52 protein-coding genes, 1 pseudogene and 1 riboswitch (2 of these 54 running past the window's edge) are annotated in these 57,671 nt (G+C 71.3%); of the genes and pseudogenes, 43 read left to right on the top strand and 10 right to left on the bottom strand.

Translation table 11 applies throughout. The annotated features are described in order from the left end of the window. Positions 1 to 443, bottom strand: partial view of a questin oxidase family protein gene (locus tag Aiant_RS10835; RefSeq protein WP_189333334.1) — the start only. Its footprint begins 778 nt before the window's first position; only the first 443 of its 1,221 coding nucleotides appear in the window; it begins with the start codon at positions 441 to 443; its stop codon lies beyond the left edge, outside the window. A gap of 113 nt (positions 444 to 556) precedes the next feature. Here Aiant_RS10835 and Aiant_RS10830 point away from each other — a divergent pair, with 113 nt between their 5' ends. The 4 genes and pseudogenes from Aiant_RS10830 to Aiant_RS10815 all read left to right on the top strand — a co-directional run. Further along, complete coding sequence (locus Aiant_RS10830; RefSeq protein WP_189333335.1) at positions 557 to 1,147, top strand: helix-turn-helix domain-containing protein; 591 nt, start codon at positions 557 to 559, stop codon at positions 1,145 to 1,147. Positions 1,148 to 1,191: 44 nt separating this feature from the next. Next, on the top strand, positions 1,192 to 2,418 hold the full coding sequence (locus Aiant_RS10825; protein WP_229830712.1) for an MFS transporter: 1,227 nt from the start codon (positions 1,192 to 1,194) through the stop codon (positions 2,416 to 2,418). Positions 2,419 to 2,499: 81 nt separating this feature from the next. Further along, the gene (locus Aiant_RS10820) at positions 2,500 to 2,715 is read left to right on the top strand and encodes a hypothetical protein (protein WP_189333336.1); all 216 of its coding nucleotides are present in this window, start codon (positions 2,500 to 2,502) and stop codon (positions 2,713 to 2,715) included. 128 nt (positions 2,716 to 2,843) lie between these two features. After that, positions 2,844 to 4,202, top strand: a pseudogene (locus tag Aiant_RS10815) (replication-associated recombination protein A); the annotation flags it as partial. Positions 4,203 to 5,314: 1,112 nt separating this feature from the next. On the opposite strand, the gene Aiant_RS10810 reads toward Aiant_RS10815, so the two are convergent. Then, positions 5,315 to 5,614 carry a hypothetical protein gene (locus tag Aiant_RS10810; RefSeq protein ID WP_189333338.1) on the bottom strand — a complete coding sequence of 100 codons (300 nt, stop codon included), beginning with the start codon at positions 5,612 to 5,614 and terminating at the stop codon, positions 5,315 to 5,317. A gap of 907 nt (positions 5,615 to 6,521) precedes the next feature. Between Aiant_RS10810 and Aiant_RS10805 the strand changes: the two genes are divergently transcribed. Then, positions 6,522 to 6,755 (top strand): hypothetical protein, encoded by a 234-nt coding sequence (locus Aiant_RS10805; RefSeq protein WP_189333339.1) that lies wholly within the window; start codon positions 6,522 to 6,524, stop codon positions 6,753 to 6,755. Positions 6,756 to 6,794: 39 nt separating this feature from the next. Next, a complete protein-coding gene (locus Aiant_RS46460) occupies positions 6,795 to 7,139 on the top strand; it encodes a hypothetical protein (protein ID WP_280528265.1) in 345 nt (114 codons plus the stop codon). Here the strand turns inward: Aiant_RS46460 and Aiant_RS10795 are convergent. Beyond that, complete coding sequence (locus tag Aiant_RS10795; protein WP_189333502.1) at positions 7,136 to 7,375, bottom strand: hypothetical protein; 240 nt, start codon at positions 7,373 to 7,375, stop codon at positions 7,136 to 7,138. The two genes, Aiant_RS46460 and Aiant_RS10795, sit on opposite strands and share 4 nt — an antisense overlap. A 2,256-nt stretch (positions 7,376 to 9,631) precedes the next feature. Between Aiant_RS10795 and Aiant_RS10790 the strand changes: the two genes are divergently transcribed. From Aiant_RS10790 to Aiant_RS10755, 8 genes are all read left to right on the top strand, one after another. Then, positions 9,632 to 10,600 carry a hypothetical protein gene (locus Aiant_RS10790; protein ID WP_189333503.1) on the top strand — a complete coding sequence of 323 codons (969 nt, stop codon included), beginning with the start codon at positions 9,632 to 9,634 and terminating at the stop codon, positions 10,598 to 10,600. A gap of 80 nt (positions 10,601 to 10,680) precedes the next feature. Then, complete coding sequence (locus Aiant_RS10785; protein ID WP_189333340.1) at positions 10,681 to 11,130, top strand: DUF948 domain-containing protein; 450 nt, start codon at positions 10,681 to 10,683, stop codon at positions 11,128 to 11,130. Between the two features lie 15 nt (positions 11,131 to 11,145). Beyond that, a complete protein-coding gene (locus tag Aiant_RS10780) occupies positions 11,146 to 11,436 on the top strand; it encodes a hypothetical protein (RefSeq protein WP_189333341.1) in 291 nt (96 codons plus the stop codon). Next, positions 11,433 to 14,114, top strand: a complete 2,682-nt coding sequence (gene alaS, locus Aiant_RS10775; protein ID WP_189333342.1) for an alanine--tRNA ligase — start codon at positions 11,433 to 11,435, stop codon at positions 14,112 to 14,114. Before Aiant_RS10780 ends, alaS begins: the two co-directional genes overlap by 4 nt. A gap of 237 nt (positions 14,115 to 14,351) precedes the next feature. Then, complete coding sequence (gene ruvX, locus Aiant_RS10770; protein ID WP_189333343.1) at positions 14,352 to 14,813, top strand: Holliday junction resolvase RuvX; 462 nt, start codon at positions 14,352 to 14,354, stop codon at positions 14,811 to 14,813. Beyond that, positions 14,814 to 16,004 carry an endolytic transglycosylase MltG gene (gene mltG, locus Aiant_RS10765; protein WP_189333344.1) on the top strand — a complete coding sequence of 397 codons (1,191 nt, stop codon included), beginning with the start codon at positions 14,814 to 14,816 and terminating at the stop codon, positions 16,002 to 16,004. A gap of 138 nt (positions 16,005 to 16,142) precedes the next feature. Beyond that, entirely contained in the window at positions 16,143 to 17,339 is a 1,197-nt protein-coding gene (mltG, locus tag Aiant_RS10760; RefSeq protein ID WP_189333345.1) for an endolytic transglycosylase MltG, read from the top strand. A gap of 122 nt (positions 17,340 to 17,461) precedes the next feature. Next, a complete protein-coding gene (locus Aiant_RS10755) occupies positions 17,462 to 18,331 on the top strand; it encodes a shikimate dehydrogenase (protein WP_189333346.1) in 870 nt (289 codons plus the stop codon). Positions 18,332 to 18,796: 465 nt separating this feature from the next. On the opposite strand, the gene Aiant_RS10750 is transcribed toward Aiant_RS10755, so the two are convergent. Next, the gene (locus Aiant_RS10750) at positions 18,797 to 20,077 is read right to left on the bottom strand and encodes a multidrug effflux MFS transporter (RefSeq protein ID WP_229830714.1); all 1,281 of its coding nucleotides are present in this window, start codon (positions 20,075 to 20,077) and stop codon (positions 18,797 to 18,799) included. A gap of 170 nt (positions 20,078 to 20,247) precedes the next feature. Between Aiant_RS10750 and aroC the strand changes: the two genes are divergently transcribed. Both aroC and Aiant_RS10740 read left to right on the top strand, forming a co-directional pair. After that, positions 20,248 to 21,426, top strand: coding sequence for a chorismate synthase (gene aroC, locus Aiant_RS10745; protein ID WP_189333348.1), 1,179 nt, complete (start codon positions 20,248 to 20,250; stop codon positions 21,424 to 21,426). Then, complete coding sequence (locus Aiant_RS10740) at positions 21,426 to 21,929, top strand: shikimate kinase (protein ID WP_189333349.1); 504 nt, start codon at positions 21,426 to 21,428, stop codon at positions 21,927 to 21,929. Before aroC ends, Aiant_RS10740 begins: the two co-directional genes overlap by 1 nt. Positions 21,930 to 21,932: 3 nt before the next feature. On the opposite strand, the gene Aiant_RS10735 is transcribed toward Aiant_RS10740, so the two are convergent. Next, complete coding sequence (locus Aiant_RS10735) at positions 21,933 to 25,199, bottom strand: NACHT domain-containing protein (protein ID WP_189333350.1); 3,267 nt, start codon at positions 25,197 to 25,199, stop codon at positions 21,933 to 21,935. Between the two features lie 51 nt (positions 25,200 to 25,250). On the opposite strand from Aiant_RS10735, the gene aroB reads away from it, so the two are divergent. The 4 genes from aroB to nusB all read left to right on the top strand — a co-directional run bounded on the left by aroB (position 25,251) and on the right by nusB (position 27,855). Further along, positions 25,251 to 26,372 carry a 3-dehydroquinate synthase gene (gene aroB / locus Aiant_RS10730; protein WP_425322689.1) on the top strand — a complete coding sequence of 374 codons (1,122 nt, stop codon included), beginning with the start codon at positions 25,251 to 25,253 and terminating at the stop codon, positions 26,370 to 26,372. Further along, a complete protein-coding gene (gene aroQ / locus Aiant_RS10725; RefSeq protein ID WP_189333352.1) occupies positions 26,369 to 26,788 on the top strand; it encodes a type II 3-dehydroquinate dehydratase in 420 nt (139 codons plus the stop codon). The genes aroB and aroQ overlap by 4 nt, the downstream gene beginning before the upstream one ends. Positions 26,789 to 26,863: 75 nt before the next feature. Then, a complete protein-coding gene (gene efp, locus Aiant_RS10720) occupies positions 26,864 to 27,421 on the top strand; it encodes an elongation factor P (RefSeq protein ID WP_189333353.1) in 558 nt (185 codons plus the stop codon). After that, complete coding sequence (gene nusB, locus Aiant_RS10715) at positions 27,421 to 27,855, top strand: transcription antitermination factor NusB (RefSeq protein WP_189333354.1); 435 nt, start codon at positions 27,421 to 27,423, stop codon at positions 27,853 to 27,855. The genes efp and nusB overlap by 1 nt, the downstream gene beginning before the upstream one ends. Positions 27,856 to 27,966: 111 nt before the next feature. Here the strand turns inward: nusB and bldD are convergent, their stop codons facing one another. Then, entirely contained in the window at positions 27,967 to 28,455 is a 489-nt protein-coding gene (gene bldD, locus Aiant_RS10710; RefSeq protein WP_014446326.1) for a transcriptional regulator BldD, read from the bottom strand. Between the two features lie 294 nt (positions 28,456 to 28,749). Between bldD and pyrR the strand changes: the two genes are divergently transcribed. The 13 genes from pyrR to metK all read left to right on the top strand — a co-directional run bounded on the left by pyrR (position 28,750) and on the right by metK (position 43,088). Further along, complete coding sequence (pyrR, locus tag Aiant_RS10705; protein ID WP_425322664.1) at positions 28,750 to 29,334, top strand: bifunctional pyr operon transcriptional regulator/uracil phosphoribosyltransferase PyrR; 585 nt, start codon at positions 28,750 to 28,752, stop codon at positions 29,332 to 29,334. Continuing rightward, the gene (locus Aiant_RS10700; protein ID WP_189333356.1) at positions 29,331 to 30,251 is read left to right on the top strand and encodes an aspartate carbamoyltransferase catalytic subunit; all 921 of its coding nucleotides are present in this window, start codon (positions 29,331 to 29,333) and stop codon (positions 30,249 to 30,251) included. Before pyrR ends, Aiant_RS10700 begins: the two co-directional genes overlap by 4 nt. Beyond that, positions 30,248 to 31,516 (top strand): dihydroorotase, encoded by a 1,269-nt coding sequence (locus Aiant_RS10695; RefSeq protein ID WP_189333357.1) that lies wholly within the window; start codon positions 30,248 to 30,250, stop codon positions 31,514 to 31,516. The genes Aiant_RS10700 and Aiant_RS10695 overlap by 4 nt, the downstream gene beginning before the upstream one ends. Next, positions 31,516 to 32,622, top strand: a complete 1,107-nt coding sequence (gene carA, locus Aiant_RS10690) for a glutamine-hydrolyzing carbamoyl-phosphate synthase small subunit (protein ID WP_189333358.1) — start codon at positions 31,516 to 31,518, stop codon at positions 32,620 to 32,622. The genes Aiant_RS10695 and carA overlap by 1 nt, the downstream gene beginning before the upstream one ends. Positions 32,623 to 32,628: 6 nt before the next feature. Beyond that, a complete protein-coding gene (gene carB / locus Aiant_RS10685) occupies positions 32,629 to 35,943 on the top strand; it encodes a carbamoyl-phosphate synthase large subunit (protein ID WP_189333359.1) in 3,315 nt (1,104 codons plus the stop codon). Positions 35,944 to 36,028: 85 nt separating this feature from the next. After that, positions 36,029 to 37,057, top strand: coding sequence for a quinone-dependent dihydroorotate dehydrogenase (locus tag Aiant_RS10680; RefSeq protein WP_189333360.1), 1,029 nt, complete (start codon positions 36,029 to 36,031; stop codon positions 37,055 to 37,057). Then, the gene (locus Aiant_RS10675) at positions 37,054 to 38,328 is read left to right on the top strand and encodes an adenosylmethionine--8-amino-7-oxononanoate transaminase (RefSeq protein ID WP_189333361.1); all 1,275 of its coding nucleotides are present in this window, start codon (positions 37,054 to 37,056) and stop codon (positions 38,326 to 38,328) included. Before Aiant_RS10680 ends, Aiant_RS10675 begins: the two co-directional genes overlap by 4 nt. A 21-nt stretch (positions 38,329 to 38,349) precedes the next feature. Further along, entirely contained in the window at positions 38,350 to 39,180 is an 831-nt protein-coding gene (gene pyrF, locus Aiant_RS10670; RefSeq protein WP_189333362.1) for an orotidine-5'-phosphate decarboxylase, read from the top strand. A gap of 174 nt (positions 39,181 to 39,354) precedes the next feature. Next, positions 39,355 to 39,672 (top strand): integration host factor, actinobacterial type, encoded by a 318-nt coding sequence (gene mihF / locus Aiant_RS10665; RefSeq protein WP_014693418.1) that lies wholly within the window; start codon positions 39,355 to 39,357, stop codon positions 39,670 to 39,672. 32 nt (positions 39,673 to 39,704) lie between these two features. Continuing rightward, the gene (gene gmk / locus Aiant_RS10660; protein WP_189333495.1) at positions 39,705 to 40,292 is read left to right on the top strand and encodes a guanylate kinase; all 588 of its coding nucleotides are present in this window, start codon (positions 39,705 to 39,707) and stop codon (positions 40,290 to 40,292) included. 12 nt (positions 40,293 to 40,304) lie between these two features. Continuing rightward, on the top strand, positions 40,305 to 40,568 hold the full coding sequence (gene rpoZ / locus Aiant_RS10655) for a DNA-directed RNA polymerase subunit omega (protein WP_067705078.1): 264 nt from the start codon (positions 40,305 to 40,307) through the stop codon (positions 40,566 to 40,568). Between the two features lie 72 nt (positions 40,569 to 40,640). Continuing rightward, complete coding sequence (gene coaBC, locus Aiant_RS10650; protein ID WP_189333363.1) at positions 40,641 to 41,855, top strand: bifunctional phosphopantothenoylcysteine decarboxylase/phosphopantothenate--cysteine ligase CoaBC; 1,215 nt, start codon at positions 40,641 to 40,643, stop codon at positions 41,853 to 41,855. Positions 41,856 to 41,897: 42 nt separating this feature from the next. Beyond that, positions 41,898 to 43,088, top strand: a complete 1,191-nt coding sequence (gene metK, locus Aiant_RS10645; protein ID WP_189333364.1) for a methionine adenosyltransferase — start codon at positions 41,898 to 41,900, stop codon at positions 43,086 to 43,088. A gap of 54 nt (positions 43,089 to 43,142) precedes the next feature. Here metK and Aiant_RS10640 read toward each other — a convergent pair whose 3' ends face one another. Beyond that, complete coding sequence (locus tag Aiant_RS10640) at positions 43,143 to 43,730, bottom strand: TetR/AcrR family transcriptional regulator (RefSeq protein WP_189333365.1); 588 nt, start codon at positions 43,728 to 43,730, stop codon at positions 43,143 to 43,145. Between the two features lie 162 nt (positions 43,731 to 43,892). Between Aiant_RS10640 and Aiant_RS10635 the strand changes: the two genes are divergently transcribed. From Aiant_RS10635 to Aiant_RS10615, 5 genes are all read left to right on the top strand, one after another. Next, a complete protein-coding gene (locus tag Aiant_RS10635; RefSeq protein ID WP_189333366.1) occupies positions 43,893 to 44,462 on the top strand; it encodes a permease in 570 nt (189 codons plus the stop codon). 707 nt (positions 44,463 to 45,169) lie between these two features. Further along, positions 45,170 to 47,272: a primosomal protein N' gene (locus tag Aiant_RS10630; RefSeq protein WP_189333367.1), complete on the top strand. Its 2,103-nt coding sequence runs from the start codon at positions 45,170 to 45,172 to the stop codon at positions 47,270 to 47,272. Between the two features lie 112 nt (positions 47,273 to 47,384). Further along, on the top strand, positions 47,385 to 47,942 hold the full coding sequence (gene def, locus Aiant_RS10625; RefSeq protein ID WP_189333368.1) for a peptide deformylase: 558 nt from the start codon (positions 47,385 to 47,387) through the stop codon (positions 47,940 to 47,942). A gap of 4 nt (positions 47,943 to 47,946) precedes the next feature. Continuing rightward, complete coding sequence (fmt, locus tag Aiant_RS10620; RefSeq protein WP_189333369.1) at positions 47,947 to 48,873, top strand: methionyl-tRNA formyltransferase; 927 nt, start codon at positions 47,947 to 47,949, stop codon at positions 48,871 to 48,873. Between the two features lie 55 nt (positions 48,874 to 48,928). After that, on the top strand, positions 48,929 to 50,398 hold the full coding sequence (locus Aiant_RS10615) for an RsmB/NOP family class I SAM-dependent RNA methyltransferase (protein ID WP_189333370.1): 1,470 nt from the start codon (positions 48,929 to 48,931) through the stop codon (positions 50,396 to 50,398). A gap of 40 nt (positions 50,399 to 50,438) precedes the next feature. Here Aiant_RS10615 and Aiant_RS10610 read toward each other — a convergent pair whose 3' ends face one another. After that, complete coding sequence (locus Aiant_RS10610; RefSeq protein ID WP_229830719.1) at positions 50,439 to 51,584, bottom strand: acyltransferase family protein; 1,146 nt, start codon at positions 51,582 to 51,584, stop codon at positions 50,439 to 50,441. A 59-nt stretch (positions 51,585 to 51,643) separates the two neighbouring features. Here Aiant_RS10610 and rpe point away from each other — a divergent pair, with 59 nt between their 5' ends. Together rpe and Aiant_RS10600 are read left to right on the top strand one after the other, a co-directional pair. Continuing rightward, on the top strand, positions 51,644 to 52,324 hold the full coding sequence (gene rpe, locus Aiant_RS10605; protein WP_189333372.1) for a ribulose-phosphate 3-epimerase: 681 nt from the start codon (positions 51,644 to 51,646) through the stop codon (positions 52,322 to 52,324). After that, positions 52,321 to 53,346 carry a GGDEF domain-containing response regulator gene (locus Aiant_RS10600; RefSeq protein WP_425322663.1) on the top strand — a complete coding sequence of 342 codons (1,026 nt, stop codon included), beginning with the start codon at positions 52,321 to 52,323 and terminating at the stop codon, positions 53,344 to 53,346. The genes rpe and Aiant_RS10600 overlap by 4 nt, the downstream gene beginning before the upstream one ends. Here Aiant_RS10600 and Aiant_RS10595 read toward each other — a convergent pair. Further along, positions 53,343 to 53,984, bottom strand: coding sequence for a lysophospholipid acyltransferase family protein (locus Aiant_RS10595; protein ID WP_189333497.1), 642 nt, complete (start codon positions 53,982 to 53,984; stop codon positions 53,343 to 53,345). The genes Aiant_RS10600 and Aiant_RS10595 overlap by 4 nt on opposite strands. A 99-nt stretch (positions 53,985 to 54,083) precedes the next feature. Continuing rightward, complete coding sequence (locus Aiant_RS10590; protein ID WP_189333373.1) at positions 54,084 to 54,668, bottom strand: TetR/AcrR family transcriptional regulator; 585 nt, start codon at positions 54,666 to 54,668, stop codon at positions 54,084 to 54,086. Positions 54,669 to 54,745: 77 nt separating this feature from the next. Here Aiant_RS10590 and Aiant_RS10585 point away from each other — a divergent pair, with 77 nt between their 5' ends. The 3 genes from Aiant_RS10585 to Aiant_RS10575 all read left to right on the top strand — a co-directional run. After that, complete coding sequence (locus Aiant_RS10585; protein WP_189333374.1) at positions 54,746 to 55,927, top strand: aminotransferase class V-fold PLP-dependent enzyme; 1,182 nt, start codon at positions 54,746 to 54,748, stop codon at positions 55,925 to 55,927. A gap of 61 nt (positions 55,928 to 55,988) precedes the next feature. Beyond that, positions 55,989 to 56,164, top strand: a riboswitch (FMN riboswitch). A 137-nt stretch (positions 56,165 to 56,301) separates the two neighbouring features. Then, a complete protein-coding gene (gene ribD / locus Aiant_RS10580) occupies positions 56,302 to 57,357 on the top strand; it encodes a bifunctional diaminohydroxyphosphoribosylaminopyrimidine deaminase/5-amino-6-(5-phosphoribosylamino)uracil reductase RibD (protein ID WP_189333375.1) in 1,056 nt (351 codons plus the stop codon). Then, positions 57,358 to 57,671 carry the 5' portion of a riboflavin synthase gene (locus tag Aiant_RS10575; protein ID WP_189333376.1) on the top strand. The gene runs 286 nt beyond the window's last position, so the window shows 314 of its 600 coding nt (coding positions 1–314); the start codon lies at positions 57,358 to 57,360; its stop codon lies off the right edge, out of view.

Genomic DNA, 57,671 nt, shown 5'->3' with positions numbered 1-57,671 from the left:
CAGTACGCGAGCCCCTGCCCCAACTCGGCCACCCGCGCCGGTGTCTCCTCGTCGAGCAGCGCCCGCACCGCGTGACCGACCCGGATCACCCCGTGCGTGGCGCCGGCCGCGATCCCCGGCAGCAACCGCGGCCACCAGGTCGCGAGCACGTCCCGCCACGGCTCGGCCCGCGTCGCCCGCTCGAAGAAGACCAGCCAGTCCCCGGTCCGCGAGGCGTCCCCGAGCGGATCCCGCCAGCCGTCCGCGGTGATCGGCGAGATGCCCCGCGGCGCCTCCTCCAGCCGGTCCAGGTAGGCGTCGACCCACCGGTGCACGTCGTCCGCACGCCCGTGCCGGATCAACGCCTCGGTGGCCATCGGCGCGTGGTTGGAGAGCCAGCCGTCGAATTCCGGCCCGGTCCGGTGCAGTCGTAGCAGCGCCTCGTCAAGAGTGTCGTTTCCCATGGTCACCAGCCTGCTACCTGAACCCTGGTTCAATTCAAGTCGATAGATGCGCAGGTCACGGCGATCCCGCACAAATTCTTTGCACAATTGCTATGCACAGTTATTGTGGATGCATGGCGGACGACCTCACCCACGTACACCTCAGCGGCCCGCAGATCCGAGCGCTCGCCCAGCCCCTGCGCCTGCGGCTGCTCGGCCAGCTGCGCTGGGCCGGACCGGCCACGGCCACCGGCCTCGCCGCGCAGCTCGGCACCAACACCGGCGCGACCAGCTATCACCTGCGCCAGCTCGCCGAGGTGGGCCTGGTGATCGAGGAGGAGCGCCCCGGGTCCGGCCGGCAGCGCTGGTGGCGCGCCGCCCACGACATGTCCAGCTTCCGGCGCAGCTATTACGAGGGGGACCCGGAGGCCACCGCGGCCGCCGACTGGCTGGAGACGGAGCAGGTCAACCGTCTCGTCGAGCTCGCGCGGAACTGGCGTCGCGCGATGCCCGCCGAGCCCGAGGCCTGGCAGGAGGCCGCCGAGATCTCCGACTACATGCTGCACCTGGGCGCCGCGCAGACCGAGGCGCTGCTGCGGGAGATCGAGCAGGTCATCGACCGGCACCGGCGGCTCGGGCTGGACGATCCCGCTCCGGACGCCCGGCCGGTCGCCCTCTACGTCGCCGGTCTGCCGCGCGTCACCGACGCGGAGGCGGGCGCATGACTGTGGGCGTACGGAAAATCCGTTTCAGGTATTTGCTCTTGATCTTGCTTCGGTGGCTCCCGGTCGGGCTGACCATCCCGCTGACCACGCTGCTGCCGCTGTCCCGCGGGCTGACCATCTCGCAGGCCGGGGTGACCGCCGCGGTCCAGGGCCTCACCGTCCTGGTCCTGGAGCTGCCGACCGGCGGTCTCGCCGACGCGCTCGGCCGGCGGCCGGTGCTGCTGATCGCCGGCGCGGTGAACCTGGTCTCGCTGAGTGTGATGAGCTTCGCGGACACGGTCGCCCTGTTCGGGGTGGCCTGGTTCCTCCAGGGCATCTTCCGGGCGCTGGACAGCGGCCCGCTGGACTCCTGGTTCGTCGACGAGTCGCTGGCGGTCGACCGGGACGCCGACATCGAGACCGGCCTGAGCCACGGCGCGGTCGCGCTCAGTCTCGCCGTCGCAGCCGGCGCCCTGGTCAGCGGTGGTCTGATCTGGCTCGGGCCGATCGGATCGATGAGCGCGCTGACCGTGCCGGTGGTGATCGCTCTCGGTCTCAGCCTGCTGAGCACGGTGGCGGTGGCCCTGCTCATGCACGAGGATCGTCCGGCTCGCGGCCGGGCGGCCCTGATCGCCTCGCTCCGCGGCGTGCCGGTCGCTATCGGCTCGGCGCTCGGCCTGGTCCGCCGGTCCCGGGTGGTCTTCGCGTTGATCATGGTGGAGCTGCTGTGGAGTTTCGGCATGGTGACGTTCGAGAAGCTGATGCCGATCCGGCTCGCCGAGGTGACTTCGGGCGACCAGGCCGCCGCCGCCCTGATGGGCCCGGTCAGTTCGGCCGCGTGGGGCGCCTCGGCGGTCGGCGCGGCGCTGATCCCGCTGCTGATGAGGCGGATCGGCACCGCCTGGACCGGATTCGCGCTGCGGATCCTGCAAGGCCTGACGATCGTCGCGATGGGCCTGCTGGCCGGCCCGGTCGGCGTGATCACCGGTTTCCTGCTCACCTACACGGTGCACGGCGCGTCCTCCCCGGTGCACGGCGCCCTGCTGCACCGGCAGGCCGAGGGGGAGTTCCGGACCAGCCTGCTCTCGCTCAACTCGATGGTGGGTCAGCCCGGCTTCGCGGTCGGCGCGATCCTGCTGACCGCTGTCGCACAGAGCGTGAGCGTCAGTGCCGCGATCGTGATCGGCGGCGTGGTGCTCGCCGCGGCCGCCCCCCTCTATCTGGTGACACCGAGGGTTCGCCGGGAGGACCACGCGGCGCTGCCACCGGAACCTCGCCTCACCCGCACGTGATCCACCGGAGGGACCCTTGTTTCGGGAACCCATCGATGGGGGTACCAGCCCGACATCGGCTCTCACCCCCGGAGGAACCTGATGCTTGCTATCGCCGCTGCCGTCGTGTTCGGTGTCTACCTGCTCGCCGACCTGCTGAACACCAACTTCGGCGCCCCCGACCTGTTCAACTTCTCCACCATGGCCTCGCTCGGCCTGCTGCTGCTCGCCCTGTACCTGGCGGGCGTCGGCAGCGGCCCGGCGGTCGGCTCCGGTTCGGGTCGCCGTTTCTACGGCCGCCGCCCCGGCCGCGGCTGATCCACCGCGCTCCTCTCCGGCCCGCGCGCACACGCTCTGTAGCGGTGCGTTAGCGGGCCGGGAGCGTGTCCACAGGTGGTGAGGTCGCATTTCGGATCGGCCTCGGGAGGCCGGTACTGTCGGTTGCGATGGAAATGGACGGGCTCTTCTCACTCGCGCAGCCGGACCTGACGACAGCGGCCCCGGCCGCCGGTTTCGGCACTCCCGCGGCTGATGCGCCCCTCCCCGTCCGGATGCGCCCGGCCAGCATCGACGAGCTCGTCGGGCAGCAGCACCTGCTCGCCCCCGGTGCCCCGTTGCGGCAGTTGGTGACCGGTTCCAGCCCGATGTCGGTGATCCTCTGGGGTCCGCCGGGCACCGGCAAGACCACGATCGCGCACCTGGTCGCGCACGCCACCGACCGCAAGTTCGTGGCCATGTCCGCGCTCACCGCTGGGGTGAAGGACGTGCGCGCGGTGATCGACACGGCCCGCACCGAGCGCCGGCGCGGCGGCCCGCCGACCGTCCTGTTCATCGACGAGGTGCACCGCTTCAGCAAGACCCAGCAGGACTCGCTGCTCGCCGCGGTCGAGGACCGGACCGTCACGCTGCTCGCCGCCACCACCGAGAACCCGTACTTCTCGGTGATCTCCCCGCTGCTCTCCCGCTGCGTCCTGCTGACCCTCCAGGCGCTCCAGGAGGACGACGTGCGCCGGTTGATCCGGCGCGCGATCACCGATCCGCGCGGGCTGGGCGGCGCGGTCACGGTCACGCCTGAGGCGGAGGACCATTTCGTACGGCTGGCCGCTGGCGACGTGCGCAAGGCGCTGACCGCCGTGGAGGCCGCCGCCGCGTCCGCGATCGCGCAGGGCGCCGCCGAGATCGACCTGGCCACGGCCGAGCGGGCGGTCGACGTGGCCGCGGTGCGCTACGACCGGGACGGCGACGCGCATTACGACGTGACCAGCGCGTTCATCAAGAGCATGCGGGGCAGCGACCCGGACGCCGCGCTGCACTACCTGGCCCGGATGATCGTGGCCGGCGAGGATCCGCGGTTCATCGCCCGGCGCATCGTGGTCTTCGCGAGCGAGGACGTCGGGATGGCCGACCCGCAGGCGCTGCTGGTCGCCACCGCGGCCGCCCAGGCCGTGCAGCTGATCGGCATGCCCGAGGCCCACCTCAACCTGGCACAGGCCGTCGTGCACATGGCCACCGCGCCGAAGTCGAACAGTGTCACCACGGCGATCGGCGCGGCGATGACCGACGTGCGGGCCGGGCGGGGCGGGCCGGTGCCGATCCATCTGCGCGACGCGCACTACTCCGGCGCACGTGGTCTTGGTCACGGTCGCGGTTATCGGTACCCGCACGACGACCCGCGAGGCGTCGTCCGCCAGCAGTACGTCCCCGACGATCTCGTCGGCACCGACTACTATCGGCCGACCGAACACGGGGCCGAGCGGGCCGTCGGCGAGCGGGTGCCACGTCTGCGGCGGATCGTGCGGGGGCTGGGTTCCCGTGGCGCTGCGGATTCTCGTGGCGTTTCGGATTCTCGTGGCGTTTCGGCGGAGACTGCGGACCGCGCGGCGGGTGGTGCTTCCGGCTCGGATGCGTCACAGTCGCCGGTGGCCTCCGGATCGGTGGCCGGGTCGCCGGCTTCCGGTGGACCGGGCGCTGGTGGTCCGGTGGTTTCCGCTACAGCGGGAGCCGAAGCGGAGGCATCCGCTTCCGGTGGCGTGCCGGAAACGGGCGGTGCGGCGGTTTCCGCCTCGGCCGGTGCGGCGGAGGCGGGGGAGACGGTGGATGGTTCCGGGCCGGATGGTCTCGCGGATCGTCCAAAGGCAGGGGACGGTTCCGGGCCGGGTGGGTCCGCGGATCGTCCAGCGGCGGTGACGGGATCGGGTGCGGCAGCGGCCGAGCCGGATGCCGAGGGTGACGAGATGCGGTCAGACGAGAGCGGCGACGCCGCCGGGAAGGAACAGCCGTGACTCCGCGCGGAGCCGAACGGCCCGACGACGACGCCGGGCAGGGCGGCGGCAAGAAGGGCCGCCGCTTCGGGCGTGGCCGCGCCGAGCAACCGGCCGAGGCGGTCGAGGTCCCGCGCGAGGAGACCGGCTGGCTCGACGACCTGTGGTCGGCCAAGGAGCAGGGCGGCGCGATCGGCCCCGGCACCGCGCCCGGTGAGGCCCGCACCAGCAAGTCAGGCCGGATGGCGCCCGGTCCGGACGAGCAGCCGGCCGACGACGGGCCGGTCTTCGGCGGCGGCTTCGAGCAGGGCGGCGACGGGTCGGCGCCCGGGTGGCAGGCCGCTTCCGGGGAGTACCGTCCGCCCGCGCCGGGTTGGCAGGCCGGTTCCGGTGAGTATGCGGGTCCGGCCCAGCGTTCTCCCGCGCCCGGGCAGCGTCCCGGGCCGGTTTCGGGTGGTCCGGCCGGTGGCGGGGCGCCTGGCGTGGCCGGGGCGGCGGTTCCCGGTGCCGGGCAGGCTCCGCCGATCCGGCGGACCGGTCCGAGCGGCGGTCCCGGTCAGCCGGGTGCGGCCTCGGTTCCGCTGCACCCGGGGCAGCAGGGTCCTGGGCAGATGCCGCCCGCGCAGCGTGGCGGGCCGGTCGGTCCGGGGCAGGTTTCACCCGGTCCGATGGGTGGTCGCCCGGGTGCGCCGGGGCAGATGCCTCCTGGCCAGCGTGGCGGCCCGGTCCCCGGTGGGCAGGGCGCGGCGCAGATGCCCGGTCAGATGTCCGGTCCGATCCCGGGTCAGGTGCCGCCTGGACGTCCGGGCCCGCAGGTCCAAGGGCAGCCTGGCGGTGCGCCTGGTCCGCAGGGTCAGGTGCCGCCCGGTCCCGTGCGGCCCGGTCAGATGTCGCCCGGTCAGATTCCGCCCGGTCAGATGCCGTCCGGCGGTGTGCCGGGACGGCCCGGTCCGCACGGGCAGATGCCGCCCGGCCAGCGCGGTGCCGCCGGTCAGGGAGGTGCCGGCGGTCAGCTTCCGCCGAACCCGGTGTCGCCCGGCCAGATGCCGCCGGGCCAGATTCCCGCCGCTCCGGTGCCTCCGGCTGCCCGCCGGGGGATGCCCGGAGCGCCGGTCTCACCCGGCCGGTCCGGTATGGCGTCCGAGACGGGTGGCGCTCCGGGCTATCCCGATCCCGCAACGCCGCAGGTCGTGCCGCGTTCCGGGAACGCTCCGGACATCCCCGGAACGCGTCCCGCGGCGGATCCGCGAGGTGCCGCGCCGGTCGATCCGCGCGGCGCGACTCACGGTGATCCTCGTGCGATGACTTCCGGCGTACGTCCGGTCTCCCCCGGACCTCGCCCGACCTCCCCGGCCGGTCCCGCCCGCGACCGGTTCCGTGGCGACGCGCATCAGTCCGGCCCGATCCCGCCCGCGGTCTATCAGACCGGGCCGATCCCGCCGGCCGGTGGCGGCTTCCCGCGTGACACCGTGCCCCCGAGCGTCTACCAGGCCGACCCGGTCCCGCCGAGCGTCTACCAGACCGGCCCCATCCCGGGCGCCGACCAGGATGCCCGCGGCGGTCGCGGCGGCGCCCCGGGAGAACCCGTCGAACGGACCAGCCGAGGACGCAACCGCCGAGCCCGCGCCGAAGCCGCGGGCCAGGCCGGTGTCTACGGCACTGCCGGCCCGGGCCAGATTTCCGGCGCGGGCGGCGGTTACGGCGACGGCGCGCCCGGTGCCTATGGAGACGGCGCGGCGGCCGGTTACGGAGACGGCGCGCATTCTGCGCAGGACGGTGGTTACGGCGGACGAGGGCGCCCGGTGTCCGGTGCGCCGACCTCGCACGCCGCTGCGTCGCATGCGGCCCCGGACGGGTTTGCTGGTGGTTCCGGCGGTGTGCGTGGTGGTTCGGCGCGGCCGGTTTCTGGTGCGCATGCGCAGCCGGATGGGTTTGCTGGTGGTTCCGGCGGTGTGCGTGGTGGTTCGGCGCGGCCGGTTTCTGGTGCGCATGCGCAGCCGGATGGGTTTGCTGGCGGTTCGGGTGGTGTGCGTGGTGGTTCGGCGCGGCCGGTTTCCGGTGCGCATGCGCAACCGGACGGCCCGGCTGGGCATCTAGCAGGCCACACCGCCGTGCCGGAGCAGGGCACCGGACGCCATGAGGCACCGGACGGCCGCGAAGCGGGTAGCGACACCGGCCAGCACGGATTCGTCCGCCCCGGCAACGCCCCGCGAGGACGGGGTGGCCGGCGCGCCGCCGAACCGGGCAGCGGCCCGCAGAACATTCCGGGCAGCGCGCCCGGCAATCCGGGTCCCGGCCAGCGCGGGGCAGCCGCCCCCGGCGCCGGCCAGCGAGGCCCGTCCGGTGGCCAAGGCGGCCCGCAACGTGGCCCCGGTGCGGTTCCCGGCGGCCCGGGTGCCGGTCAGCGGGGCCCTGGCGGTCCGGGCGCTGGCCAGCGCGGTCCCGGTGGCCCCGGTGGTCCGGGTGGCCCCGGTGGTCTAGGTGGTGCCGGCATTCCGGGTGGTCCCGGCATTCCGGGTGGTCCCGGTGGTCCTGGCGGTCTCGGTGCTGGTCAGCATGGTGCAGGCGGACTCGATGGTCCGGGCGCTGGTCAGCGTGGATCCGGCGGTCCTGGTGCTGGTCAGCGTGGACCCGGTGGTCCGGGCGCTGGACAGCGTGGTGCAGGCGGTCCCGGCGGACCGGGCGGTATGCCCGGCCGGCCGGGTGAAGCCCCGCATGGACCCGGCGGACCGCAGGGACCGGACCAGCCGGGAGCGGGCACGGGCAGCGTTCCCGGTCCTCGGCGGATCGGCCCCGGTGACGGTCGACCGGTCCGGGCCGCGGCCGTCGTGCCGCCGGTGGTGCCGGGTCGGCAGGGCAAGCGTGCCCCGGCCCTTCCCGGTCGCGCGGGCGCGATGGCGGAGAGCACCTCGGGTGTCATCCAGCGTCCCGGCCAGCGCACCAACAACGGCCAGCTCCAGCCGGACGAGGACGGCTTCACCACGGACCGGCGCGCGCTGGATTCCGGCCGGCCGGACGCGAACCCGGCTCCGGGCGGCGCCGTCTCGGTACCGGGTCAGGCGGGTCCGGGCCGACGCAAGCGTGGCGAGGCGCCGGGCAGCCGGATCGCCGCCGATTCACCTTTCGCCGACCTGGTCGGCGCCCCGGCCGAGGCGAGCCAGGGTTTCCCCGCCGGTCGAGGCGGTCCCGACCAGAGCCAGGGTTTCCCGGCCGGTATGGGCAGTCCGACCCAGAGCCAGGCCTTCCCGGCCGGCCACGGTGGTCCGGAGCAGAGTCAGGGTTTCCCGGCTGGGCGGGGTGGTCCGGAACAGGGCCAGGGTTTCCCGGCTGGGCGGGGTGGTCCGGAGCAGAGTCAGGCGTTCCCGGCTGGGCGCGGTGGTCCGGAGCAGAGTCAGGGTTTCCCGGCGGGCATGGGTAACCCGAACCAGAGCCAGGGCTTCCCGGCGGGCATGGGTAACCCGAACCAGAGCCAGGGCTTCCCGGCCGGTATGGGCAGCCCGGACCAGAGCCAGGGCTTCCCGCCGGGCGTGGGTGGCCCCGAGCAGAGCCAGGCCTTCGCGGCGGGCACGGGTGGGCCGGAGCAGCCGACCGCACGTGGGCGCCGCCGCCGGGCGGTACCGGAGCAGAGCCAGGGTCCTGGCCGTGGCCCGGCCGGTCCCGGCCAGGGTCAGGCCTTCCCGCCCGGCGGCCCGGACGGACCTGCCGGTGGACGGGGTCCGGGACCGGACCACAGCCAGGGCTTCGCGGCCGGGACGGGCATGCCCGAGCGGGGTATGGCCAGCGGACCGGTCTCACCGGCGGCCGCGCGGCGCGGGGGCCGGCCTGCGGGCGGCCCCGGACGGGCCGGTGTCGCCGGCGCCGCCTCCGTGCCGGGCCCGGGTGGTCCGGGCAGCGGCTCGGCGCGGGTCCCGGGCGGCAGCCCGGCAGGTGCGGAGGGCAACGGCTCGGCGGGCACGCCCGGCAACGGCTCGGGAAGCGCCCCGGCAGGCGCACCCGGTCACGGACCGGCGAGCGCGCCGGCAGGCATGCAGGCCAGCGGCACGCCCGGTAACGGACCGGCGAGCGCGCCGGCAGGCATGCAGGCCAGCGGCACGCCCGGTAACGGACCGGGGAGCGCCCCGGCTGGCGTGCAGGGCATCGGCCCGGCGGGCAGGGCCGGTAACGGCTCGGGAAGTGCCTCGGCTGGCGTGCAGGGCATCGGCCCGGCGGGCAGGGCCGGTAACGGCTCGGGAAGTGCCTCGGCTGGCGTGCAGGGCATCGGCCCGGCGGGCAGGGCCGGTAACGGCTCGGGAAGCGCCTCGGCTGGTATGCAGGGCAACGGCCCCGCGGGCAGGCCCGGTAACGGACCCGGCGGCGGCGCGGGCCGCGGTCGTGGGAACGGCCAGGCCGGTGGACGGGGGAACGGCTCCGCGCGGGTGCCTGGCGCGGGTGCCGCGAGCATGCCCGGAAACGGCCCGGGACGTGGCGCAGCGTCGGTCCCGATGCCCGGCCAGGGCGGACCCGGTGGTCCGGAGGCAGGCGGCCCGAGCGGTCCGCCGCGCGGTGCCGGAGCTGCCCGGGTGCCCGGCAACGCTCCGGAGCCCGGCGGCCCGAGCGGTCTGCCGCCGCGCCCCGGAACAGCGGCGGTGCCCGGAAACGGGCCCGCGCAGGACACGCCGGATGCGAACGGCCCGCGCGGCGCGGCGTCCGTCGCCGTGCCCGGCAACGGCCCGGCAGCTCCGGGCCGAGCTGCCGCCTCGGTGCCCGGGAACGGTCCGGGCCGAGCTGCTGCCTCGGTGCCCGGGAACGGTCCGGGCCGAGGTGCTGCCTCGGTGCCCGGGAACGGTCCGGGTCGCGGTGCTGCCGCGGTGCCCGGAGCCGGTCCGGGGCGGGGTGCTGCCAGCGTTCCCGGAGCCGGTCCGAGCGGTCCGGGCCGAGGCGCCGCCGCAGTGCCCGCAAGCGCGGTCGTGCCGCGGGGCGCGGGATCGGCCTCGGTGCCGGGCACCGCTTCCGTGCCGGCACCCGGCAAGGCCCCGGAAGACGGGTTCGGTCCGGAGGACGGCTTCGGACCGGGCGACGAGTTCGGGGCGGAGGACGGCTTCGGGCAAGAGGACGGCTTCGGGCCGGAAGACAGGTTCGGGCAAGAGGACGGCTTCGGGGCGGAGGGCGGCTTCGGGCCGGAGGACGGGTTCGGGACCGGGAACGGGACCGGGACGATCGCGGTGGCTCGGGCGAGCAGTGCTCCGGGCGTACCGAAAATGTCCGGGAGCGACAGCGAACCGGAAGCTGACGGCGGTCTCCGGGGTGAGCTGCGCCAGAAGCTGCGCACCCAGCGACGCCTCCGGCTGATCACCCTGTCCACCCTGGCCGCCGTCGTGCTCCTGGTGCTGCCGGCCTTCTTCGGGCTGCGCGCGGTCAGCAGCGACCCGGTCTTCTCCTCCCTGGACGCGCTGGACGTGCCGGCCTGGGCGGACAAGAACCCGCAGGACGTGGCCAACGGGAGTCGCTGGTGCTTCCTCGAGTGCCGGCTGCGGGAGCGGCTGGCCGAGTCGGAGCACCCGTTCAAGGAGACCTCGGAGGCCTACACCAAGGCGCTGACCGCGGCCGGCTGGAAGCCCTGGCAGGTCAAGGGTTGCCCGGAGGTCAAGGTTCCGGCGGAGAACGGCCTCTACTCGTGCTGGAAGCGGGACGAGTTCAATCTGGACCTGCTGGTCAGCCTGCCCGGCTGCGCGGTGGACCAGGTGGCCCAGGACGCGGTGCCGCTGGCCGGGACCGACGCGGCCGAGGCCGGTGAGGCCGGGGCGGGCAAGTGTGAGGGGTCGACGGTCAGCATCAAGGTGCAGAACGAGATCGGTGACGAGCGGGGCAAGGTCGACAGGAACCCGGGGCCGGTCGGTGTGACGCCGAATCCGACGCTGGACGACTCCGATCCACTCTTGGAGCCGACACCCCAGGCGTCGTGAAGCGCGTGGTGGTCACGGACGGTAGGGTCTGCACGTTGTCCCCGCCGAACCCGTGACCACCCGAAGAGGAGACGCGCTTAATGGACGCCGGAGAAATCGCTGGTCTGATCGCGGCGGGCGCCTTCCTGATGCTCGTCGTCGTGCTGGCCTTCCCGATCCTGAAGCTGGGCCGCACCGTCGACGCCGCCACCCGGGCGATCAATGAGGTGACCGACCGCACCGGACCGCTGCTGGGCAACGTGAACACCACGGTGGAGACGGTGAACAGCACGCTGGGCCAGGTTCAGGTCTCTTTGGACGGCGTGAACCTGCAGCTGGCCAAGGTCGACACGATGACCGAGCACGCGCAGAACATCACGGCCAATGTGGCCAACCTGGTCACCGTGGTCTCCGCCGCCGCGGCGAACCCGCTGGTCAAGGTCGCCTCGTTCGGGTACGGCCTGCGCAAGGCCACCGCCGCCCGGCGGGCCGCCGAGGAGGACCGCGAGGTGCGCACCGAGCTCAAGCGCCGTCGCCGCGCCGGCCGCTGAGAGGGGATCGCCGTTATGAAACGCCTGCTCTGGCTCGGTGTCGGTCTGGCCGTCGGCGCCCTCGTCGTGCGCAAGCTCACGCAGAAGGCCGAGGAGTTCACCCCCACCGGGATCGCCACGTCGCTATCGCAATCCGCTGGCGGGCTCGTCGAGTCGGTGCGTAGCTTCGTGGAAGACGTCCGCGACGGTATGGCCGAGCGGGAACAGGAGATCGCCCAGGCATTCGCCGACGGCGTTCTCTATGAGGACAAGTTCGCCGAGCTGCGCGAGGACGAGCAGCCCGGTTCGCAGGAGGGATTTCGATGAAGACGGCGGAAGTCAAGCGGCGCTTTCTGGCGCATTTCGAGGCGAACGGGCACACGGTGGTCCCGAGTGCCCCGCTGCCGGCCATCGATGACCCGAACCTGCTGTTCATCAACGCCGGCATGGTGCAGTTCGTGCCGTTCTTCCTGGGCCAGCGCACCCCGCCCTACCAGCGGGCGGCGTCCGTGCAGAAGTGCATCCGCACCCCGGACATCGACGAGGTCGGCAAGACCAGCCGGCACGGCACGTTCTTCCAGATGAACGGCAACTTCTCGTTCGGCGACTACTTCAAGGCGGGCGCGATCCCGCTGGCGTGGGAGCTGTCCACGAAACCGGTCGATCAGGGCGGTTTCGGCCTCGACCCGGAGAAGATCTGGGCGACCGTCTACCTCGACGACGACGAGGCCATCGAGATCTGGAAGCAGACCGGCCTGCCCGCCGAGCGGATCGTGCGCCGCGGCAAGAAGGACAACTTCTGGTCGATGGGCATCCCCGGCCCGGCGGGCCCGTGCTCGGAGCTGTACTACGACCGCGGCCCGGCGTACGGCAAGGAGGGCGGCCCGGAGGTCGACGAGGACCGGTACCTGGAGTTCTGGAACCTGGTCTTCATGCAGCACGAGATCACCGACGTGAAGTCGAAGGAGGAGTTCCGGATCGTCGGTGACCTGCCCAAGCAGAACATCGACACCGGCATGGGCCTGGAGCGCATCGCGTCGATCCTCCAGGGCGTCGACAACCTGTACGAGATCGACGAGGTCCGCCCGATCCTGTCCCGCGCGGCGGAGATGACCGGGAAGAAGTACGGCGCGCACTCGGGACACGCGGCCAGCGAGAGCCACCCCGACGACGTACGCCTGCGCGTCATCGCCGACCACGTGCGCACCTCGCTGATGCTGATCGGCGACGGCATCGTCCCGTCCAACGAGGGCCGCGGCTACGTGCTGCGCCGGATCATGCGCCGGGCGATCCGGGCGATGCGCCTGCTCGGCTGGCAGGGCGCGTCGCTGCCGGAGCTGCTGCCGATCGCGCGGGACTGCATGTCGCCGTCGTACCCTGAGCTGGCCGAGGAGTTCGGGCGGATCTCCACGTACGCGTACGCGGAGGAGGACGCGTTCCTCGCCACCCTGAAGTCGGGCACCACGATCCTGGACACCGCGATCTCCGAGACCCGCGCGTCGAACAAGACGCAGCTCTCCGGCGACAAGGCGTTCCAGCTGCACGACACGTACGGTTTCCCGATCGACCTGACCCTGGAGATCGCCCAGGAGCAGGGCCTGGACGTCGACCAGGAGGGCTTCCGCCGGCTGATGGCCGACCAGCGGGCCCGGGCGAAGGCGGACGCGGCGGCGCGCAAGACCGGGCACGCGGACCTCTCGGCGTACCGTTCCGCGCTGGACGCCGGCGGCACCGTCGAGTTCACCGGCTACCAGGAGATCTCCCGGGAGTCGCGGGTCCGCGCGCTGATCACCGACCGGGGCCGGGTCGAGGTGGCCGGCGAGGGTGACTTCGTCGAGCTGGTGCTGGACACCACCCCGTTCTACGCGGAGGGCGGCGGCCAGCAGGCCGACACCGGCGTGATCAAGGTGGGCGGCGGCCAGCTGGAGGTCGTCGACGTCCAGCAGCCGATCCCCGGCCTGATCGTGCACAAGGCGCGGGTCATCCGCGGTGAGGTGCGCGCCGGGGAGAGCGGGCTCGCCGAGATCGACGTGACCCGCCGCAAGGCGATCTCGCGCTCGCACACCGCGACCCACCTGGTGCACCAGACCATGCGCAACTTCCTCGGCGAGTCGGCCACCCAGGCGGGTTCGCTGAACGCGCCGGGCCGGCTGCGGTTCGACTTCCACACCCCGGGCGCGGTCAACCCGTCGGTGCTCTTCGATGTCGAGCAGCAGATCAACGAGGTGCTGCTGCGTGACCTGGAGGTCAACGCGTTCGTCACCTCGCAGGAGGAGGCGCGCCGGCTCGGCGCGATGGCGCTGTTCGGCGAGAAGTACGGCGACGAGGTCCGGGTCGTCGAGGTCGGCGACTACGCCCGCGAGCTGTGCGGTGGCACCCACGTGGCCCGCTCCGGCCAGCTCGGCCTGGTGAAAATTCTCACCGAGCAGTCGATCGGCTCCGGCGTGCGCCGGGTCGAGGCGCTGGTCGGCATCGACGCGTTCGGCTTCCTGGCCAAGGAGCACCTGCTGGTGTCCCGCCTGGCCGACCTGTTCCGGGTGCCCGGCGACCAGGTCGCCGACCGGGTCGAGCAGACCGTCACGGCGCTCCGCGACGCGGAGAAGGAGCTGGAGAAACTCCGTGCCCAGATGGTGCTGGCCGGCGCGAGCGCGCTGGTCGACCAGGCGAAGGACCTGCGCGGGGTGGCGTACGTCGGGACCGAGGCGCCGGAGGGCGCGGGCGGCAACGACGTGCGCACGCTGGCCCAGGACATCCGTGGCAAGTTCGACCCGGCCCGTCCGGCGGTGGTCGCGGTGACCGCCCGCTCGGGTGGCAAGGCGACCCTGATCGTGGCGATCAACGCGGCCGCGAAGGGTCGTGGCCTGTCCGCGGGTGACCTGGTCAAGGGCGCGCTGTCCGGCCGGGGTGGCGGCAACGCCGACCTGGCGCAGGGCGGCGGCGTGCCGGCGGCCGAGGCGCCGAACCTGCTCGCCGCGGTCGAGAAGGCGCTGACCGAGGCGAACTGAATCGTTTGACCGCCGGTTTGGTAAAGGATCCGTCGCGCAGCGCGACGGATCCTTTCCTTTTTCTTGAGAATTCTCAGCGGCGGTGCAGGGGGCCCTCGTATCCGCGGCCGAAGCGGTTAAGCTTGCCCGCGATCGGGAGCCTTTCATGGACTTTCGTTGATAAGAGGTTCTCCTCGCCTTTCGAAAGACTTGGCCGGGGACAGGGAGACGCGGGTTGCTGGTGTGCAGGGAGAGAGCGTGACGCACGGCTTCACCCGAGGGGTACGCCTCGGGGTGGACGTCGGACAGGTGCGTGTCGGGGTCGCCAAGTGCGATCCGGACGGGATCCTGGCGAGTCCGGTGGCGACCGTGGCACGGGACCAGCAGGCCGGCGCGGACAAGCTCCCCACCGACCTGGCGGAGCTGGCCCGGCTGGCCGAGGAGCACGACGCGATCCAGATCGTGGTCGGGCTCCCGGTGGCGCTGAACGGACGGGAGGGCGTGGCGGCCGGCCACGTCCGGGCGTACGCGGAACGACTCGCCGAGGTGCTCGCGCCGCGGCCGGTCGTGCTCTCCGACGAGCGGATGTCGACCGTCGTCGCCAGCCGTAGGCTGAGCGAACGGGGCGTCCGCGGGCGTCGGCAGCGTGCGGTCGTCGATCAGGCGGCCGCCGTGGAGATCCTGCAAGGCTGGCTGGACGCGCAGCGGAGGCAGACTTAATTGATCGACGAGTTGGATCAAGCGTTCGACGGGGCCGGCGAGGACCCGGGCCGATGGCGGCACCGCAAGCGGAAAGGCGGTGGCCGCGGTCGCACCCTGCTCACGATGACCCTGGTCATCGTGCTGCTCGGCGTGCTCGGCGGCGGGGCCTACTTCGGGATCAGCAAGGTGAAGGGCTTCTTCTCGGCCGAGGATTATCCGGGTCCGGGGACCGGTTCGGTGGTCGTCGAGGTGAAGTCCGGCGACAGCGCGACGGCGATCGCCAACACCCTTTACGGGCTGGGTGTGGTGAAAAGCGCCGCGGCCTTCGTCGACGCCGCCAAGGAGAACCCGAAAAGCAAGGACATCCAGGTCGGATCGTACCTGCTCCGCAAGGAGATGAAGGCCGCCGACGCGCTGGTGATGCTGCTCGACCTGAAGAACAAGAACGTCAACAAGGTCACCATCCCGGAGGGCCTGATCTCGCTGCAGATCTTCGACAAGCTGTCGGAGGCCACGAAGATCCCGGCGGCCGAGTTCAAGAAGGCCGCCAAGAGCCCGCAGAAGCTGGGCGTCCCGGCGATGTGGTTCAAGCGCCGCGACGGCAAGAAGGTCGACCCGGCCAACATCGAGGGCTTCCTGTACCCGGCGACCTACGAGTTCCCCAAGGACGCCACGGCCACCGACATCCTGAAGATCATCATCGAGCACTTCAACAACGAGATGACGAAGCTGGACTTCGCCAACAAGGCGTCGAAGTTCAACATCTCACCGTACGAAGCTCTGGTCGCCGGCTCGATCGCGCAGGTCGAGGCGCTGCTGCCGCAGGACATGGGCCCGGTGGCGCGCGTGCTCTACAACCGCGCCTACCTCGGCACCTTCCCGTGCGGCTGCCTGCAGCTGGACAGCACGGTGAACTACTGGCTGCGGATCAGCGGTAAGGACGCCAAGGCGTCGGAGAAACTGCTGGCGTCCGAGCTGCACGACCCGAAGAACCCGTACAACTACGACGTCAAGGGGATGGCGATCGGTCCGATCAGCAACCCCGGCGAGATCGCGCTGAAGGGCGCGATCGAGGCGCCGAAGAACGATTACTTCTTCTTCGTGACGATCGACAAAAAGGGCACGATGGCCTACGGGAAGACCAACGACGACCACAAGGCGAACATTCGGAAGGCCTGCAAGAACGGCATTCCGCTCTGCGGCAACTGACTGTTCGGCGGTTGACGGCCGGCCGGGAAATCCCGGTCGGCCGCTGTCGTGAGGTAGCGCCGAAGGTCGATTCGTGGCACCCTTCGCGTCGTAGTTCCAGCCGGGGGCTTGGATGCTGGACACGCGACGGAGGCAGAAATGCTTGACGATCTCGATGCGGTGCTGGAGGAAGAGGAACAGGCGCAGCCGGCCGTGACACGGCACCGCAACCGGGGCCGGGGCGGACGCTCGGCGATCGCGTTCTTCGTGACCCTGGTGCTGCTCGGCCTGCTCGCCGGTGGCGGGTGGTACGCGTACAGCAAGGTGAAAGGCTTCTTCGTCGACGACGACTACGCGGGCCCAGGCGGCGCGGAGGCGGTCGTCGAGATCAAGACCGGGCAGTCGGCCACCGACATCGGCACCACGCTGGTGCAGCAGAAGGTGGTCGCCTCGGTCGACGCGTTCACCAACGCGGCCAAGGACAACAGCCGCAGCAAGAACATCCAGGCCGGCTGGTACAAGCTGAAGGTCGAGATGAAGGCGAGCGACGCCGTCGCCGCGCTGCTCGACCCGAAGAACCGCTGGGTCAACAAGGTCACCCTCCCCGAGGGCCTGTCGTACCAGCAGACCTTCCAGAAGCTGTCCGAGGCCACCAAGATCCCGGTGGCCGAGTTCGCCAAGGCGGCGAAAGATCCGGTCGCGCTCGGCATCGACGCGTCCTGGTTCAAGCGCAGCGACGGCAAGCCGGTCAACAAGACCGACATCGAGGGCTTCCTCTACCCGGCGACCTACGACCTGTCGCCGAAAGCGGACGCCACCGAGGTGCTCAAGACGATCATCGCGAACTTCAACAGCGAGATGGAGCGGCTGGAGTTCATCCCGACGGTGGAGAAGACCCGGGGCGGCATCTCGCCCTACCAGGCGCTGATCGTGGCGTCGATCGCGCAGGCCGAGGCGCTCAAGGACGTCGACATGCCGAAGGTGTCCCGGGTGATCTACAACCGGGCGTACACCGATTTCGACGCCGGCTGCCGCTGCCTGGGCCTGGACAGCACGGTCAACTACTGGCTGCGGATCAGCGGCAAGAACGTCAAGCCGTCCGAGAAACTGACCCAGGCCGACCTGCACAACCCGAAGAACCCGTACAACACGCACGACAAGCCGGGTCTGCCGCCCGGCCCGATCGGGAACCCGGGCGAGGCCGCGCTCAAGGGCGCGATGAGCCCGACGAACAACTTCCCGTACTACTACTTCATCAGCATCGACACCAAGGGGACCATGGCGTACGGCAAGAACGGCGCCGAACACGACAAGAACCGGCTGAAGGCCTGCGCGAACGGCATCCCGCTCTGCTGAGGCGATCACCGCGGCGCCGGCCCCGCCGGGCACCATCTCGACGGGCCCGGCGCCATCGCATCGGTCGTCCGGTTCCGTAAAATACGGCGGCGACCCTTCGACGAGGACAAGGACGGACCGCTGTGCAGACCACCAGCTCGCGACGAGCGGCCGTCCTCGGCAAGCCGATCGCGCACTCACTGTCTCCGGTGATCCACCGGGCCGGGTTCGCCGCGGCGAGCCTGACCGGCTGGACCTACGAGGCGATCGAGTGCGCCGAGGCGGAGCTGCCCGGCCTGGTCGCCGGGTTCGGGCCGGAGTGGGCCGGGCTGTCGCTGACCATGCCGCTCAAGGAGGCCGCGCTCAAGCTCGCCACCTCCGCCACCCCGGCCGCGATCGCCGCCGGTGTGGCGAACACGCTGGTCCGGCAGCCGGACGGCGCCTGGCACGCCGACAACACCGACATCCCCGGCATGGTCCGGGTGCTGCGCGAGGCCGGGATCGGCACGAGCACCGGCCGGCACGCGGTCAAGGAGGCGCCGCCGCGGGTCACCGTGCTCGGCGGCGGTGGCACCGCCCGAGCCGCGCTGGCCGCCGCGGCCGAGCTGGGCGCCGAGGTGGTCACCGTGGTCACCCGCCGCCCGGAGGCGCGGGCCGAGCTGGAGCCGGTCGCCGGCGCGCTCGGCCTGAAATTGGAGGGCGCCGACTGGGCCGGGGCCCCGGCCGCCTTCGACGCCGAGGCGGTGATCTCCACGGTGCCCAAGGGCGCGGCCGACCACCTGGCCGGCGAGGTGACCTGGCGGCCCGGGACGGTCCTGTTCGACGCGCTCTACGACCCGTGGCCGACCCCGCTGGCCGCCTCGGCCGCCGCCGCCGGTCTGGCCGTGGTCTCCGGCCTGGACCTGCTGCTGGCCCAGGCGCTGAGCCAGTTCGAGCAGTTCACCGGCGTCGAGGCGCCGGAGGAGGCGATGCGGTCCGCCCTCGACGAGGCCGCCCGCCATCGCGCGGGCTAGCTCCGCACGATCAACTTCAAGATCTTTATATACGCGGGTCCGCCGGGGTGCGGACCGCATGCTCCCGCGCGGGCCGAGGGCGGTGATCTGGCCGCTGGCGCGTCCAGAGCGATCACCGCCCTCTTCACTGTTCGCGGGTGGTTCCGGAGATCAACCCCCGAGCTGGCCCCCAGCGCCCTTTCCCACCCCCAGAAAGGGCCATCAGGACCAGCCCGACACCCCTCGGCTGGTCCTCAGCGCCCTTTCCGATGTCCGGATAGGGCCATCAGGACCAGCCCGACACTCTCCGGCTGGTCCTCAGCGCCCTTTCCGATGTCCGGATAGGGCCATCAGGACCAGCCCGACACTCCCCGGCTGGTCCCCAGCGCCCTGGCAGACGCGGGATAGGGCCAAGCCGCTTGACACCCCTGGCACACGGGATGTCTTCACTGTCCGTGGGTGGTTCCGGAGATCACAACCAGGTGGTCAGTGGGCGACCGCGAGGGCCGGGACCGTGTCGTCGACCGGGAGGCGGTGCGGGCGGACCACCAGGAAACCGACCGCGGTGGCGGCCAGCATGCCGCCGAAGACGACGATGGCCATGGCGACCGCGCCGACACCGAGCACGCCGACCAGGGGGGCGGCGAGCGCGCCGACGCCGAATTGGACCGCGCCGAGCAGGGCCGCCGCGGTGCCGGCCGCCTCGCCGTGGCGGGACAGGGCCAGCGCCGGGGCGTTCGGCATGACCAGGCCGACCATGGCCAGCACCAGCCAGAGCGGCACCAGCACGCCGAACAGGCCGCCCAGCCCGGTCGCCGCGGTGAGCAGCAGGATCAGGCCGAAGCCGAGGCCGGCGAGCAGCGACCCGGCCAGGATCCGCTGGGCGCTCCAGCGGCGCAGCAGCAGCACATTGCACTGGGTGGCGCCGATCAGGCCGATCGCGCCGCTCGCGAAGATCAGGGCGAACTGCTGCTCGCTCAGATGGAACTCGTCCTGGAAGACGAAGGACGAACCACTGACGTACGCGATCAGCGCCGCCATGGCCAGCCCGGCGACCAGGATCAGCCCCACGTAGACGCGGTCGGAGAACAGGCTGCCGTAATCGCGGACCGTGCCCCGCAGGCCGCCGTTGCGCCGCCGCTCCCGGGGCAGTGTCTCGGGCAGCACCACCGCGGCGGCCGTCATGATCGCCACGCCCGCGGCGGCGAGCACCACGAAGACGCCCCGCCAGGACGCCCAGTTCAGCACCAGGCCGCCGATGGTCGGCGCCAGGATCGGGGCCACCCCGACGACCAGCATCAGGCGCGAGAAGAGCCGGGCCGCGGCCGTGCCGTCGAACAGGTCCCGCACGATGGCCATGGCGATCACCGCGGCGGCCGCGGCGCCCAGGCCCTGGACCACCCGCAGCGTGCCGAGCAGGGCCAGTCCGGGCGCGAACACGCAGCACACCGAGGCGAGCACGTGCACCGCGATCCCCGCGAGCAGCGGCACCCGCCGGCCCACCGCGTCGGCCAGCGGGCCGATCAGCAGCTGGCCGACCGCCAGGCCGACCAGGGTACCGGTGAGGGTGAGCTGCACGGCGGCGGCGCCGGCGTGCAGGTCGGTGGTGATCGCGGGAAGCGACGGCAGGTACATGTCGATGGTCAGCGGCCCGAGCGCGCTGAGGAAGCCGAGCACCAGGACGATCCGCAGGCGGCGCCCGAACGGGAGCAGCTCACCGGGGGAGCGGCCGGCGTCGGGCAGGGTCAGGTCACGTGTCTCGGCCACGTCCACGACAAGTCGGCCCCGGACCGGCATCTTCCAGCCTGCGCTGTTTGGTGACGGTCGTCACGCTCGGTGTGCGGACGTGACGCTCCGGGCGTACCCGAAGATGTCCGGAGAGCGGGATCAGCCTGCCTGGCTCGGGGGCGGGATGGGCGCGTCTTTAGACTTCAGCCATGCTGCGCTGGCTTACTGCAGGTGAATCGCACGGACCGGCGCTCGTCGCGCTGCTGGAGGGTGTTCCCGCCGGGGTCGAGGTGACGAGCGCGGACATCACCCGTGACCTCGTCCGTCGTCGCCTGGGTTATGGGCGCGGCGCCCGGATGAAGTTCGAGCAGGACGAGGTCGAGTTCATCGGCGGCGTCCGGCACGGGCTCACCCTGGGCAGCCCGGTCGCGATCCGGGTGGGCAACACCGAGTGGCCCAAGTGGGAGACCGTCATGTCGGCCGACCCGGTCGACCCGGACGTGCTCGCCCAGCAGTCCCGCAACGCGCCGCTCACCCGCCCCCGCCCGGGGCACGCCGACCTGGCGGGCATGCAGAAGTACGGGCACACCGACGCCCGCCCGATCCTGGAGCGCGCCAGCGCCCGGGAGACCGCGGCCCGCGTCGCCGTCGGCGTGGTCGCCAAGCAGCTGGTCAAGCAGGCGCTCGGCATCGACATCGTGTCGCACGTGATCGAGCTGGGCTCGGTCGCCGCCAAGTCCGGCCTGATCCCGACGCCGGACGACTTCGACCGGATCGACGCCGACCCGCTGCGCTGCCTCGACCCGGAGGCCAGCGCCCGGATGGTCGCCGAGGTCGACGCGGCGAAAAAGGACGCCGACACGCTCGGCGGCATCGTCGAGGTGCTGGCCTACAACGTTCCGCCGGGCCTGGGCTCGCACGTCCAGTGGGACCGCAAGCTCGACGCCCGCCTGGCCACCGCCCTGATGTCGATCCAGTCGGTCAAGGGCGTGGAGATCGGCGACGGCTTCACCCAGGCCCGCTCGCGCGGCTCGGTCGCGCACGACGAGATCGTCCCGACGCCGGACGGCGTCAAGCGGGTCACCGACCGGGCCGGCGGCCTGGAGGGCGGCATCACCAACGGTGAGCCGCTGCGGGTCCGCGCCGCGCTCAAGCCGATCTCCTCGCTGAACCGGGCGTTGCAGACCGTCGACATCACCACCGGCGAGCCGGCCACCGCGATCAACCAGCGCTCCGACGTCTGTGCCGTGCCGGCCGGCGCGGTGGTCGCCGAGGCCATGGTCGCGCTGGTGCTGGCCGAGGCCGCGACCGAGAAGTTCGGCGGCGACTCGGTGGCCGAGACCCGCCGTAACCTGGCGTCCTACCTCGACGCCCTGGTGATCCGCTGATGGCGCCGCGCGCGGTCCTGGTCGGCCCGCCCGGCGCCGGCAAGACCACGGTGGGCGAGACGGTCGCGGCCGCGCTCGGCGTCGGCTTCGCCGACACGGATTCGATCATTGAGGTACACGCGGGCAAATCGATCCCGGACATCTTCGTCGAGGACGGCGAGCCGGCGTTCCGCGCCCTGGAGCGGGCCGTGGTCGCCGAGGCGCTGGCCTCTTACGACGGCGTCCTGTCGCTGGGCGGTGGCGCGATCATGGACGAGTCCACCCGCAAGCTGCTCTTGGAGCACACGGTGGTGTTCCTGTCGGTGGAGCTCGCCGACGCGATCAAGCGGGTCGGGCTGGGGGCGGGTCGGCCGCTGCTGGCGATGAACCCGCGCGCCACGATGAAGTTCCTGCTGGATCAGCGGCGGCCGCTGTACACCGAGGTCGCGACACACACCGTGCTCACCGACGGCCGTGAGCCGGCCGAGATCGCCACCGAGGTCGTCACCCTGCTGGTCGGCTGAGTTCTACCACTCCAGCGCAGGCCGACGTGACAGACGGATCGTTGCCGGAAGCACTTCGAGTCCGCTGATCTGCTGGCGGCGAAGCACGACGATCCGCAGGGGGCCGCCCCGCCAGCCGGCCAGTGGGGACAGGTCCAGGCTCCCCGGTGATCGGAGAGCCAACGAGCTCACCTGGTGATGCCGCAGGAATGGACTGAGATCCGGTGACTGCTCGTCGAACTCGAACATGAGCTTCGTCAGCGACTTCGATGATTGCAGGGAACGCACCGTCGGCGAGTCGGCGTGGGTCACTCGCAGACTCCGCATGGTGGGGACGGTTGCGACGAACCCGAGATCGGGCGGATCGCCGTTCCAGAAGTTCAGGTGTTCGAGATGAGGGAAGGCGGCTCCCCAGTCGCCGTCCGGTACGGTGGGCCGTCGTTCCATGGAGCCGAAGCCCAGGGTATTGATGGGGCAGCCCCGCAGACCCGTCAGCGATTCGATATTTCCACCGTCGAAGTAGACACCTTTCAGATCCGGCAGCGCGGCGAGCGGGCTCAGATCGCTCACCTCTCGCAGGCTGAGGTTGAGGTATTGCAATGAGCTCATCGTCGCGATGGTGAGCAGCGCTTGCGCATCGACACTGCCGGGTGCGTAGAGGGTCAGGACTCGCAGGCGTCGCAAACGGGCCAGTGAGCGGATCTCCGCCGCGGTCGGGGACTGGTTGTCCGACGTGATCATGAGGTTGTCCAGGCTGGGGTGGCGTTCGAGGGTGGCCAGCCGACCGGCCCAGCCCATGCGGAGATGGAGCCACTTCAGGTGGGGGAGCGGCGAGAGAGCCTCGAGATCGCATCGGGTATCGAAGAACGCCTGGAGATCGGTCAAATTGCGGAGGTGCTCCGTGGCGGCGAGGATGCTGGGCTCCGTGACGCTCGCCTCGCCGTCATTCAGCGGTGCGTCGGCGAGCACGCGCTCCGCATATTCGTGGGGCTCGAAGTACTTCCACGACTTGATCAGTTCGAGCTGCGCTCGTTTGCGCGGATCGTGGGTGAAGCGCGTCAGGATCTCGATCGCTCGTGGTCCGTTGATCAACGCGGCTGTGGCGATCGTCGCCGCGGCCTGCGCCTCGCTGAGCCTCGCGGGGTCGCCGTCCAGGCGTCGGAGCAAAGGCTCACCGACCGGCTGAAGCGACCTCGACTCGGGAAGGCTTCGGGGCGGCAGCAGGCTCGACAGCCGGTCCTCCACCCTGACCAGCAACTCCGGCGGTAGTGCGGGAAGGGCTTCCAAACATGAGGTGGCCAGCAGAATCAGGGCCCGGCGATGTCGCGGCTCGGTGTCGGCGCGGTGGAGAAGGCCCGCGATGATCTCGGTACGCATCGGCCGGTTCGCGAGCCCGGTCGCCATGATGATGATCTCGCGCCATCCGTCGAGGTGCGCCTGACTCACCAGCAGGCCGCCCATCGCCTGCTCAGCCGCCTCTCTGGCAGCCAGATACTCCTGAACGGTCCGGTGGACGAAGTCGACGCGTTCCGCCGCCGGCTCTCGCAGGACACCGCTGCGCTCGACGAGGTGTTCCAGCACAGCTTCAGCCGGTGCGGTGATCCGGTGCATTCCGGCCAGCCGGCGGCTCACGTACGCCTCCGCCTCCTCGCGCGACAACTCGGAGCGGTTGTTCAACGAGATCCGCCAGGCCAAGTCCTGTAGCAGTTGCAGGTTCTCCGAGACGGTCATGTCGGGCAGGGCTGTGGTGACACCCCGGTCCTGGTCCCGCTTGTGCAGGAGCATGTCCACGGCGGCCTGGTAGATGCCCATCCGGTCGGGCGGCAGGTTCGTCTGGCGGTCCAGATTGAGGGCGCACAGCATGGCTGCCATCAGGGGGTTCCCGGCGAGACGGGACAGATGGCGGTTGGCGGCCAACTGTGTGAGCAACGCCTGCTCATATCGAGCGAGTTCAGACGGCGTGCAAGGCAGAGCGGGCGAGGCGCGGGCGGCCCGGTGCCACTGATCGATCAGGGCTCGGACGTCGGCGGGGGAAAGACGATCCAGGGTCAGCGGCTCGAAGCCCTCGGCTTCCAGCCAGCGGACCGGCGCGGCCGGTGGCCGGGAAGTCACCACGACGAGAGCGTCCGGGTACGCGATCAGCAGGTCCCGCAACCACCCGCGGACGTGGGCACGCCGCTCCACCGGTACCTCATCGACGCCGTCCACCAGCAGTAACGCCCGGCCGCCGCGGAATTGTTCAGTCACCCACTGGCGGGGCTTCGCGCCCGCGACGGGATCGGCGATGCCGGTCAGGAACTGCTCAGGGGTGGGCAGCGCGTCAGGCCAGCTACGCAGCTTGACCAGAAAAGGGATCCGGCCGTTCCAGTCGGACAGCGCGCCGGTGAAACCCTCGGCGGAGGCGGTCACAGCGAGCCACCGCAGCAGGGTCGACTTGCCCGCGCCCGCCTCACCGCGGATGAGCGTCCGGGTGCGCCGGGCGAGTGCTTGCTCGACCCGTTCCGAGCCGGTGCCGTCCAGGCGGGCATGACGAAGCAGCCCCGGATCCCAGAACACGCGCTGCGAACGGCTGGCCGCGCTGTCGCCGGTGACCGCCAAGCTGATGTAGGCCACGCTCAGGGTGGTGCGAGGCCGGTACTGGGTGTCCAGGCCGACCAGTTCGAGCGTGTTGAGCTTCTTGGTGAGGAAGTCCCGATACCTGGAGAGGAAATCGGTGGTGGAGTCCGGAACAGCGAGGGCGAGTCGGTGCATCGCCTCGGTCATCAGTTCGGTCACCTCGGACAGCCGGGACAGGATCTCCACCTGGGCACGGCTCGTGAACGGCGCGGTCTGCACCACGAACTGGGTGAAGCAGCGCGCACAGTCCTCCAGCGCCACGTCATAGAGCCGTGACCCGAGATCGGACAGCCCCGCCGGTGGCGCGGCGGACCGCAGGTGGGGCAGGAGACGACCGGGCTGGAGGTCGGCGGCGAAGAGCGCGTCGTCGCTCAGGTCCGCCCGGACGAAGGTGTCCGCGACCGCTTCAAGGGCGGAGACCACCTCGTTCTCCGGCAGCTCGGCGAATCTGGTCCGGATCAGCGGTTGCAGCCGCTCGCCCACCTCGTCGACCACCGCGTCGATCTCCCGCTGCCCCCGCCGCCGGGAGAACTCATCCTTGGCCCGCTGCTGCAGCAGGTCACTGAGCGGCAGAGACCGTTCCCGTTCGGACCTCCTGGCGCCGAGCCAGTGCTTGAAGAAGGGCGTGACAACCGCCTGCCCGACCTTCAGGAGTGCCGCCTCAACAGTGGTCACTCCACGCACGGTAGAAACTCCCGGCACCCTCGGCAACCAGGGACCGCCCACCTGGCGGAACCACCCGGAGCATCGCGAACAGGATGCCGCGCCACGGATAGGGTGACGGCCGTGGTGACGCGAATTCCGGTGCAGGGTGACCGTCCGTACGACGTGATCGTCGGTCGTGGTCTCAATGGTGAGCTTCCCGGCCTGCTCGACGGGGCGGCGCGGGTGGCGGTGATCTATCCGCCGACGTTGCGGGAGCGGGCTCAGGCGGTGGCCGCGGTCACCGAGCGGCAGACGGTCATGATCGAGGTGCCGGACGCCGAGGCGGGTAAGAGCGTCGAGGTCGCGGCCCGGTGCTGGGACGAGCTCGGCGCGGCCGGCTTCACCCGCACGGACGTGGTCGTCGGCGTCGGTGGCGGCGCGACGACCGACCTGGCCGGCTACGTCGCGGCGGCCTGGCTGCGCGGTGTCCGCTGGATCCCGGTCTCCACCTCGGTGGCCGGCATGGTCGACGCGGCCGTCGGTGGCAAGACCGCGGTCAACATCGCCGCCGGCAAGAACCTGGTCGGCGCCTTCCACCCGCCTGCCGGCGTGCTCTGCGACCTGGACGCGCTGGACACCCTGCCGCGCGAGGACATCGCGGCCGGTCTGGCCGAGGTGGTCAAGGGCGGCTTCATCGCCGACCCGCGCATCCTGGAGCTGGTCGAGGAGAATCCGGAGGCGGCCCTCGATCCGCGCGGTGACGTGCTGCGCGAGCTGATCGAGCGCAAGATCCAGGTGAAGGCGGACGTGGTCGGGGTGGACCTCAAGGAGTCCGGCCTGCGGGAGATCCTGAACTACGGGCACACGTTGGGTCACGCGATCGAGCGCCGGGAGAGGTACACCTGGAAGCACGGGCACGCGGTGGCGGTCGGCATGGTCTTCGCGGCGGAGCTGGGCCGGTTGTCCGGGCGGCTGGACGACGCGACGGCGGCCCGCCATAAAAAGATCTTGGAAACACTGGACCTGCCCACGACGTACGCTGAAAGCGCCTGGACCGACTTGGCAGCCGGCATGCGCGTCGACAAGAAGACGCGGGCCGCTACCTTGCGTTTCGTGGTTCTGGACGGCTTGGCGAAACCGGGCATTCTCGCGGGTCCGGACGACGAGCTGCTGCGGCAGGCCTTCAAGGCGGTGGCGCGATGATCTACGTGCTGAACGGGCCGAACCTGAACCGGCTCGGCACCCGGGAGCCGGACATCTACGGCAAAACCACATATCAGGACCTGGTCGACATGTGTCAGACCGTCGCCGAGGACCTGGGCGCTTCCGTCACGATCAGGCAGACCAACGCCGAGCACGAGATGCTGGAGTGGCTGCACGCGGCCGCCGACGAGGGCGCCGACGTGGTGCTCAACCCGGGCGCCTGGACGCATTACAACATCGCGATCCGGGACGCCTGCGCGATGCTGCGCGGCAAACTGATCGAGGTGCACATCTCGAACGTGCACCAGCGGGAGGAGTTCCGGCACCACTCGGTCATCTCCGCGGTGGCCACCGGGGTGATCGCCGGGCTCGGTATCGACGGTTACCGGCTCGCTTTGGAGCACATCTGCCGGTAGACCCGATTCGCCCTCACCAGGTCATCGCCGGTAAAGTGGTTCGGTCACCGATTCGCGTCAAGATCAAGGCAGGACATGGCTTCCACCAACGACCTGAAGAACGGCCTGGTTCTCAACCTCGACAAGGAGCTGTGGTCCGTCGTTGAGTTCCAGCACGTCAAGCCCGGTAAGGGTCCGGCCTTCGTGCGGACCACGCTGAAGCACGTGCTGTCCGGCAAGGTCGTCGACAAGACCTTCAACGCCGGCACCAAGGTCGAGACGGCGACCGTGGACAAGCGCACGATGCAGTATCTGTACCAGGACGGCGACGACTACGTCTTCATGGACCTGGACACCTACGACCAGATTCACGTCTCCGGCGCCACTGTCGGTGACAACGCCAACTACCTGCTGCCCGAGGCCGAGGTCACGGTCGCGCTGCACGAGGGCGTCCCGCTCTACGTCGAGCTGCCGACCAGCATCTTCGTCGAGGTCACCTACACCGAGCCCGGTCTGCAGGGCGACCGTTCGACCGGTGGCACCAAGCCGGCGACGATCGAGACCGGCGCCACCGTCCAGGTTCCGCTCTTCATCACCACCGGTGAGAAGATCAAGGTCGACACCCGCGACGGCCGCTACCTCGGCCGCAGCTGATGGCGGAAGGTCCCAAGAAGGAACGTCTTGCGCGTCGTAAGGCGCGCAAGCGGGCGCTGGACGTCCTCTTCGAGGCCGACCTGCGCGATCTGCCGCCGAGCCAGGTGCTGGTCACCTATCTCGACCGGATCGCGAAACCGCACCCGGAGCACCTCGCCTACGCGGTCACCCTGATCGAGGGCGTCGCCAAGCACCTGGACCGGATCGACGAGCTGATCGCGAGTTACGCCGAGGGCTGGACGATCGACCGGATGCCGGCGGTCGACCGCAACCTGGCCCGGATCGCCGTCTACGAGTTGCTCTTCGAGCCGGACGTGGACGACCCGGTGGCCATCACCGAGGCCGTCGAGCTGGCGAAAGAGATGTCGACCGACGACAGCCCGCGCTTCCTCAACGGGCTGCTCGACCGGATCGCGGCTTTCGCCACAAGGTAGAAAAACGGCAAAACGGCCTGGACCGCTTCGGTCCGGGCCGTTTTTCATTATTTGGTACATGGTGAAACCCGCGCCGATCTTGGGGGGCCGACGCGGGTTCGAAGGAACGCGTCAGCTGGCGAAGAAGGCCCGGGGGTCGGCCACCAGGACGCCCTGCTCGGTCAGGCGCTCGATCAGGCCGGACGGCGAGATGTCGTAGACGATGGCGAGGGCGCGCAGGTCGTCGGCGCGGATCGACAGCACCCGGCCGTTGTAGTCGCCACGCTGCTGCTGGATGGCCCGGGCGTACCGCGCCACATAGGCGAGGTCCTCGCCGGTGGTGTCGTAGAGCTTCTCGAGGTCCAGCACGATCTTGTTGGTCGCCTCGAGGCGGATGCCACTGCCGTCGGGCAGCAGCTCGGAGACGGGCACTCGGTAGAAATCGGCCAGTTCGGCCAGGCGCGAGACGGTCACCGCACGGTCGCCACGCTCGTACGAGCCGACCACGACGGCCTTCCACCGGCCGTTGGACTTCTCTTCGACGCCTTGCAGGGACAGGCCCTGCTGCTGGCGAATCGAGCGCAGGCGAGCGCCCAGCGACTTCGCGTACTCAGACGGCATTCGGACACTCCCAGTACTGTGCTGTGCTGGCCCGGAGGGTTCTTCCTCACGGATCGCTACGCTGCGTGACGGTACGGAGTTTGCGACCGCCGGTCAAGTGTTGGTTACCGATGAGTCGTGCGGGCCGCACCAAAGTTACCGGCTGTATCCCTAGTTGCAGAATTTGTCCGGTATGTCTGCGGGTCAGGCAGGTCACCCTGGTCAACGCTTGGTCCACTGGTAACGTAGCGTCAGCCATCGGGCCCGATCCGCACGGTTCAGGACCCGACCCGACGTCCTTTAACGACCCGTCCCGTGAGGCGGGGAAGGAGGTCCGCCGTGGCGCAGCCACGCGCAGACGCGCCCAGCAAGATCATTTTGGCCGGGTCCGACCTGTCCCGGGTCGTCGACCGCATCGCCCATCAGATCCTGGAGAAGACGTCCGGCGCCACCGGCACCGTGCTTCTCGGCATCCCGACCCGCGGTGTCCCGCTCGCTCACCGCCTGGCCGCCCGGATACACGCCTTCGAGGGCGTCGAGGTCCCGGTCGGCTCCCTGGACATCACGCTCTACCGCGACGATCTGCGCCTCAAGGCGACCCGCGCGCTCGGCAAGACCGAGCTGCCGGCCGGCGGCATCGACGGCCTGCGGGTGATCCTCGTCGACGACGTGCTCTTCTCCGGCCGCTCGGTGCGCGCCGCCCTGGACGCGCTCAAGGACCTCGGCCGGCCCAGCTCGGTGCAGCTCGCGGTGCTGGTCGACCGCGGTCACCGGCAGTTGCCGATCCGCGCCGACTACGTCGGCAAGAACATCCCGACCGCGCTCAGCGAGAGCGTCAAGGTCGCGCTCACCGAGACCGACGACGCCGACGAGGTCCGACTGATCGGAGGCCTTCAGTGATCAAGCATCTGCGCTCCGCAGCCGACCTGGACGCCGAGACCGCCACCCTGATCCTGGACACCGCCGCCGAGATGGCGTCGCTCTCCGGGCGCGAGGTGAAGAAGCTGCCGGCGCTGCGCGGCCGCACCGTGGTGAACCTCTTCTACGAGGACTCCACCCGGACCCGGATCTCCTTCGAGGCGGCCGCCAAGCGGCTCTCCGCCGACGTCATCAACTTCTCCGCCAAGGGCTCCAGCGTCTCCAAGGGCGAGAGCCTCAAGGACACCGCGCTGACCCTGCAGGCGATGGGCGCCGACGCCGTGGTGATCCGGCATTCGGCCAGCGGCGCGCCGCACCGCTTGGCGAACTGGGTGGAGGGCTCGGTGGTGAACGCCGGCGACGGCACCCACGAGCACCCGACCCAGGCGCTGCTGGACGCGTACACGATGCGGTCCCGCCTGGGCCGCCTGGACGGGCTGAAGGTGGCCATCGTCGGCGACGTGCTGCACAGCCGGGTCGCCCGCTCCAACGTGCTGCTGCTGACCACCCTGGGCGCGCAGGTCACCCTGGTCGGCCCGCCCACCCTGATCCCGCTCGACGTGGCCGCCGCGCTCTCCGAGAAGACGCAGGTGAGCTACGACCTGGACAGCGTCCTGCCGGACAGCGACGTGGTGATGATGCTCCGCGTGCAGACCGAGCGGATGCAGGACTCGTACTTCCCGTCCGCGCGCGAGTACAGCCGCCGCTACGGGCTCGACGTGCCGCGGCTCACGAGGCTGCCGGAGCACGCGATCGTGATGCACCCCGGCCCGATGAACCGGGGCATGGAGATCGCGCCCGAGGTGGCCGACTCGCCCCGCTCCACCATCGTCGAACAGGTCGCCAACGGCGTCAGTGTCCGGATGGCAGTCCTCTACCTGCTCCTGGGAGGCAAGTGATGGCGTACCTGCTCAAGGGCGTCTCGATTCTCGGCGCCGCGCCGACTGATCTTTTCATTAAAGATGCCCTTATTTCGGACAAGCCGGTTGACGGCGCAGAGGTCATCGACGCGACCGGGCTGATCGCCCTGCCGGGCCTCGTCGACGTGCACACCCACCTGCGCGAGCCGGGCCGCGAGGACGCCGAGACGGTCGAGACCGGCTCGCGCGCCGCGGCGCTCGGCGGCTACACCGCGGTCTGCGCGATGGCGAACACCTCGCCGGTCGCCGACACGGCCGGCGTGGTCGAGCAGGTCTGGCGCCTGGGCCGCGAGGCCGGCCTGGTCGACGTGCAGCCGATCGGCGCGGTCACGGTCGGCCTGGCCGGCAAGCAGATGGCCGAGCTCGGTGCGATGGCCACCTCGGCCGCCAACGTCCGGATCTTCTCCGACGACGGGTTCTGCGTCGCCGACCCGAAGCTGATGCGCCGCGCGCTGGAGTACGTGAAGGCGTTCGACGGCGTCATCGCCCAGCACGCCGAGGAGCCACGGCTCACCGAGGGCGCGCAGATGCACGAGGGCGAGGTCAGCACCCGGCTCGGGCTGACCGGCTGGCCCGCGGTCGCCGAGGAGGCGATCATCGCCCGGGACGTGCTGCTGGCCGAGCACGTCGGCAGCCGCCTGCACGTCTGCCACGTCTCCACCGCCGGTTCGGTCGAGGTGCTGCGCCAGGCCAAGGCCCGCGGCGTCCGGGTCACCGCCGAGGTGACCCCGCACCACCTCCTGCTGACCGACGAGCTGGCCGCGGGTTACGACCCGGTCTTCAAGGTCAACCCCCCTTTGCGTACGAACGACGACGTGCTCGCCCTGCGTCAGGCGCTGCTCGACGGGGTGATCGACGTGGTCGCCACCGACCACGCCCCGCACGCGGTGCAGGACAAGGAATGCGAGTGGTCGTACGCGCGGCCGGGCATGCTGGGTCTGGAGACCGCGCTGCCCATCGTGCTGAGCGTCTTCGGGGAGAAGTGGGACCTGATCGCCGACCGCATGTCGATCGCGCCGGCCCGGATCGCCGGGCTGACCGGCCACGGCGGCGACCTCACCCAGGCCGGCATCCCGGCCAACCTCACGCTGGTGGATCCGAAGGCGCACTGGGTGGTCGATCCCGGCGCCCTGGCGAGCCGCAGCCGGAACACGCCGTACGCGGGGATGACCCTGCCCGGTCGCATCGTGGCGACCTTCCTGCGGGGCGAAGCAACTGTGCTGGACGGGAAGGCGGTCAAGTGATGACCAAGGCAATCCTCGTGCTGGAGGACGGGCGTTCGTTCTCCGGCACGGCTTACGGCGCCGTCGGCGAGACGTTCGGCGAGGCGGTCTTCACCACCGGCATGACCGGTTATCAGGAAGTGCTGACCGACCCCTCCTTCCACAAGCAGGTCGTGGTGCAGACCGCGCCGCAGATCGGCAACACCGGGGTCAACGACGAGGACGACGAGTCGGACCGGATCTGGGTCTCCGGCTACGTGGTCCGCGACCCGGCCCGCCGCCCCTCCAACTGGCGCTCGACGGGCGACCTGGGCGACCGCCTGGCCGCCGAGGGCGTCGTCGGCATCAGCGGCATCGACACCCGCGCCCTGACCCGCCACCTGCGCTCGCTGGGCGCGATGCGGGTCGGCGTGTCGAGCGTCGACCTCGACCCGCAGTCACTGCTGGCGAAGGTGCGCAACCAGCCGCAGATGCTCGGCGCCGACCTCTCCGCCGAGGTCACCACCGGCGCGAAGTACACGGTCGAGGCCGAGGGCGAGCACCGCTACACGGTCGCGGCGCTGGACCTGGGCATCAAGCGCAACGTCTCCCGCCGTCTCGCGGCGCGCGGCGTCACCACGCACGTCTTCCCGGCCTCGTCGAGCATCGAGGACCTGCTCGCGGTCAGCCCGGACGCGGTGTTCTTCTCGCCCGGCCCGGGCGACCCGGCCACCGCCGACGGCCCGGTCGCGCTGGCCCAGGAAGTGATGCGCCGCCAGGTGCCGCTGTTCGGGATCTGCTTCGGCAGCCAGATCCTCGGCCGCGCGCTCGGCTTCGGCACCTACAAGCTCGGGTACGGCCACCGCGGCATCAACCAGCCGGTGCTCGACAAGACCACCGGCAAGGTCGAGGTGACCAGCCACAACCACGGGTTCGCCGTCGACGCCCCGCTGAACAAGGTGATCGACACCGACTTCGGCGGCGTCGAGGTCTCCCACGTCTGCCTCAACGACAACGTGGTCGAAGGGCTGCGCGGCATCGAGGTGCCCGCGTTCACCGTCCAGTACCACCCCGAGGCCGCGGCGGGTCCGCACGACGCGGACTACCTGTTCGACCGCTTCGTCGAGCTTGTGGAAAAGAAGGGCTGACACACAGTGCCGAAGCGTGAGGATCTCAAGCATGTGATGGTGATCGGCTCCGGCCCGATCGTCATCGGCCAGGCCTGCGAGTTCGACTACTCCGGCACCCAGGCGTGCCGGGTGCTGCGCGACGAGGGCATCCGCGTCTCGCTGGTCAACTCCAACCCGGCCACGATCATGACCGACCCGGAGTTCGCCGACGCCACCTACGTCGAGCCGATCACCACCGAGTTCGTCGAGCTGGTCATCGCCAAGGAGCGCCCGGACGCGATCCTGCCCACCCTGGGTGGCCAGACCGCGCTGAACACCGCGATCGCCCTGCACGAGGCCGGCGTCCTGGAGAAGTACGGCGTCGAGCTGATCGGCGCCAACGTCGACGCCATCCGCAAGGGCGAGGACCGCCAGCTCTTCAAGGACATCGTCGCCAAGGCCGGCGGCGAGACCCCGCGCTCGCGGGTCTGCCACTCGATGGACGAGGTCCGCGCGACCGTCGCCGAGATCGGCCTGCCGGTCGTCATCCGCCCGTCGTTCACCATGGGCGGCCTCGGCTCCGGCATGGCGCACACGAGCGAGGACCTGGAGCAGATCGCCGGCGCCGGCCTGGCCGCCTCCCCGGTGCACGAGGTGCTCATCGAGGAGAGCGTGCTCGGCTGGAAGGAGTACGAGCTCGAGCTGATGCGCGACAAGCACGACAACGTCGTGGTGGTCTGCTCGATCGAGAACCTCGACCCGATGGGCGTGCACACCGGCGACAGCGTCACCGTGGCCCCGGCCATGACGCTCACCGACCGGGAGTACCAGAAGCTGCGGGACCTGGGCATCGCGGTGCTCCGCGAGGTCGGCGTGGACACCGGCGGCTGCAACATCCAGTTCGCGATCAACCCGGACGACGGCCGGATGATCGTGATCGAGATGAACCCGCGGGTCTCCCGCTCCTCGGCGCTCGCCTCGAAGGCCACCGGCTTCCCGATCGCCAAGATCGCGGCGAAGCTGGCCATCGGCTACACGCTGGACGAGATCCCGAACGACATCACGCTGAAGACCCCGGCCGCGTTCGAGCCGGCCCTGGACTACGTGGTCGTCAAGATCCCGCGGTTCGCGTTCGAGAAGTTCCCGGGCGCGGACAAGGAGCTCACCACCACGATGAAGTCGGTCGGCGAGGCGATGAGCCTGGGCCGCAACTTCAGCGAGGCGCTGAACAAGGCGATGCGCTCGATGGAGACGAAGGCCGGCGGCTTCTGGACCGCACCCTCCTTCGAGAACGTCGAGGAGGCTCTGGAAGCCCTGCGGGTCCCGCACGACGGCCGCCTCTACACGGTCGAGGCCGCGCTCCGGCTCGGCGCCACCGTCGAGCAGGTGCACGCGGCCAGCGGCCGGATCGACCCGTGGTTCCTGGACGAGATCAAGGCCCTGGTCGACCTGCGCGAGGAGATCCTGGCCGCGCCGGTCCTCGACGAGGAGCTGCTGCGCAAGGCGAAGCGCGCCGGTCTCTCCGACAAGCAGCTCGCCGCGCTGCGGCCGGAGCTGGCCGGTGAGGACGGGGTCCGCGCGCTGCGGCACCGGCTGGGGCTCCGGCCGGTCTACAAGACCGTGGACACCTGCGCGGCCGAGTTCGCCGCGAACACGCCGTACCACTACTCCTCGTACGACGAGGAGACCGAGGTCGCGCCGAGTGACCGGCCCAAGGTGATCATCCTGGGCTCCGGGCCGAACCGGATCGGCCAGGGCATCGAGTTCGACTACAGCTGTGTGCACGCCGTTCAGGCGCTGCGCGGGGTCGACTACGAGACCGTGATGGTCAACTGCAACCCGGAGACGGTCTCCACCGACTACGACACCGCCGATCGGCTCTACTTCGAGCCGCTCACCTTCGAGGACGTCCTCGAGGTGTTCCACGCCGAGGACAGCTCCGGCAAGGCGGCCGGCGGTCCCGGCGTGATCGGCGTGATCGTCCAGCTCGGCGGCCAGACGCCGCTCGGCCTGGCGAACCGGCTCAAGGCGGCCGGCGTCCCGATCGTCGGCACCTCGCCCGAGTCGATCGACCTGGCCGAGGACCGCGGCCTGTTCGGCGCGCTGCTCGCCGAGAACGGGCTGCGCTCGCCGGACCACGGCACCGCCACCTCGTTCGAGGAGGCCAAGGCGATCGCCGACACGATCGGTTACCCCGTGCTGGTCCGCCCGTCGTACGTGCTCGGCGGCCGGGGCATGGAGATCGTCTACGACGAGCCCACCCTGCGGGGCTACATCGAGCGGGCCACCGAGATCTCCCCGGACCACCCGGTGCTGGTCGACCGGTTCCTGGACGACGCCGTGGAGATCGACGTGGACGCGCTCTGCGACGCCACCGGCGAGGTCTACCTGGGCGGCGTGATGGAGCACATCGAGGAGGCCGGCATCCACTCCGGCGACTCGGCGTGCTCGCTGCCGCCGATCACGCTGGCCGGCTCGCACATGGCCGAGGTCCGCCGCTACACCGAGGCGCTGGCCCGGGGGATCGGCGTGCGCGGCCTGATGAACGTCCAGTACGCCCTCAAGGACGAGCAGCTCTACGTGCTGGAGGCCAACCCGCGGGCGTCGCGCACCGTGCCGTTCGTCTCCAAGGCGACCGGCGTGCAGCTGGCCAAGGCGGCCGCCCGGATCATGCTCGGCGCCACCATCGCCGAGCTGCGCGCCGAGGGTGTCCTGGTGTCCGACCGGGACGGTGGGTCGACGCCGGCCCACGCCCCGATCGCGATCAAGGAGGCGGTGCTGCCGTTCAAGCGGTTCCGCACCCTGGCGGGCAACAACGTGGACAGCCTGCTCAGCCCGGAGATGAAGTCGACCGGCGAGGTGATGGGCATCGACGCCGGGTTCGGCCAGGCGTTCGCCAAGTCGCAGGCCGCCGCGTACGGGTCGCTGCCGACCAGCGGCAAGATCTTCGTCTCGGTGGCGAACCGGGACAAGCGGTCGATGGTCTTCCCGGTCAAGCGGCTGGCCGACCTGGGCTTCACCATCGTCACCACGTCCGGCACCGGCGAGGTGCTCTCCCGGTACGGCATCGACTGCGAGGTCGTCCCGAAGCACTACGAGAGCCCGGGCAAGAACGCCGTCGAGCTGATCCTGGCCGGCGAGATCGCGCTGATCATCAACACCCCGCAGGGCTCCGGCGCCAGTGCCCGCCAGGACGGGTACGAGATCCGCAGCGCCGCGGTCACCGCCGACGTCCCGTGCGTCACCACGGTGCCCGGCGCGGCCGCCGCGGTGATGGGCATCGAGGCCCTGATGCGCGGCGACATGACCGTGCGGCCGCTCCAGGACCTGCACAAGATGCTCCGGAGCGACCTGGCATGACCGACTGCACCGAACCGCAGCCACCCGCACCGGACAGCGGCCTCGCCGGTGAGGGCCAGGAGGGCATGCCGAGGATGGCACAGCTATGAATTTGTTTCGCAACGCCGTCCGGCCGGTTCTGTTCCGGCTGGGCGGCGGCGACGCCGAGTCCGCGCACGAGTGGACGCTGCACCGGCTCGCCTCGATGCCGCCGGCCGCCCGTGAGGTGATGCGCCGCCGCTACGCGTTCTCCGCCCCGGTCGACGCGTTCGGCGTCCGCTTCCCCAACCGGGTCGGCCTGGCCGCCGGGATGGACAAGAACGGCCTGGCGCTGCCCGCCTGGCCGGCGCTCGGGTTCGGCTTCGTCGAGGTGGGCACGGTCACCGCCAAGGCGCAGCCGGGCAACGACAAGCCGCGCCTGTTCCGCCTCCGGGAGAGCGAGGCGATCATCAACCGGATGGGCTTCAACAACGCCGGCGCGGCCGCCCTCGCGGCCCGCCTGCAGGAGTTGGGGCCGATCGGGGTGCCGCTCGGCGTCTCCCTGGGCAAGTCCAAGGTCACCCCGCTGGACGAGGCTGTCGAGGACTACCTGGAGTCCTACCGGCTGCTGCACCCCTACGCGGACTACATCGCGGTCAACGTGTCCTCGCCGAACACGCCCGGCCTGCGCAGCCTGCAGGACCGGGACTTCCTGACGACGCTCCTGAAGGAGCTGAGCGGCCCGGTCCCGGTGCTCGTGAAGATCGCTCCGGACCTGACCGAGCCGGCCATCGCCGAACTCCTCGAGGTCTGCCTGGAGCACGGCGCGGCCGGCCTGATCGCGACCAACACCACGCTGGCCCGGCACGGCCTGGCCCCGGGCGACCAGCACCTGGCCGCCGAGGCGGGTGGCCTCTCCGGCAAGCCGCTCACCGAGCGGGCCCGCGAGGTGGTCGCGTTCGTGCACGACGAGACCGGTGGCCGGCTGCCGATCATCGGGGTCGGCGGGATCATGTCGGCCGACGACGCCTCGCGGATCCTGGACGCCGGGGCCACGCTGGTGCAGCTCTACTCCGGGTTCATCTATCGGGGCCCGGACCTGGTCAAGGCGGTCGCCCAGGGCGCCCGCCCGTCCCGCGCCACCACCGCGCGATGAGCCCGGCCGAGCGCGACCTGCTTGCGCTCGACCGGGCGCACGTCTGGCACCCGTACGGGCCGATGCCCGGCAGCGGCGATCCCTACCTGGTGGAGAGCGCTGCCGGGGTCCGGCTGCGGCTCGCCGACGGCCGGGAGCTGGTCGACGGCATGTCGTCCTGGTGGGCCGCCGTGCACGGGTACCGGCACCCGGTGCTGGACGCGGCGCTGGCCGAGCAGGCCGGCCGGATGAGCCACGTGATGTTCGGCGGGCTCACCCACGAGCCGGCCATCACCCTGGCCACCACGCTGGTCGAGCTCGCGCCGGCCGGCCTGGAGCACGTCTTCCTGTGCGACTCCGGCTCGATCGGGGTCGAGGTGGCGATCAAGATGGCGTTGCAGGCGCAGCGGGCGCTCGGGCGTCCCGGGCGGCGCAAACTGGCCACCTGGCGAGGTGGGTATCACGGGGACACGTTCCACCCGATGAGCGTCTGCGACCCGGAGGGTGGGATGCACTCGCTCTGGACCGGGGTGCTGCCGGCGCAGATCTTCGCCGGCGCCCCGCCGGCAGAGTATGTCCAGGAATACGCGGACTCCCTGCGGAACCTCGTGGAAGCGAACCGCGACGAGATCGCTGCGGTGATCGTCGAGCCGGTGGTCCAGGGCGCCGGCGGCATGCGCTTCCATGATCCGCAGTATCTGAAGATCCTGCGCGAGATCACCGCGGAGCACGGCATCTTCCTGATCTTCGACGAGATCGCCACCGGCTTCGGCCGGACCGGCCGGTTCTTCGCGGCCGAGCACGCCGGGGTCAGCCCGGACATCATGTGCCTGGGCAAGGCGCTGACCGGTGGATACCTGACGCTGGCCGCGACGCTCTGCACGCCTGAGGTGGCGGCTGCGATCTCGGCGGGGGAGGGTGGCGGGCTGATGCACGGGCCGACGTTCATGGGCAACCCGCTGGGCTGTGCGGTGGCCAACGCCTCGCTCGGGCTGCTCCGGGACGGGGACTGGGCTCAGCGCGTACCGGAAATCGAACTCCGGTTGAAAAGCGGTCTGGAACCGCTCCGCGGCGCGCGCGGGGTCGCGGACGTGCGGGTCCTGGGCGCGATCGGCGTGGTCCAGTTGGACCGTCCGGTGGACATGCGCGCGGCGACCGCGGCGGCTGTGGCCGAGGGCGTGTGGCTGCGGCCGTTCCGGGACCTGATCTACACCATGCCGCCCTACGTCGCCGACGACGAGGACGTGGCTCGCATTACCGCGGGAATCGCCGCCGCCGTAGCGGCCAGCTGACACGGAAGAGGTAGTTGCTCCATGGAAACCTTCGGAGAACGGCTCCACTCGGCTATCACCGAGCGGGGTCCGCTGTGTGTAGGCATCGATCCTCATGCCGCTCTGCTGGCCCGCTGGGGCCTCTCCGACGATGTCGCCGGCCTGGAGCGCTTCGCCCGTACGGTGGTCGACGCGCTGGCCGATCGGGTGGCTGTGCTGAAGCCTCAGTCCGCGTTTTTTGAGAGATTTGGGTCACGTGGCGTCGCGATTCTTGAGTCAACTATCCGACAGTCCCGAGAGGCCGGGGCTCTTGTCCTGCTCGATGTGAAGCGGGGCGACATCGGCTCGACGATGGCCGCGTACGCGTCCGCCTACCTGGATCCAGCGAGTACTCTCCGCGCTGACGCGATTACTGTGAGTCCTTATCTCGGAGTCGGCTCGTTGCGGCCGGCATTCGATCTCGCGACCGGAACCGGCGCCGGAATTTTCGTTCTGGCACTGACGTCAAACCCGGAAGGCGCTTCCGTGCAGCATGCCGTCAGTCCTGGTGGGAAGACCGTCGCGCAGACCGTGATCGACGAGATTTCCCAGCTCAACGCGGGTGTGAGCCCGCTCGGAAGTTTCGGGCTGGTGGTCGGCGCGACGATCGGAAAGACCGGTCACGACCTGTCCGCGGTGAACGGTCCGCTGCTCGCTCCGGGCCTCGGAGCACAGGGCGGAACGCCCGATGACCTGCGTGCGGTCTTCGGGGAAAGCCTGCACAACGTGTTGCCGTCGTACTCACGGGAAGTTCTCGCGGCGGGCCCCGAAATCGCCGATCTCCGGGCCGCGACGGACCGCGTTCTGGGCGAGGTGCGGACCGCGCTCGGGTGAAACCCGCTGCGTATCCGGGTGTGGGCCGGGGTACCCCCACGTTGCCGAAAGCGCCGTTGACCGCTAGTTTTCCCGGCGCCGGGAACCATATGCCCCTTCGGTTCCCTGGCACACCACGTTTCACAGAAGCGCCGGTATTGAACTACCGCCGCGATAGGGACCTGAGGAGAACTGGTGCCGCTCCCGTCACTGAGCCCCGAGCAGCGCGCTGCCGCGCTGGAGAAGGCTGCGGAAGTTCGCAAGGCTCGGGCTGAGCTGAAGGAACAGCTCAAGTCCGGCAAGACCACCCTCGCCGCCGTGCTCGACCGCGCGGAGGCCGATGAGGTCGTCGGCAAGCTGAAGGTCTCGGCCGTGCTTCAGGCGCTGCCGGGCATCGGCAAGATCCGCGCGACCCAGATCATGGAGAAGCTGAAGATCGCCGAGAGCCGCCGGCTCCGGGGTCTCGGCGACCAGCAGCGCAAGGCCCTCCTGGGGGAGTTCGCTGCGAACTGACTCATCGGCTCGTGTAGGAATGAGCCGTGAGCATGGATGACGACGCGCGCCCGGCAGCCCGCCTCACCGTCCTGTCCGGCCCCTCCGGGGTCGGCAAGGACAGCGTGATCGAGCTGATCCGGGCGCGCTCGCCTTGGATCCGGTTGTCGGTGTCGGTCACGACACGCAAGAAACGCGACTACGAGACCGACGGCGAGCACTATCACTTCGCAACACGGGCCGAGTTCCAGCGCCTGATCGACGGCGGTCAGCTGCTGGAGTGGGCCGAATTCGCGGGCAACCTGTACGGCACGCCTCGCGCGCAGGTCGAGGGCTGGCTCATGGAGGGCCGGCCCGTTCTGTTGAAGATCGACCTGCAGGGCGCCCGCCAGGTGCGGGCGGCCATGCCGGAGGCCCAGCTGGTCTTCCTGGCCCCGCCGAGCGTCGAGGAGCTCCAGCGCCGGCTGATCGGGCGGGGCACCGACGACGCCGAGACGATCAAGCGCCGCCTCGCGCACGCCGATGAGGAGCTGGCGGCCGAGTCGGAGTTCGACGTCACCGTCGTGAACGACTTCGTCGAGCGGGCCGCTGACGAGCTGGTAGGCTTGCTCGGTTCGTTATACCTAGCCCACGAGCATTAAGGATTCACCACAGTGGGAACTGTCGCCAACCCCGAGGGCATCACCAACCCGCCGATCGACGAGCTGCTCGACAAGACCTCGTCGAAGTACTCGCTGGTGATCTTCGCGGCCAAGCGCGCCCGCCAGGTCAACGCCTACTACAGCCAGCTCGGTGAGGGCCTGCTGGAGTATGTCGGTCCCCTGGTCGAGACCACCCCCCAGGAGAAGCCGCTCTCGATCGCGATGCGGGAGATCAACGCCGGTCTGCTGACCGCTGAGCCGACCGACCACCCGTAAGGGGTTCCGCGTTCGTCCGATCCCGTGTCCCAGTCTCTGGGCGCGGGATCGTCTGCTATCCGAGGTGGTGCGGTGACTGAGGTCGTCCTGGGAGTCTGTGGCGGCATCGCCGCCTACAAGGCCTGTGAGCTGCTCCGGCTGTTCACCGAGTCCGGCCACGGCGTCCGGGTGGTGCCGACCGCCTCGGCGCTGAAGTTCGTCGGCGAGCCCACCTGGGCCGCCCTCTCCGGCCGTCCGGTCGCCACGCAGGTGTGGGACGACGCTCACGAGGTGCCGCACGTGCGCATCGGCCGCGCCGCCGAGCTGGTCGTGGTCGCCCCGGCCACCGCCGACATCCTGGCCAAGGCCGCGCACGGCATCGCCGACGACCTGCTCACCAACACGCTGCTGACCGCCACCTGCCCGGTCGTCTACGCCCCCGCCATGCACACCGAGATGTGGGAGAACCCGGCCACCCGGGCCAACGTCGCCACCCTGCGCTCGCGGGGCGCGTTCGTCATCGAGCCGGCCGTCGGCCGCCTCACCGGCAAAGACACCGGCAAAGGCCGCCTGCCCGAGCCTGCGGCGATTTTTTCGTACGCGCTGAGCGCGCTGCGCGCGCCGAGAAGTGACTTGGCGGGCCGGCACGTCGTCGTGACGGCCGGCGGCACCCGGGAGCCCCTCGACCCGGTCCGCTTCCTCGGCAACCGCTCGTCCGGCAAGCAGGGCTACGCCCTCGCCCGGGCGGCACTGGCCCGCGGCGCTCGTGTGACGTTGATCGCGGCAAATGTTTCGCTGCCCGACCCGGCCGGCGCCGATCTGATCCGGGTGGGGACCACCGAGGAGCTGCGCAAGGCCACCGTCGAGGCGGCCGCGTCGGCGGACGTCGTGGTGATGGCCGCCGCACCCGCCGACTTCCGCCCGGCCACCGTCGCCGAGCAGAAGATCAAGAAGACTGAGGACGGGCTCCCGGCCCCGATCGCCCTGGTCACGAACCCGGACATCGCCGCCGAGCTGGGCGCCGCCAAGCTGCCCGGGCAGATATTGGTGGCGTTCGCCGCGGAGACGCACGACGCGCTGGAACACGCCCGAGTGAAGATGGCGAAAAAACGCGCAGACCTCATCGTGGTGAATGAAGTCGGGATGGATCGGGTCTTCGGCCAGGATCGGAACACCGTCACTGTGCTGGGCGCGGAAGGCTACCGCGAGGCGCTCGAGGAATTATCCAAAGACGATGTATCCGATAGGATCTTGGACCATGTCGTGGGCAGGCTCGATGCCCAGGTCGGTGACGGTCGGCCGCTCTGATTAGACTTCCGCGTTACCTGTATTCGACAACTGAGGAGCACCGTGGCACGCCGCCTGTTCACTTCCGAGTCGGTCACGGAAGGCCACCCGGACAAGATCGCTGACCAGATCAGCGACGGGATTCTCGACGCCCTGCTCGCCCAGGACCCGCGCAGCCGTGTCGCGGTCGAGACCCTGATCACCACCGGCCAGGTGCACGTAGCGGGCGAGGTCACCACCCAGGCCTACGCCGACATCCCCAAGATCGTGCGCGACACCATCCTGGCGATCGGTTACGACTCGTCGAAGAAGGGCTTCGACGGCGCGTCGTGCGGCGTGAGCGTCTCCATCGGCTCTCAGTCGCCGGACATCGCCCAGGGCGTGGACAGCGCGATCGAGCTGCGCGAGGGTGACTCCGAGCACGTCCTGGACCAGCAGGGCGCCGGCGACCAGGGCATGATGTTCGGCTTCGCCTGCTCGGAGACCCCCGAGCTGATGCCGCTGCCGATCGCGCTGGCGCACCGGCTGGCCCGGCGGCTCTCCGCCGCGCGCAAGGACGGCACGATTCCGTACCTGCGCCCGGACGGCAAGACCCAGGTCACCATCGAGTACGACGGCCTGCGCCCGGTCCGGCTGAACACCGTGGTCGTCTCCTCGCAGCACGCCGCGGACATCTCCCTGGAGTCGCTGCTGACCCCGGACGTGCGCGAGCACGTCATCGCGCCGGAGCTGGAGGGTCTCGGCCTCGACGTCGAGGACTACCGGCTGCTGGTCAACCCGACCGGCCGCTTCGAGATCGGTGGCCCGATGGGCGACGCCGGCCTGACCGGCCGCAAGATCATCGTTGACACCTACGGCGGGTACGCCCGGCACGGCGGTGGCGCGTTCTCCGGCAAGGACCCGTCGAAGGTCGACCGTTCCGCGGCGTACGCGATGCGCTGGGTCGCCAAGAACGTGGTCGCCGCCGGTCTGGCCGAGCGCTGCGAGACCCAGGTGGCCTACGCGATCGGCAAGGCGCACCCGGTCAGCCTGTTCGTGGAGACCTTCGGCACCGAGAACGTGCCGGTCGAGCGGATCGAGAAGGCCATCAAGGAGGTCTTCGACCTGCGTCCGGCCGCGATCATCCGGGACCTGGACCTGCTCCGCCCGATCTACCAGCAGACCGCCGCGTACGGCCACTTCGGCCGGGAGCTGCCGGACCTGAAGTGGGAGAGCACGGACCGCGCTCAGGACCTGAAGAACGCCGCTTCCTGAGGCTTCCCGCCGCGTCGCGAGAGCCGGCGCCCCCGACCGGGGGTGCCGGCTCTTTCACGTCAACAGCCCGGCCCTGGTGGCCAGCGCCGTCACCGCGGCCGCGCGGTCCGCGTCGGCGAGCGTGATCGGCTCGCCGGTGATGTACATCCGCGCGTACCAGGTCGAGCCCACCTGGCGGATCACCTCGGCCGGGTCGGTCTCGGCCGGCGCCTCGCCCCGGGCCACCGCCCGCTCCACCATCACCGCCGCGTTGCTGATCCGCGCGGCGAAGAACGTGTCGAGCGCCGCTCGCGCGGCCGGGTCGTGGATCGCCTCGCCCACCACGATGTCGAAGACCGCCCGGCTCTCCGGCTCGCGCAGCATGGTGATCGTGCTGCGGGCCAGCTCGCGCAGGTCGCCCTCGAGCGATCCGGTGTCCGGCACCGGCACCTGCTGGCCGGCGATCCCCGCGAACACGTCCACCACCAGCTGCCCGACCGTGCCCCAGCGCCGGTAGACGGTGGTTTTCGCCACGCCGGCCCGGCGGGCGATCCGGTCGATCGACGTCCCCGCGTAACCCACCTCCAGCAGCTCGGCGGTGAGCGCCGCGGTCACCGCCTCGGCCGTCCGTGCGGTGCGCCCGCCGGGTCTGCTCGCAGTCAAACGAAACTCCAGTTGCATTAATGGCGATCGTGCCTCTATCGTCATCCTAACGCAACTAGAGTTCACTTAAGAGGGGTTCCCGATGTCGTTCTTCCTCGGCACGATCTTCTTCGCCGCCGTCGTCGGCGTGCTCGACGCGAAGCTCCCGTGGGGCGGCGCCCGATGATCACCGGACACTTCGGACTGGCGGCCGGCGTGAAGTCCGGGGCGCGGCAGGTTCCGCTCTGGGCGCTGATGCTGGCCACGGTCTGGCTCGACGTCCTCTTCGTCCCGCTGGTGCTGGCCGGGGTCGAGGGCTTCGAGGACGCTCCCGGCACCGACGGCGGGTACGGGGACGGGATCATCCACGCCGACTGGACGCACTCGCTGGCCGGGGCGCTGCTGATCGCCGGGCTGACCGGGTGGCTCTGCATCCGCTGGTGGGGGCGGCTCGGCGGGCTGACGATCGGCGCGGTCGTGTTCTCGCACTGGGTCCTCGACCTGCTGGTCCACCGGGCCGACATGCCGGTGCTGCCCGGGGACCTCGGCGATCTGCCGCGGCTCGGGTTCGGGCTCTGGCAGCACCACGTCCTGACCGCGGCGATCGAGGCGGCGTTGCTGCTGGCCGGGGCAATGCTCTATCACCGTGCCGCCCGGCGGACCGGTGGGCCGATCGCTCGGGTGAACCTGATCACCGCCCTGATCGTGGCCGGTGGGGCGGTGACCCTGGGCTTGGATCTGGCCGGGCTCTGACCGCGCGTGGTCCCGGCTGGTCCCCACGGCCCTGTCCGGCCGTGCGATGGGGCCGTACCGGCCAGCTCGGGTGGTCGGGCTGGCGTCCATGGCCCTGTTCGGCCGTGCGATGGGGCCGTAGGGGCCGGCTGGGGTGGTCGGGCTGGCTTCCATGGCCCTGTTCGGCCATGCGGTAGGGCTGTGGGGGCCAGCTGGGGTGGTCGGGCTGGCTTCCACGGCCCTGTTGAGACATGCGATGGGACCGTGGGGACCAGCTCGGGTGGTCGGGCTGGTTTCCATGGCCCTGTTCGGCCGTGCGATGGGGCCGTGGGGACCAGCTGGGGTGGTCGGGCTGGTTTCCATGGCCCTGTTGAGACATGCGATGGGGCTGTGAGGGCCAGCTGGGGTGGTCGGGCTGGTTTCCATGGCCCTGTTGAGACATGCGATGGGGCTGTGAGGGCCAGCTGGGGTGGTCGGGCTGGCTTCCACGGCCCTGTCCGGCCGTGCGTTAGGGCTGTAGGGGCCAGCTCGGGAGGTCGGGCTGGTTTCCACGGCTCTGTCCGGACAGGGGATAGCGCCGTGGGGGCCAGCCGGGGACCTGGGTGGACTGCGCTTCCCGGATCGTCGCGATCGACCGGCGCGCCGAGACGGTGAACTGCCTGGCCCACGTGACCCCATGACCTCGCCTCGCCGGGGATTGTCAGAGGGGGCGGGCAGAATGTTCGGCGATGGGGACCAAGAGTGTGCGTGGGGAGCGGGAGCCGGCGGAGCGTCTGCCGGTGGCCCGGGTGTGTGTCGACTTGCCGTTGCCGCACCTGGATCGGCCGTTCGATTATCTGGTCTCCTCGGCCGATGACGAGGCGGCGCAGCCGGGGGTGCGGGTCAAGGTCCGGTTCGCCGGGCAGTTGGTGAGCGGGTTCCTGCTCGGGCGGGCCGAGGCCTCGGATCATCAGGGACGGCTGGCCTTCCTGGAAAAGGTCGTCTCGCCGGAGCGGGTGCTGGATCCGGAGGTGGTGCGGGCGGCGCGGGCGGTTGCGGATCGCTATGCGGGGAGTTTGGCCGACGTGCTGCGCCTGGCGGTGCCGCCACGGCATGCGCGCGTGGAGACCCAGGCGGCGAAAGACAGGCCCGGGGCCGCGGATGACGCGGGCGGAGGCGGGCCGGCGGACGATGCGGGCGGAGGCGGGCCGGCGGACGATGCGGGCGGAGGCGGGCCGGCGGATGATGCCGGTGGGAGCGAGTCGGTTCTGCCTGAGAGCGAGCCCGCATTCCGGCCGCCCGCTCCCGGCGGCTGGGACTCCTACGCGGCGGGCCCGGCCTATCTGCGGGCCCTGGAGGACGGCCGTCCCGCCCGAGCCGTGTGGTCAGCGCTGCCGGGAGAGGACTGGCCGGTCCGGATCGCCGAGGCGGCCGCCGCCACCGTGCGCGCCGGCCGCGGCGTGGTCATCGTGGTCGCCGACGCGCGCGACCTGGACCGCGTCGACCGGGCGCTCACCGAGGTGCTCGGCCCCGGCCGGCACGTCGCGCTGAACGCGGCACTCGGCCCGGCCGAGCGCTACCGCCGTTTCCTCGCCGCCAGCCGGCACCAGGTCCCGGTGGTCGCCGGCACCCGGGCGGCGATGTGGGCCCCGGTCGCCGCCCTCGGCCTCGTGGTGATCTGGGACGACGGTGACGACCTGCACGCCGAGCCCCGCTCGCCCTACCCGCACGCCCGCGACGTGCTGCTCACCCGCGCCCGGCTGGCCGACTGCGCGGCGCTGGTCGGCGGCTTCGCCCGGACCGGGGAGGGCCAGCTCCTGCTGGAGACCGGCTGGGCCCGGGAGATCGTCGCGGACCGGGGCGTGCTGCGCCGCCGCCAGCCGGTGATCTCGCCGACCGGCGACGACCCGCAGCTGGCCCGCGACCCCGGCGCGGTGACCGCCCGCCTGCCCAGCGTGGCCTGGCAGGCGGCCCGCTCCGCGTTGCAGGCCGGCGCCCCGGTGCTGGTCCAGGTGCCGCGCCGGGGCTATCTGCCCGCCGTGGCCTGTGTCGAGTGCCGGAACCCGGCCCGTTGCCCGAAATGCTCCGGTCCGCTGGCCCTGCACAGCGCCCGCGACGTGCCGGTCTGCCTGTGGTGCGGGCGCAACTTCCCGGCCTATCAGTGCCCGGTCTGCGGCGAGCGCCGGCTGCGCGCCTCGATCATCGGGGCCCGGCGCACCGCTGAGGAGCTGGGCCGGGCCTTTCCGGGTGTGCCGGTGCGCACCTCCGGGCGGGACGAGATCTTGGACACGGTTCCCGGCGAGCCGGCCATGGTCGTCGCCACCCCGGGCGCCGAGCCGGTGGCCGCGGGCGGCTACGGCACGGTCCTGCTCCTGGACACCTGGGCGCTGCTGAGCCGGGCCGACCTGCGGGCCGCCGAGGAGACCATGCGGCGCTGGCTGAACGCGTCGGCCCTGGCCCGCCCCGGCCCGCAGGGCGGCAAGGTGGTCGTGGTCACCGACGGCTCCCTCGCCCCGGTGCAGGCCCTGCTGCGCTGGGACCCGGGCTGGTTCGCCGCCCGTGAGCTGGCCGAACGCCGCGAGTTGGGCTTCCCCCCGGCGGCCCGGATGGCCAGCGTCACCGGCCCGGCTCCGGCCGTCGCCGAGCTGCTCACCATCGCCGAGCTGCCGGACGGCACCGAGCAGCTCGGCCCGGTCCCGGCCGGTGACGAGCAGGAGCGGATGCTGCTGCGGGTGTCCCGGTCCCGGGCCGCCGACCTGGCGCACGCCCTGCACGTGGCCGCCGGCGTGCGCAGCGCCCGCAAGGCGGCGGTGCCGGTCCGCATCCAGGTGGACCCGGCCGACCTCTTCTAGGTCCGTAGACTGTCCCGGGACGCGTTTCGAGCCCCGATCGGGGCCGCGGCGCGGCCCGGCCGGATTCCGAAACACGTCCTGGCCGTCTTTCAAGATTTAGGAGTTCCGCCGCGTGACCGTCCAGCCCATCCGTCTGTTCGGCGATCCGGTGCTGCGCACTGCGGCCGACCCGGTCGTCGACTTCGACAAGGAACTGCGCAAGCTGGTCAAGGATCTGACCGACACGATGCTGGACGAGGGCGGCGCCGGCCTGGCCGCCCCGCAGCTCGGCGTCGGCCTGCGCGTGTTCACCTTCGACGTGGACGACGTGGTCGGGCACATCGTCAACCCGGTGCTGTCGTTCCCGGACGAGGAGGAGCAGGACGGCCCCGAGGGCTGCCTCTCCATCCCGGGCATCTACATCGACACCAAGCGCCGGCAGAACGTGGTGGCCAACGGTTTCTCCGAGCACGGCGAGCCGGTCCAGCTGGTCGGCACCGGCCTGATGGCCCGCTGCGTGCAGCACGAGACCGACCACCTGGACGGCGTGCTGTTCCTGGACCGCCTGGACTCGGCCGGCCGCAAGGACGCGATGAAGCAGATCCGCGCCGCCGAGTGGTACGACGCCGCCAAGCCCCCCACCGTCAAGGAGAGCCCGCACGGCCGGGGCATCTTCGGCGTGGGACGGTGATCTGATGCGCCTGGTCTTCGCCGGCACGCCCGAGGTGGCGCTGCCCAGCCTGGAGGCGATCGCCGCGTCCGGGCACGAGTTGCTCGCCGTGGTGACCCGGCCGGACGCCCCCGCCGGGCGGGGCCGCCGCCTGGTCCGCTCGCCCGTCGGCGCCTGGGCCGACGAGCGCGGCATCGAGGTGCTGACCCCGGCCAGACCGCGGGAGCCAGAGTTCCAGGAGCGCCTGCGCGAGCTGGCGCCGGACTGCGTGCCGGTGGTGGCCTACGGTGCCCTGGTCCCGCCGTCCGCCCTGGAGATCCCCGCACACGGCTGGGTGAACCTGCACTTCTCGCTGCTGCCCGCCTGGCGCGGCGCCGCGCCGGTGCAGCACGCCGTGCTGCACGGTGACGAGGTGACCGGGGCCAGCGTCTTCGAGCTGGAGGCCGGCCTGGACACCGGCCCGGTCTACGGCACCGTCACCGACCAGATCCGGTTCAACGACACCTCCGGCGACCTGCTGGAGCGGCTCGCCCGCGAGGGTGCCGGCCTGCTGGTCGCGGTGCTCGACGCGATCGCGGCGGGCACCGCCCGGGCGCACCCGCAGCCGCACGACGGCGTCAGCCTGGCGCCGAAACTCACCGTCGAGGACGCCCGGGTCCGCTGGACCGATCCGGCGTTCGCGGTCGACCGGCGGATCCGGGCGTGCAGCCCGGCGCCGGGCGCCTGGACCACGCTGCGCGACGACCGGCTCAAGCTGGGGCCGGTCCGGCCGATCGCGAACGCGCCGCACCTGGAGCCGGGGGAGCTGCGGGTGGAGCGCACGCAGGTGCTCGCCGGCACCGCGACCACGCCGGTGCAACTGGGCGAGATCCGCGCGGCGGGCAAGAAACCGATGGCCGCGACCGATTGGGCTCGTGGCATGCGTATCGAAGCAGGAGAGAAACTGGCGTGATCGACCGCACCGCAGCCAAGCAAGGGCCGGGAGAGCACGCCGGGGAGGGCCCAGCATGACCGAACATCGGGCTTCACGGCCGCACGGCGCCGGCCCTCGCCGGCCATCCGGGCCGGGACATCCGCGCGACCAGCGCAGCGGCCGGGCGCCGAGGGGCGGCCGCCCGCCGTCGGACCCGGCGCGCCAGGCGGCCTACGAGGCGATCGCCGCCGTGCACCGCGACGACGCGTACGCGAACCTGGTGCTGGCCGAGATCCTCGGCGGGATGCGCCTGCACGGGCGGGATGCCGCGTTCGCCACCGAGCTGACCTACGGCACGCTCCGGGCGCTCGGCACCCTCGACCTGATCATCGCCGACGCCTCCGGCCGGGACCTGGCGCAGATCGACGCGCCGGCCCGCGACGCCCTCCGGCTCGGGGCCTATCAGCTGCTCTACACCCGGGTGCCGACGCACGCCGCGGTGAACCAGACCGTCGACCTGGTTCGGTCGGTGGCGCCCTTCGCGGCCGGCTTCTCGAACGCGGTGATGCGGACCATCTCGGAGACGACACTCGACGACTGGCTGGCGAAACTCGCCCCGTCGGCGGAGGACGACCCGATCGGGCACCTCGCGGTGCACCACCACCATCCGGAGTGGATCGTGCGGGCGTTCGCCGAGGCGCTCGGCGGCGACCTGGAGGACACCACCCGGCTGCTGATCGAGGACAACCAGCCGCCGGCCGTGCACCTGTGCGCGCGTCCGGGCCGGGCCGACGCGGTCGAGCTGGCCGACGAGGTCAACGGGGTGCCGGGCGCCTTCTCGCCGTACGCGGTCTACCTGAACGGCGGCGCTCCGCGTGACCTGGCCGCCATCCGCGAGGGCCGGGCGCACGTGCAGGACGAGGGTTCCCAGCTGGTCGCGGCGGCGCTGCTGGCCGCCCCGGTGGAGGGTCAGGACACCCGCTGGCTGGACCTGTGCGCCGGCCCGGGTGGCAAGACCGGCCTGATCGGCGCGATCGCCGCCGCCCGGGGCGCCGAGGTGACCGCGGTCGAGGTGGCCGAGCACCGGGCCCGCCTGGTCGAGCAGGCCACCGAGGGCATGCCGGTGACGGTCTTCCCGATGGACGGCCGCTCGGTGGGCCGGGACCCGGACCTGCCCGAGGAGGCGTTCGACCGGGTGCTGGTCGACGCGCCGTGCACCGGCCTGGGCTCGCTGCGCCGCCGGCCCGAGTCGCGCTGGCGCCGGCAGCCGGCCGACCTGCCGCCGCTCACCAAGTTGCAGCGGGAGCTGCTGGTGGCGGCGCTGCGGGCGGTCCGCCCGGGCGGCGTGGTGGCATATGTGACCTGTTCCCCGCACATGGTGGAGACCCAGGTGACGGTGAGCGAGGGCGCCCGGCGCTCCGGGGTCGAGGTCGACTTCGTGGACGCCCGGCCGCTGCTGCCGCCGGGCATGCCGGGGCTCGGCCCGGGCCCGACGGTCCAGCTGTGGCCGCACCGGCACGGCACCGACGCGATGTTCCTGGCCGTCCTGCGCCGGACGAGCTGAGCTCGGCGAGGCCGGACCGCCCCGAGGCGGCCCGGCCTCGCTATTTCACCGTGGGCAGCAGCACGGTGTCCGCTTCGAGCGCCGCTACCGGCGCCGGCGCGGCGTACCGGTCTCCCCGGTTGATCGTGGTCGCGGCCGCGTCCAGGTGCTTCTTCAGGATCCGCGCGAGCGGCTTCTCCACCACCCGGTGCAGCAGGTACGCCGCGAGCAGCATGGCGCCCACGACCAGCGGCAGCAGCACGGGCCGCGGCAGCAGGTCCCGCAGTCCGTAGATCATGGTCCAGCCCAGGTACTCGTGCAGCAGGTAGAACGGGTACGTCAGCAGCCCCGCCGTGGTCAGCCAGCGCCACTGGATCCGCGCCGTGTATCCGAGCGCGATCGCGAGCATCACCGCGAAGATGCCGGTGACCACGACCGCCCCGACCGCCGTGGACAGCCCCGGGTCCACCTCCCGCTTGTCGCCCACCTGCTGCACCGTCCAGTACTGGGCCAGCAGGAACGAGGCGCCGAGAAGCCCCCAGAGCAGCAGGTCCGGCCCGAAACGGTGGATCAGGTAGAGCGCGATGCCGGCGACGAAGAACGGGGCGCAGTCCGGTTGCAGCACCGTCGACAGCAGGTGCACCCCGGACTTGACCGAGAGCATCGAGGCGACCAGCCAGCCGTACCCGAAGATCACCGCACGGCGCAGCGTCAGCCCGCGCCACACCACGACGGCGAAGAGCAGGTAGAACAGCGCCTCCCGCCAGAGCGACCAGTAGACCGCGTCGACGTGCTGCACGTCGACCGCCTTCTGCATCATCGTCAGGTTGAGTGCCACCTCGTGCCAGTGCCGGGGTGCCCGGACGACCGGCCAGAGGGTCAGCACCGCCGTGGTGATCAGCACCGCCGGCCAGTACGCCGGGAACAACCGGGTCACCCGGGAGCGGAAGAACGCCCCGGGCGTGCGGCCCCAGCTGCTCATGCAGATGACGAAGCCGCTGATCACGAAGAACAGCTCGACGCCCAGCCAGCCGTAGCGCCCGAGGTGGTGCAGGAGCGGCCAGGCCGTCTCCGGCGGCGCGCCCCAGGACTGGCGCACCCCGGTCGGGTATCCGGTGTAGTGGTAGAGCGCCACCACCAGCGCGGCGAGGATCCGTAGGCCGTCGAGCGCGGCAAGCCGCCGGGCAGAGCCGATCTTCGGGGTCACGGCGGCACACCATACCGGCGGCACCGGAGCGGGAATCGCCAGGTCATACAATTTCAGCCGTGGAATCATCGCCGATCATCGCGCCGAGCATCCTCGCCTCCGACTTCTCCCGCCTGGCCGAGGAAGTGCGAGCCATCGAGGGGGCCGCCGACTGGGTGCACGTGGACGTCATGGACAACCACTTCGTGCCCAACCTCACGCTCGGCCTGCCGATCGTGCAGAGCCTGCGCAAGGCGACCACGATCCCGTTCGACGTGCACCTGATGATCACCGACCCGGAGCGCTGGGCGCCGGGTTACGCCGAGGCGGGGGCGTACAACGTGACGTTCCACGCCGAGGCCTGCGACGACCCGGTGGCGCTCGCCAAGACGCTGCGCGCGGCCGGGGCAAAGGCGGGCCTGGCCATCGACCGGGACACCCCGGTGGAGCCGTACCTGGAGTTGTTGCCCTATCTGGACACCGTCCTGATCATGACGATCAAGGCCGGCTTCGGTGGGCAGAAATTCCTGCCCGAGATGCTGGACAAGGTGCGTGACGTGCGGCGCCGCGTCGCCGTGGGCCACCTGGACGTGCGCATCGAGGTGGACGGCGGGATCGCCGCGGACACCATCGAGCAGGCCGCCGAGGCCGGTGCGGACGCGTTCGTGGCGGGCACCGCGGTCTATGGCATGGCCGACCCGGCCGAGGCGGTGCGTAAGCTTCGGGCACTGGCCGCCAACCGGATGGGGAACTCGATGTGAGCACTTCCGAGCCGGGGCCCGTGGTCGAGGACCTCGGGCTCGACGCCGACGAGCAACGACCGGACCTCATCCTGGTCGTCGACGACGATCAGGACATCGCGAGCTTCGTCGAGTTCAACCTCAAGGTGCACGGCTTCGAGGTGATCCGCGCCCGGGACGGGCAGGAGGCGCTCGACCTGATGGAGGAGCACCGCCCCGATCTGGCCGTGGTCGACTGGATGATGCCCCGGATGGACGGGGTCGAGCTGATCCGGAACCTGCGGGCCGACCCGCTCACCTCCGCGCTCCCGGTGATCATGCTGACCGCCAAGAGCATGACGGTGGACAAGGTGGTCGGCCTGACCACCGGCGCCGACGACTACCTGACCAAGCCGTTCGACACCGCCGAGCTGATCGCCCGGGTCTCCACCACGCTGAAACGCAACAAGGAGTTCCGCGAGGTCTCGCCGCTGACCGGCCTGCCCGGCAACGCCCGGGTGCGCCGCGAGATCATCGACCGGATCCGGTCCGGCGGCGACTACTCGGTCGGCTACATCGACATCGACCGGTTCAAGAGCGTCAACGACGTCTACGGGTTCGACCGCGGTGACGAGTTCATCACCGCCATGGCCCGCAGCCTGCAACGCGCCAGCGCCTCCACCGGCAAACCGTCGATCTTTCTGGGGCACATCGGCGGCGACGACTTCGTCTTCATCTGCCACCCCGACCAGGTGCTGCCGCTGACCAAGAGCATGGTCACCGACTTCGAGTCGGCCGCCGACCGGCTCTACGACCAGAAGGACGCGCAGCGCGGCTACATCGAGGTGCCCGACCGCCGCGGCAACAAGCAGCGTGCCGCGCTGGTCACGCTCTCGATCGGGGTCGCCCAGGCGACCGCCGACGGCCGGCAGTTCACCGACCCGCGGATGGTCATCGCGGTCGCCTCGGAGATGAAGAAGGTCGCCAAGTCCCAGCCGGGCTCCTACGTCGCCATCGACCGCCGCCGCAACGAGGCCAAAGACGAGGATCAAAACCCGATTTAGGTACGCGGGGGAGCGTACTTCGCGACGTATTCCTGGCCGGTCAAGCCTTGGATCGCGGCAACCACCTCATCGGTGACCCGCCGGGCGTCCGGGGCGGATTCCACCTTCACCGGGATGGGCGGGCCGAAGTCCAGCCGGATCGGGTGCGGCCGGGGGAGGCGGCGACCGGCCGGCCGGACCTGATCGGTGCCGCGGATCCCGACCGGCACGATCGGCACCCCGGCCTGCGCAGCGAGCCGGACCGCCCCGGTGCGTCCCCGGTACAGCCGCCCGTCGGGGGAGCGGGTCCCCTCGACGAAGACCGCGACCAGCCCGCCGGCCCGCAGGATCGGCACCGCCGCGTCGAAGGCGCTGAGCACCGCCCGCCCGCCGGCCCGCTCCACCGGGATGGCGCCCATCCCGGTCACCACCCGGCGGGTCAGCCCGGACCCGCGGAAGTACTCCGCCTTGGCCCAGAACGCGATGTGCCGCGGCGTGTTGATGCCGAGGAACAACTGGTCGGCGATGGCGTGGTGGTTGGCCGCGAGGATCGCGCCGGAGCCGGCCGGCAGGTGCTCGAGACCGGTGACCGTGGTCGGCCAGAATCCGCGCAGTAGCGCGCCGAGGGTGCGGTGAGCGGCGGCGTAGAGCGGCGGCATGCGGGTCATCGAGAGTCCCTCTCCAAGGCGGCGTCGAGCGGCGGCATGCGGGTCATCGGGAGTCCTTCCCCAAGGCGGCGTCGAGCGGCGACATGCGGGTCATCGAGAGTCCTTCCCCAGATGGGCGGCGAGGGTGGCGTCGACGAACGGGGCCGGGTCGGTGGCCCCGGTGGCCAGCGTCAGCGAACCCCAGATCCAGAGCTGGGCGGTGCCGTGCAGGGCCGCCCAGAGCGCGGCGGCCGTGACCTCGGCCGGCGGGTCGGCGGCGGGCCGGGCGGCGGCGACCAGATCGACCAGCAGCCGGAAGAGCGGCAGCGAGGCGTCGCGCAGGCCCAGCTCCCCACCGGTTTCGAGCAGGTCGTGGCGGAACATCAACGCGAACATGCCGCGGTTCGCGGCGGCAAAGCGTACGTAAATCCGGGCCAGCTCGGTGATCTGCGACCGCGGGTCGGCGGCGGCCGTCCGCAGCGCGGTCTCGATCTGCGCCTTGAGCTCGGCGAACCCGGAGCGGGCGATGGCCGAGAGCAGCGACTTGTGGGTGGGGAACCAGCGGCGCGGCGCGCCGTGCGAGACACCGGCCCGGCGAGCGATCTCACGCAGTGAGAGGGCGCCGGGACTTTCGGTGCTCAGCAACTCGGCGCCGACCCGGACGAGCCGGTCACGTAAGACGTCGTCAGCGGGCATAGACAGTGTCTACCAGAGGGGGTAGACACTGTCTACGCCGGGATGCGCGAGGGCGGGGCATCTGCAAGGCTGCGGGGATGGACGTGGACGCGCTTCGAGCCGGGACGCCCGGCTGCCGCAATCGGATCCATCTGAACAACGCGGGCGCGGCCCTGATGTCGCAGCAGACCCTGGACGTCGTGGTCGAGCACCTGCGGCTGGAGGCGCGGATCGGTGGCTACGAGGCGGCCGACGCGGCCGCCGACCGGGTCGCCGCGGTCTACTCCGGGCTGGCCGAGCTGCTCGGCGGGCGGTCCGACGAGATCGCGCTGTTCGACAACGCGACGCACGCGTGGCAGGCCGCGTTCTACTCGGTGCCGCTGCGGCCCGGGGACCGGATCCTGACCGGGCGCAACGAGTACGGCAGCAACGTCCTGGCCTACCTTCAGGCGGCCCGGCGGGCGGGCGCCGAGGTCGTGGTGGTGCCGAACGACGCGGACGGGCAGATCGACACGTCCGCGCTGGCCGGGCTGATCGACGGGCGTACGAAACTGATCGGCCTGACCCACGTGCCGACCGCGGGCGGACTGGTCAACCCGGCGGCCGAGGTCGGTCGCATCGCCCGCGCCGCGGGCGTCCCCTACCTGCTGGACGCGACCCAATCGGTGGGGCAGTTCCCGGTGGACGTCGCGGAGATCGGGTGCGACTTCCTCTGCGGGACCGGGCGCAAGTTCCTGCGCGGGCCGCGCGGCACCGGGTTCCTCTGGGTCCGCCACGGCGTGCTGGACCAGCTCGACCCGCACATCGTGGAGATCCAGTCGGCGGACTGGGACGGTGCCCGCGGGTTCGGCTGGGCGCCCGGCGCGCGGCGGTTCGCCACCTGGGAGCTCAACTACGCGGCGGTGCTCGGCCTCGGCGTGGCCGTCGACCAGGCCCTGAACCTGGGGCTGGCGGAGATCGGCAAGCGCAACGAGGAGCTCGGCGACCGGATGCGCGGGCTGCTGGAGGACACCCCCGGCGTGACCGTTCACGACCTGGGGCGCCGGCGGTGCGCGATCGTCACCGCCACGGTCGACGGGGTGGAGTCGGAGCTGGTGGTGGCCCGGCTGGCCGAGTCCGGGGTGAACGTGACCAGCACCGAGCCGGCGCACCAGCAGTTCGACACCGAGGAGCGCAACCCGCCGCCGCTGGTCCGGTTCTCCCCGCACTACTACAACACCGAGGACGAGGTGGAGCACGCCGCGACCCTGGTAGGGGCCCTTACCGGCAAGCGTTTGTGAGATCCCTCGCCCCTGGGGTGGCAAATCCGCCGGCGCGTGCAAGACTCGGGGTTAACCCACCACGCGCTGGCGGGACTCGGTGAAATTCCGAACCGGCGGTGATCCACTGCGCAAGCAGCGGTAAGCCCGCGACCCGGACGTCCGCACCACGACGGCCGGTGGACCTGGTGAGACTCCAGGGCCGACGGTTGATCAGGCGAAAGCCCGATCAGACAGTCCGGATGGGAGACAGCGCGCGGAATCGGACGGGTGTGCCCTCAACGGGGTCGCATCCGGACCCGGGTGCGCGAAGCGTACCCTGAGTGTCCGATTCTTGGCGTTTCTCCCATTGCCCTCCGCGCGTGTCCTGACCGCGTGAGAGGACTGCCGTTCCGATGGTGACCGAGGACGAGGCGATGCGCCGCGCGATTGCGCTGGCCGCCCGGGGCCTCGGCACGACCAGCCCCAACCCGGTGGTCGGCTGCCTGCTGCTCGGCCCGGACGGCGCGGTCGTCGGTGAGGGCTTCCATGCGTACGCGGGCGGCCCGCACGCCGAGATCGTGGCCCTCGCCCAGGCCGGTGAGCGGGCCCGCGGCGGCACCTGCGTGGTGACCCTGGAGCCGTGCAACCACACCGGGCGGACCGGCCCGTGCTCGGAGGCGCTGATCCAGGCCGGCCTGCGCCGCGTGGTGATCGCCGTCGACGATCCGAACCCGGTGGCCTCCGGCGGCGCCGCCACCCTGCGCGCGGCCGGCCTCCAGGTGGAGACCGGGGTGCGCCGCGCCGAGGCCGAGCTGGGGAACATCGCCTGGCTGACCGCCGTGCGCCGCGGCCGCCCGTTCGTGACCTGGAAATTCGCCGCCACCCTGGACGGGCGCTCGGCCGCCGCGGACGGGACCAGCCAGTGGGTCAGCTCCAGCGAGTCGCGCTTCGACGTGCACGTGCTGCGCAGCACGGTCGACGCGATCGTGGCCGGGGTCGGCACGGTGGTCGCCGACGACCCGCAGCTGACCGTGCGCGACCTGCGGGACGGCTCGCTCGCCATCAAGCAGCCGCTGCGCGTGGTCGTCGACTCGCACGGGCGGACCCCGGAGACGGCCCGCGTCCGGGACGCCGCCGCGCCCACCTGGATCGTGACCACGGCCGAGACCGGCAGCGGGCCGGACGGCCGCGTCGACCTGCACGCCATGCTCACCGAGCTCTACACCCGCGGCATCCGCAGCGTGCTGCTGGAGGGCGGCCCGACCCTGGCCGGGGCGTTCCTCGCGGCCGGTCTGGTCGACCGCGTGATCGGTTACGTCGCGCCGAAACTGCTCGGCGCCGGCCGGTCCGCTCTGGTCGACGCCGGGATCGGCACCATCGCCGAGGCCCTGGAGCTCGACTTCACCGACATCGCGCAGATCGGGGGCGACCTGCGCTTCACCGCCACGCTCCGCTCAAAGGAGAACTGAATGTTCACCGGCATCGTCGAGGAACTGGGTGAGATCGTCCGCCTGACCGAGGGCTCCGCGGACTCGGCCGTCATCGCCGTCCGAGGGCCGCTGGTCACCTCGGACGCCCGCGACGGCGACTCCATCGCTGTCAACGGCGTCTGTCTCACCGTCATCGACAACGTGGACGGGGTGTTCACCGCCGACGTCATGGGGGAGACGCTCCGGCGTTCGTCGCTGGGCGCGCTCAAGGTCGGCAGCAACGTGAACCTGGAGCGGGCCGCCGCGCTCGGCAGCCGCCTCGGCGGCCACCTGGTGCAGGGCCACGTCGACGG

Source organism: Actinoplanes ianthinogenes, from assembly GCF_018324205.1.
Classification (GTDB): Bacteria; Actinomycetota; Actinomycetes; order Mycobacteriales; family Micromonosporaceae; genus Actinoplanes; species Actinoplanes ianthinogenes.
The sequence above is the reverse complement of the archived record's forward strand: the minus strand, read 5'-3'. Positions and strand labels throughout refer to the sequence as shown.

Coding starts and splice junctions, on each gene's coding strand:
- Aiant_RS10595 (WP_189333497.1), bottom strand. CDS start 53,984: ATGCCGCCGCTCTACGCCGCCGCTCACCGCACCCTCGGCGCGCTACTG.
- bldD (WP_014446326.1), bottom strand. CDS start 28,455: ATGCCGTCTGAGTACGCGAAGTCGCTGGGCGCTCGCCTGCGCTCGATT.
- Aiant_RS10675 (WP_189333361.1), top strand. CDS start 37,054: ATGAGCCCGGCCGAGCGCGACCTGCTTGCGCTCGACCGGGCGCACGTC.
- Aiant_RS10795 (WP_189333502.1), bottom strand. CDS start 7,375: ATGCGGGGCTTCACCCGGCCGGCCGGGCATACCGCCCGGTCCGCCGGG.
- Aiant_RS10590 (WP_189333373.1), bottom strand. CDS start 54,668: ATGCCCGCTGACGACGTCTTACGTGACCGGCTCGTCCGGGTCGGCGCC.
- gmk (WP_189333495.1), top strand. CDS start 39,705: ATGGATGACGACGCGCGCCCGGCAGCCCGCCTCACCGTCCTGTCCGGC.
- carA (WP_189333358.1), top strand. CDS start 31,516: ATGACCAAGGCAATCCTCGTGCTGGAGGACGGGCGTTCGTTCTCCGGC.
- Aiant_RS46460 (WP_280528265.1), top strand. CDS start 6,795: ATGAGGCACCGGACGGCCGCGAAGCGGGTAGCGACACCGGCCAGCACG.
- fmt (WP_189333369.1), top strand. CDS start 47,947: ATGCGCCTGGTCTTCGCCGGCACGCCCGAGGTGGCGCTGCCCAGCCTG.
- Aiant_RS10585 (WP_189333374.1), top strand. CDS start 54,746: ATGGACGTGGACGCGCTTCGAGCCGGGACGCCCGGCTGCCGCAATCGG.
- Aiant_RS10785 (WP_189333340.1), top strand. CDS start 10,681: ATGGACGCCGGAGAAATCGCTGGTCTGATCGCGGCGGGCGCCTTCCTG.
- aroC (WP_189333348.1), top strand. CDS start 20,248: ATGCTGCGCTGGCTTACTGCAGGTGAATCGCACGGACCGGCGCTCGTC.
- Aiant_RS10615 (WP_189333370.1), top strand. CDS start 48,929: ATGACCGAACATCGGGCTTCACGGCCGCACGGCGCCGGCCCTCGCCGG.
- ribD (WP_189333375.1), top strand. CDS start 56,302: ATGGTGACCGAGGACGAGGCGATGCGCCGCGCGATTGCGCTGGCCGCC.
- Aiant_RS10630 (WP_189333367.1), top strand. CDS start 45,170: ATGGGGACCAAGAGTGTGCGTGGGGAGCGGGAGCCGGCGGAGCGTCTG.
- mltG (WP_189333345.1), top strand. CDS start 16,143: ATGCTTGACGATCTCGATGCGGTGCTGGAGGAAGAGGAACAGGCGCAG.
- Aiant_RS10820 (WP_189333336.1), top strand. CDS start 2,500: ATGCTTGCTATCGCCGCTGCCGTCGTGTTCGGTGTCTACCTGCTCGCC.
- Aiant_RS10780 (WP_189333341.1), top strand. CDS start 11,146: ATGAAACGCCTGCTCTGGCTCGGTGTCGGTCTGGCCGTCGGCGCCCTC.
- nusB (WP_189333354.1), top strand. CDS start 27,421: ATGGCGGAAGGTCCCAAGAAGGAACGTCTTGCGCGTCGTAAGGCGCGC.
- Aiant_RS10740 (WP_189333349.1), top strand. CDS start 21,426: ATGGCGCCGCGCGCGGTCCTGGTCGGCCCGCCCGGCGCCGGCAAGACC.
- efp (WP_189333353.1), top strand. CDS start 26,864: ATGGCTTCCACCAACGACCTGAAGAACGGCCTGGTTCTCAACCTCGAC.
- aroQ (WP_189333352.1), top strand. CDS start 26,369: ATGATCTACGTGCTGAACGGGCCGAACCTGAACCGGCTCGGCACCCGG.
- alaS (WP_189333342.1), top strand. CDS start 11,433: ATGAAGACGGCGGAAGTCAAGCGGCGCTTTCTGGCGCATTTCGAGGCG.
- Aiant_RS10830 (WP_189333335.1), top strand. CDS start 557: ATGGCGGACGACCTCACCCACGTACACCTCAGCGGCCCGCAGATCCGA.
- Aiant_RS10635 (WP_189333366.1), top strand. CDS start 43,893: ATGATCACCGGACACTTCGGACTGGCGGCCGGCGTGAAGTCCGGGGCG.
- pyrF (WP_189333362.1), top strand. CDS start 38,350: ATGGAAACCTTCGGAGAACGGCTCCACTCGGCTATCACCGAGCGGGGT.
- Aiant_RS10680 (WP_189333360.1), top strand. CDS start 36,029: ATGAATTTGTTTCGCAACGCCGTCCGGCCGGTTCTGTTCCGGCTGGGC.